This window comes from Paenibacillus tianmuensis (assembly GCF_900100345.1).
Taxonomy (GTDB): domain Bacteria; phylum Bacillota; class Bacilli; order Paenibacillales; family NBRC-103111; genus Paenibacillus_G; species Paenibacillus_G tianmuensis.
The window spans coordinates 1-51,945 of the sequence record NZ_FMTT01000007.1 but is presented as its reverse complement, the minus strand read 5'-3'; the positions used below and the strand labels follow the sequence as shown (position 1 = coordinate 51,945).

Sequence of the window (51,945 nt, the reverse complement as noted above, 5' to 3'; positions counted from 1 at the left end):
CCGAGCTCCTTCACGCCCTTGCTCACGCCTCCAAAAGCATCTGTACCGAGGCCTTTCAACGATGCGCCGAGCTCTTTTACTCCCTTGCTCACGCCTCCAAAAGCATCTGTTCCCATGCTTTTCAACGATGCGCCGAGCTCCTTCACGCCCTTGCTCACGCCCGTCAGAGCATCTGAACCCAGATTGCCCAGCGACTTGCCAAGATCTTCGACACCAGCGGAAACTCCGCCCAAAAAGGATGGACCCAAACCCGACAGCGCCTTCTGCACGTCTCCTAATCCATCGGCCACGCCGGTCATGAGGGACTTGCCCATATTGCCCAAGCCCCCGCCCGACCCTGAAGCTCCTCCCGAGCTTTCGACCCGAATGCTGACGATCGATTCGATCTTCGGTGAAATCTTCAGGGCGCTCAGGGCGCTTGCTGCCGCTCCCGCACGGTTCATCTTATCTTCAATCTTTTGAATCGCAGAGCTTACAGGGCCGAATGACTGACGCAACCGTTCCTGCATTTGCTGTAATAGCTGGATTCGCCCCAAAGCAGCTTCAGCCATCTGCACTTCACTTCTTTCATTCTCTCATTTGACGAACTTTCTCTTCATGCTCAAGCTCCAGCTCCATACTGGCAAGCAGGAAGAGCTGTTCCCCGCGAGGGAGCTTCCAGAATTCTCCGGGGCGGAGGTGATGTCTTACCCATATGGCATGGAGCATTCCTCCAAGTCCGCCGGAGACGATTAGTTTTTTATTTCTTCCAGCGTCGTATTGAAGCCGCTAACGTCCAGGACGGAATCGCCGAGCGCAGACAATTCGCCAGCCAGCAAAATCCGTTTGATGACCTCCTCGGCTCCGCTGGCCTGATATTTCGCCAGCAAACGGGAATCCCCCCAATTGGGGGAAACCGTAGATGCCGCGATCAAAGCTACATTGAATTGCTCCTCATCCAGACGCTCCACCGTCTGCCCTTTTCGTTCCGTGCGTTCCGTGCAGCGTTCGCGAAGCAAGTAAACTTGTTTGCCGGTTAAACCTCGCAGCGTTACAGGAACTCCCAGACGGGATAGATTTACCGTTTTTTCCGGAATACGATCCGCTTCCAGCAGTCTTTGCAAAATTTGTTCATCCATCATGGTTTATCTTCTCCTTTTTTATCGTTACTGTTGTCGTTACTCTCTAATCGGGTCTAAAAGCTCATAGCCTTCAAATGTAAAAGAAACTTCTTCTTTCACTTCTTCGCCGGCCGTCCAGTTGGCAAGCTGCAAACGGTCTGGAATTACGTTTACCAGACGTACGCGTTCAAAGCCGTAGCTTTCCGGGTCGGCCAATTTGGAAATAATCTCGAATTTATTAAAGCCTTTTTCCAGCATAAAGCTGGTCACTTTAAATCCGCTGACCGTTCCCGTTCCCTTCTTCGCGCCCAGCTTATGGCGAACCCAGGAATCTCCGGAGAGATTCAGCTCTTTCTTCTGAACCTCTACCTTGGCTTCCAAATGGTTGAAATTCGTTTGCCAATTCCCGTCGATAAATACTTGACCGTACGTTCCAAGTATGACTCTGCTTGCATCTAATGACATTTGTTAGTCCCCCTTAGGTTATCGCAAAAAATTTGCTTCAAATGAATTGGCTTACAGGACAATAAAGGTTCCGAAAATTTGCTCCATCGCATCCGTTAACCGTGCTTCCCACTGAATATACACTTGATCCGGGGCCGGAGTAATCGTTGCCGACGGACCATAATAGAGCGGGTTCAAATACACGTCCCAGCCGGTGGACTCAATGACGCCGCCTTGTACCAGCGACTGCATATATTGCTTCGATGCGCCGACAAGGGCAAGACGCCCTTCCTCGGTATTGTTCACTTTGCCGATATAGTTGCTCTCGGCCGCCTGCATCAAGTCGCTGTTAATGGCATCCATGACGCGAATCGTTCTGACTTTTTTCCAAGAACTATTCTGGCCTTGACGCAAGGTGACGAGCGAGTTGACGGCTCGAAGCGCCTTCACGATTCTGCCGTCGTGGTAAAATAAAAACACGCCATTCGTAACCGCAAGCTCTTGCTCACTGCGCGTCCATCGGCGAACGACATCGCTGAATGGAGAAGCGGCATACGTCGCGGATTCGCTAAGCTTTTGTCCGGCGATCACACCGGCAACATACGCAGATACTTGAGCGGAGCTATAGCTTACGCCGTTCCAGACCACGCCTGTCCCCACGTTAACAACGCCCTCATGGTTGAAATTCGCCGTACTGCGCACGTTCGCCTTGTTCACGGCATCCGCAGCCGTATCGTCTGCAAGGCTGCCTCCGAGCACGACAACCGCCCCTTTGCCTTCGGAGCGAATTCGTTTTACCCATGCCACAACGCTGGCTTGAATAGCTGGGTCCGAAACGCCGTCCAGGGCAAAATAATTAAAATCGCGCGTTTCAAATGCTGTTAGCGCGTTCGTGTAATCGGTCGTCGTCACGCCGCCAATACCCGAATTGCCCCCCGCAAGCGCTACGTTGGAAATATCCTTAAGCTCACCGCTGCCGTCATCCAGCTTGGTCGCCGTCACCCACACGTTGCCGCTGTCGTTGTTGATAGCATCGACAGCCGTTTGAATCTTCCCGCTGGCGAAGACAAATGTTTTCAGAAGCTTCGTACCTTCAAAAAGCTTCATATTCTTCTTGGTCGCGTCCGCGATATCCGGTTGAATCGTTACCTTAAAGTTATTGCCTCGCGCGCCGGGATATTTGGCATCCAACTTGAGAACATCCTTCGGTGTTCCTGCCGCATCTTGAAGCGTCAAAGCGGAAGCGGCTGCCGTATTATCGGCCAGACGGTAAGCTACCACTTTTTTCGCTCCGCCCAGCAGCGCCAGCTTCAACGTCGTCATAGCGGTAGCATTGCCTTCCGAGTCGCCTCCGAAGTTCTCCAAAATGCCCGCTTCGCTCGTAATTTCGACAAAGCTGCGTACCGGACCCCAGTACGCCTTCACCGGAACGCCAACGACACCCCGCGCGCCCGATTGAATCGAAGCCGAGGCCGCCGCCTGAAAATTCACATACATGCCTGGCAAAACCGATTTATCTACCGTACTCCAAGTTCCTCCTGCCATTACTCATTCACTCTCCTGTTCATAAATTGTTCAATGCGCCCCCGTGCTTCCTCTACCGAAAACGTTTCTTCCTCTGCTCCGAACAACGCTCCGATAACCACTTCCGGAGACACGCCAAATACAGTTAAGGCGTTCGCCGTTAACTCTTCGCGAGTATACATAGACATGAGACTTATTCTCTCCTTTTAAAGATTATTCAATCGTTGCATTAGGCTTAACGCCGCCGATCAGCACAGCCGCCGGGTCGTCCTGAGAACGACGATCCATCATTCTGCTCAACGTCAGCGTCACCTGACCTTCCACCATTTCATCCTTCGTCTTGTGCAAGGCGGGACCGGCAATCGTGATGTACCTCTTGTTCGCTACATCCAACATAATTTTTTTGGCGCCGATCAGCTTGCTGACCATCTCGGCGGCCTTCGAATTTTGTTCCGCCAGGGTGCGGCCCAGAACATGTCCTGTTATTTTTTTCTTCAATTGACATAGGACGCTACCCTGATCCTGCATCTCCACGTCGGTCAGCCTCCACAAGATCGATGGGACCAAGTAATCGACAGGCCATGCGTTGCGATACACCTTCCATTCGGATGGCAGTTGAAGGCTTGTCCATTTGGCCAGAGCTTCCACCCACGGGTCTTCGGCTGCTGTGGAATCCGTCCCTCCGGAAGGCTTGATCTGTACGGAAAATCCGGCGCTTCTGGATAGAGCCGACAGCGTCATATCCACTTCATCCGAACGGTGCATGCCCTCGTAACGGCATGTAAACGATGCGCTGCCCGCACCGCCTGCCGTCAAGCGCTGCCCATCAAGCGCCTGCTTGACTTTAGCCATCAGCGCATCGACTTCGTGAAAAGACGTCATTCCGCTGTAACACCGTACCTCGTAATGACGGACAAGCCCCCTCCACGGCTCTTCCTGCTCCTCCTTGAGCTGAAGCAGTACCAAATACGGCTTCTGCGTGGACGAATTGATCTCGTGAAGCTGGTAGCAGCGCCCCGCGATCACAGGTAATTGTTCGATCAGGCGCGCTTGAATTTCAGCTCTCATGTTTTCGGCCTCCTTGTGCGTTTCATTTGGAGTTCACCTCCTTTCCGGCGGGCTGGTTTGGCCCTAATCCTGCCTGTTCCATTCCGCTCAGGGTCAATTCCACTTGATTTGCTCAATCTCGGAAGATGAGGTTGCCGCTTGAAGCTTGGATTCAAGAAACCTTAATTTGTCCAACTGGGCGATTTTGTGCATCATGCCGTCCGTCCATAACCGGGTAAACTGGTCTTTGTCATGTACGATAACGCCCGCATCGCGCGTGTTCCATTTCGCTTCTTTCAAGGGAGGGTTCATCGCAAACAATTCCTTCAAAGAATGCATATTGATTTGAGCTTCCAAATCATACGAATATTCATGCATATCGCCGGCAGCCGAAGATAGAAAGGTTCCGGTAATGACTTGCGAGCAGCACTTGTCCAAGTAACGCAGCTTTTCGGCTTTCTTTTGTTCTATGGAATCATCCGATTCCTTGGGCTGCATCGCTTCTAACGCGGCTTGCAGCTCTTCATCGGTCGGTTTCGGGTGGTCAAGGTTCCATTGGGCAATGTAGGCTCCTTTACCATCCAAGTCGTCGTCTACGACGAAATCAACCATTCGCACGGCGGTCGGATAAAGGTGTTGGATGGCGAGCCATTTCTTCATCTGATCTTCGGAAGGCACACAAAATTGGCCATTTTGAACAACGTATTTTCCTTGCTCGCAGATGGCTTCCTTCCATTGCTCTTCGGTGATCGGGACAACCATGGAAGGGATTTTATCCGCGTCCCACACATCATCATTGTAAAAAGCAAGGATATTCCCTTTCGCATCAAACTCCGCATAATATTGAGCCAATTGAAGTCCCCCCTCAGTAACCAATGGCAAACCAATGGATAGTTTGTTGCGACCCTGCTACCGTCCATGCACTGAACTGCGTGTTGGAGTAGCTTCCGATTCCAACGGTTTGCGAGGCTGCGGAAGTTTCCACTTGGCCATATACATGCATCACATAGTTAGGAAACGCCATGGGAAACGTCACCGTTCCGGTGGTGGTTATCGTTGCCTTTCCCCATTGAAGGATGAGTCCGCTCGGCAATTTTTGAAAGCCGTTGATAGCTTTGCTTATCGCGCTGTTATTATCCCCCCAAGGGTTAACGACGCCTTTCTGGCTAATATGTACTTGGCGGGCCACATTTTCCGCCGCACTGACCCGTGCACCCACGTCTGCTTGATGGGCCGCCAGCGCATCGACAACAGTTCTCAAATTGCTCGCATACTCGCCTTGAATGGATTCAAGGTTGCAGGTGAGCGCATACTGGTCGAGAGACAGATAAGTGACGGTGTAGGCGGCGGTCGGGTCGTAATTGATTGCGGGTACTACTGCGTAATTTCTGCTCTCTGGACCACCTGTTCCAAAAGACCACTTTTTATCGACGCAATTTCCACGATGTAAAGCAATATACTTCCTGACCCCAGCGCGTAAAGGTGCCTTAACGCTATGAGCATTGATATAATATTCGTTTGTAAATGCATCATAGAAAGGAATAGTCTTCTCCCTAACAACCATCCCATTACCTACTTCACCCTGATTCGCCCCCTCGTGCAACGTGATTCCGCCCTCGAACGCAATTTCTTCGACGGTCGCCTCAGCAAGCTGGTATTGGAGTTTGTACGGCGTGAATCCCGGCGCTGGAGTGATTGGAACATTAACTCCTACGTCCTGCCACCCGCCGTCGGCTTTCCTGTACGCCCATGCTTTTGTCCCGGAATTGTTAAAATGCACATCAGCGCTGCCGCCCGCGACATACATTTTGTACCCAAAGAAGTACGCCCTAATTTCGTCTGTTGACTGTGACAGGTCTTTGTACAAATCCCCCCAGCCGCTGTCCGAGTTGGAAACGGTTAGCCGTAAAACACGCGAGCTTCGGGATAGAATCGACTGATCTGTACCTGTCAGAGGAAACACATGAGGAATGATTTTCCCGTCATACTTTATAACTTTTTCAGTGTTCGAAAGGCCGTCAGTGATGGAGATTTCCACTACTCTGTACCCTGAACCATCTTGATATAGCCGCCACCCTAAACTCCCATCCAAATCCATCGTCTTGAACCGTGCCTGCTTCCAAAACTTCCCGTCCCGCTGGAACAGCGTATCGTAGACTGTCCCGTCAACGTTGGAGGCGAGTTGGACGTTCGGGAAGAACAAGTAATCGTCGTTACGTGGTTGGAATGGTTTTGCCGCCGTACCAAGGTTAAGCATAGGCTGACTAAATGTAGTCGCAATGCTCGCAGTGTTTCTGTTCGTCGCGCGAATATCCAAATAGCTTGCTGTGTTCGGTGTCTTGAATGTTATAGAACTGTTTGAAGCAAGAACTTGACCAAATTCCTTTATAAAGTTATACCCCGAATCACAAGCGTAGACCTCGTAGTTTCCGGACCCGGGATCTCCGCTTAATGTGTAATGCCTATCCGGTAAAACAGCAACTCTCGCCGTACTATAAGAATCGACTGTATTGGTTACCAGTCTCAATTTATAAGATTCAATTGCGGTAGCGTTGAGGTTCAGGATCCACTCGTGAAACGGCGGCAGCAAGTTCTCGCCATATTTAATAACATAAGGAGAATTTACGTGCTTTACATCGTCTACATAAGGATACTTCGCTACAACCTGGTCGTAACTAAGTTTATTTTCACGAAAGGCTGTAAATTCGTCCCGCGAAATTTCGTAAACAACAAGTCCGTCATAATAGATGACATCATTAGCGGTTCCGAAAGTGTTGACGTCGATTCTCGCCGTATAATACGGTGCCGACGAACCGGTTAAATCCAATACCTGATAATAGAACCGCCATTCGGGAGTAGCATTGATATAAAAAGAACGATGTCTGTTATCGATCCATTTTATCGTCCCGTCCGCATTTCTGACCATTAAGAATAGTTCTCCTTGGGGTGTCCCGGCCACAGTCCGGGCCCATACCCCATAAAGGACATACTTTCCGGCCAAATAAAGCGGTTGAGAATTATGATACACCTTCTCACTTGTCCCCGTTGAATTATCAATCTTGCCGCTTGCGTTTCCGAACTTGCGAACGCTAGCGTCAATAATGAGGTCCACACTACCTTCATTCCACTTTCCGATATTTTCAAAGTTTCCTTCCCGCCCGAGCAGGTTCACCAGGGTTCTTCCTTTGATGCTGACATTCTCCAACATACTGGTCTGCTTCACGTTGACAACTTGCATTCCATAACTTAACCGAACCGGAGTCGGATCCTCTGCCAGCAGTTGACCCGCAAAAGCATCTATCTTTTCGAAGTTCTCATTAAACTCCGACCTTAAGACCTGATCCGAGCCTGTCCAATGATGCATTTTTAAGTTTGAAGTTTTATTCCAGCTCACCAATAATCCCTCATTTCCAAATGAAATAGCGCAAAGAAATCATCATTTATTCGCGCTACGGTCGAGTAACGAAAAGAGCCGACTTCAAAATTTATACTATAGATCGATGGTGGGGATCCGCTTCCGTTTTTAATGCCATAATGTCGTCAAGCTCTTGCCGATTGATCCAGCCTTTGTCCAAAGCTCGGTCAAGCTCGTCGTAATCATAATTGCGGGCCGCGTAGCTTTTCACATCTGGACGGTAGCTTTCCGGAACCCCTTTGAAACCATCCCGAGGCGTCAAGCGCTCGTTACCAAACATGGTAATGTTGCGTGCATACGTGGAGACAAGAAACGGCAAGTTTGCCATGGTTGGTCTAGTCTCCTTTGCTCATGAAATATTCCATGAATGCCTGCAAGTCGGCGCTGACGGCAGCAGCCTGTTCTTCTTGCTTTTTCAATTGCGCGGTCAGCGCAGCGAGCTTCTCTTCGGGGGTCGTTTGCGCAACTGGTCTGCCGGCCCACTCGGCATCTAACTCCACTTGGCTTCGTTCGGCGAGCGCTCCGTTTTGCCACTGGTATTTGTATTGCAAGCTCTCGTTACGTAGTTGTAGCGTAAAATGTCGGCCTGCGTGTTCGTCAATGCAAATGTCCGATGACTCCGGCGTTTCAAACGCGGACGAAAATCCGTGAGTGACGATCCCTGCCACGTCAATGCGTACATAATGTTTGTATCCGTCCATAGGTGCGCTCCTTTCGTTAAAGTTCGGCGTCCGCCACTGCATGAATCTCGTAATATCCCGCTGGCAAACTAAATTCCGAGTTCCCGATCCCCGCACTCTTTTCTGATCCGGAAAATGGCATCGCGTTAGCGGATGACGTAGAGTTGTAGTCATTCCTCCATTGGCCCGTTGTCCCGCCTTGCGGAGAATAAAGTACAAATGACGGTGATATGCGCATCGGAACGGGGTACTGCCAGCATATGATCGGCTCGGTGGTTGCTGCCAATCTCACCCCCAGAGCCCCGCCACGTCCGGCATTATTTGCAGGGGGCGTCGAATACGGGAACGTTTTGCAGAAGTACCTCTGACATAGCGTCAACTCCTCCGCAAAAGTCCGCGGCTGGAACGGAAGAGCTACGTCACCGGCGCAAAGCTGGACTTGGGCGAAATCGAAATCCCCTGTTGCATACGTGCCGACCTCGCCGGATGGTATGGAAATGACTTCGTTGTCTTGTTTGTAAGGAATAAAGTAAAGCCCCAAATTGTCGTTCTTGTTCTCTCCCAGAACCTTCCCTGCAATAGAAGGAACGTCAAATGTGACAGAGAAAAATTGCCATGACTTTGTCAGGTTGATCGTTTTACCACCCGGGCACGAAACACCTGACGACGGGCTGCCGTGCCCGAAGTATTGGAACAAAGAAACCGCGATTGAGCGATTGTCGCTCGCTTTCGCCCAAAAGCTTGCCGTACATTTTTGTCCGGCAAACGTGAACACAGACTCGACAAACTGTGCCATCCTCATGAATGCCCTACTTGTCCCCTTGGTACCAATTGAAGTGACGCTCAACCTTCCGAAATACTTTGGATTTCCCGGAACTGCGGTTTGGCCTAATGCAAATGGTTGCTGCGACATCGTAAAGCTGGTCGTTCCTATGACTCCTCTGCCAGCGTATACTTGCCCGACCCACCTGTCCAATCCGTATCCATATGCATTTTCCGGACCATGATTACCATTTTGGACAACGCTGGTACCCCGTTGCGCTATATCGAACCCGCCATTGATGATGGATTGCCGCGACATGGCGCTAAGCGGTAAAACCGATTCAAGTTTATCCGTCCCGCCTTGAAGCTCTGTGATCTGCGCCGCCATGTCCGCCTGATTAGTTGCCAGCGTATCGACAACGGACTTAAGATTGCCCGCATACTCCCCTTGGATCGATTGAACGTTGCAGGTGAGAGCGTATTGGTCAAGAGCACGATACGTGACCGTGTAAGTCGCGGATGGATCTACATTCGACGAAAGCGTTTGGGCGTATCCCCATCCATAATTTACATCAAAAGCCGCTCTGCGCTTCAGAGACCAACCTGCATTCACGCCATTCTTATATACTGCAAATGCTCTATCCGCACGGAACTTTTGCCCCGCTCCCGTTAGCATGTAAGAAATACCGCCGATTGTCACTACATTGTGATGCTCCCTGACGATCATCCCATTGCCGACTTCCACTTGATTGAGTTCTTCATGGAACGTGAGCCCGCCTTCCGCTGTAAGTTCCTCAACCGTCGGCTCAGCAAGTTGGTATTGAAGTTTGTATGCGGTAGGGCCATTAATGAACCCGTAGGCAGCAGGTGCCATTTCCGCCGTAGCTGAGTCAAACCCGGTACCATTGCGTCGTGCCCACCACTTTCTGCCTGATGTGTAAATCCCGGTTGCCGCTGACGTACCCTCCTGATACATGCGCCAGCCATTAAAATACGCCTTAATATCTTCCTGGGACGGGTTATATGAATCTCCCCATCCGCTATCGGCGTTGGAGATCGAAATAAACAGCTGATTACTCTTGGTTGTCAAAGTGAACTCGTCTCCGCCCGCAGGAGCAATCCCATCCGGTTTCACCTTTAACGGCTTTCCATCATGCTTAACGATTGTGGCGGCATTCGTGATAGCCTCCGGTATCGGGACTTTCACTTCCTTAAATCCGGTAAAAAAATTTGCATAAGACCAGTCCAAATTCCCATTCAGTTCCATCGTGCAAAACCGCGCTTGCTTCCAATACTTTCCGTCGCGTTGGTATAACATATCATAGACCGTTCCGTCTACGTTAGAGGCAAGATTGACATTCGGGAAGAACAAGTGGTCGTCGTTGCGGGATTTGAACGGTTTCGCCGTAGAACCCAGTGACAGCACAGGCTTTACGAACTTATACGTCCCCGCTCCATAAGTGTTATTTCCAAATATGACCTTTAAATATCTTACATTGGGCTCTGTTATTATGGTCTTGCTCAACTTGGATGTATAGCCTCCATAAGCACTTACAAACTGCATATTCGCATCGAAACTATTAAATCCTATAAATCCATTGGCAGGTAATGAAGGTAGTGATAACGTATAAGCGATATTCGGCGTAGCGGGTATATCTACATAAATCGCTTGACCGCTCAGATCGGCGATCAGACTGGCGGAAAATGGATCATCTATGTCCATTTTCGGTGTGCCGCCGTTCCCTGCTATCACATTCCACTCCGTGAACGGCGGTAGCAAGTTCTCGCCGTACTTGATAATGTATGGCGAGTAGACGGACTTTATATCGTCAACGTACGACCATTTGGTGGCGACTTCCTCCGGTGTCATAGTGTCTATGATCGCATAGTCTTCCGCACTCACTTCATAGAGGCGGACATTATCAACATTGGCGATCTGATTGGGCATACCTGATCCAAATACGTATAACGATTGTTGACCGCTCTCGCTTGGCGCAAGCTTTACCCATTTCGTAGTGAACGATGTTCCGGTATAGCCGACCGTTTGCTCGGTGCCGAATTTCAGTACGGCTCCGCTTTGAATGTCTGTGTTAGCTATGTCAGCAAACGCGATGTAATACTTTCCCGCGGATACCGCGCATAATTTCGTTATTCCAGCCGAGGCCTGATCGCTCGCTATCTTAAACTGAATGCTATTCGACCCAGAGGCCTTTTTTACGTGGTCCAGCGAAAGCACGGCACCGGTATACGGGGCCCACCTGGAGGCGTCTTCGCAATTTCCGTCCCGTCCCAGTAAATTAACCAGCGTTCTCCCTTTCATGCTGACGTTTTCCAACATTCTGGTGTGCTCTACTTTGACGACTTGCATCCCATACTTTAATTGAACCGGGACCGAGCCCATAGCCATGAGCTCACTCGCAAAAGCATCTATCTTCTCAAAATTTTCATTAAACTCCGATCTCAGCACTTGATCCGAGCCTGCCCAATTATGCAATTTCAGATTCGATGTCTTATTGCTGCTCATTTTATAGATTCCCCCAGATTCCCCATACATAAAAGAAGCTTCTACCACCGGATAGAATTGACCGCATCCACTGAAGTGGCGTGTTCGAGTTCTTTTTCCAGTCGTCTAAACTTCTCGATCAGGTTTGTTTTATGCATTTGCCCGTCAAGCCAAAGTCGGGTGAACTGTTCCTTCGTATGTGTCAAAACGCCCGCGTCGCGTGTTTTCCACGATGTTTGTGTAAAATTAGGGTGCATGTTCATCAATTCTTTAGTGCTTTGAAAATTAAGCTGAGCCTCCGTATCAAAAGAGTAAACATGCTCCTCTCCCAGAGAAGAAGAGGTGAAAGTTCCCTCGATGGCTTCCGTACAAAATCTTTTGAGTTCAGCAAGTTTATTCGCTTTTTGCTGGACCAGCAATTCACCTGCAGGCTTGCCCTCTACCCACCGCTCCTCGGTAAAATCCCACTTAGGCAAATGCAGTCCTTCCGGGACGGGAACGGCTATAGTGTAGCCGATTAGCTCCACCGCTTTCTGCGGTTGCTCCTCTGTGCCTCTTGCGGGCAACTCCCGGTAGATAGGAAAAACGCCCGAGACATTGTCGTCTACGAGTGTTACGTCTGTGATGAAGCCGTTTAGATCGACTATGAGTGCTTCTTTCATTAATCCGTTGCACCTCCATTTTATCTTTCGGCAAGGAACGATATGCCGTCGAGTGAAAACCAGCCCGTTCCACCTAATGTATGATACACAGACCCATTAAAGTCAATCGTCAGGCGGCCCAATATAAGTTGACCGTTACCGTCCGTAGCAACCGGAATTACCATCGCGCGAGCCGGTCTATACCCGAGAGGGAGCATAAAGATAGAGGCATTCAGCTGGCCGTTCTTTACCAGCCCTCGGATATGAATGATACCTAATTCGTCTTTAAAGTAGCCAGCATCGGTGTATGCCCCGTCACCGTAATTGACCCATCCATTAAGCAGCGTCGGCTTAATCCACTGTGACTGTACACGCTGAGCACGCGTAATCTCAAGCGCCCCGACTCGCGCTGCCATGTCGGACTGTCCGGCTGCCAGCGTATCGACGACACTTTTTATATTGCCCGCATATTCAGCTCGGATCGATTGGATGTTGCAAGTTAATGCGTATTGCTCTAGGGCAAAGTACGTGACGGTGTAAGCTGCTGATGGATCAAATGCGATCTTGTCCAGTTTGATCCAATCATCAATACTCGTCCCCGCAGACGACGTGCTAAAATCTCGACAACCGTTTTTATAGACCGTTACTGTACCTTTTGCTCGTTTTCGAAATTTCGTCGAACCACCCGCCATGATTTGATGGTTCGTATAATAATAAACCCCGTATCCTAATGGTTCCCCATCTACCCATCTAATAGTTTCCCGTATAATTAATCCGGTACCAACTTCAACCTGATTCAACCCTTCATGGAGCGTGATTCCGCCCTCTGACGTTATCTCTTCAATGGTTGGCGTAGCAAGTTGGTATTGGAGTTTGTAAGGGGATTGCGATACTTTCCAAACAGATTGACTGATATCGGGTGTAGTAGTTGTTGTGTTATCTCTTCGATTTAACCACCATTTGTTTCCACTTGTATATAAAGATGTGTTCGGGTCTTGCCCTTCTTGAAACATTCGCCAACCATTAAAATATGCCTTAATGTCGTCCGGCGATGGATCGTGTTTATCACTCCATCCGCTATCTGAGTTAGGAATACCAATCCGGACGGAGTAATCAACCGGAATCCATCCCGTATCAATTCCAGACGATATGATATAAGGGCCAAGAATCTTCCCATCAAACTTTGTAAAGGTACCTAAGCCAAAGCTCGATATCAATACTGCTCCAGCTACTGTATTAGAATTAGTTGTAACGCTTTTCCAGCCAGGGCCTTTTCCTAAGGGTCCCCATTCCAAGTCGCCCGTCAAGTCCATTGTCTTAAACCGCGCCTGCTTCCAGTACTTCCCGTCATGCTGAAACAGCGTATCATGAACCGTTCCGTCAACATTGGATGCAAGCTTAACGTTCGGGAAAAATAGGTAATCGTCATTGCTATTTGAGACGAACGGGAGTGCTTCCGATCCGGAGTGCAGCGTCGGCCGAGAAAACGTGTAGTTCCCGGTAGACTCAATGTCAGCACCGATAAAGATGCCTAAAGCAACTGCGTTTGTTGGTACGGCAAATGTTTTTTGCAGCAAGGTTTCACCGTTCTGTGGTGCATAAGGCGGTGAATGTAAAGGAGCAAGCTCCTTTCCTTGTGCATCGTACGGCCATAGGTTGTAGTATCCGCCATCTGAGACATTCCCTCCAATATTTTCGATATTTACGGTCGTTTTAAAGGTATACGTCTGTCCAGCGCCGATCGGAACTTTATACCAAATACCACTTACGCCGGGTGCATATTTATCGATATACAGCGTATCCTTGTCCGGGAACGATATGTTAGCACCGGTATTTCCATCATGAATATTCCATGCGATCATTGGTGGCAGGCCGTTCTCCCCATGCTTGATGATATACGGCGAATAAACACTTTTCATATCGTCAACGTACGGCCATTTCGCGGCGATTTGCTCCGTTGTCATGCTGTCGATGGCGTCGTATTCCGCTCGTGTAATTTCGTAAACACGATAATTGTCAATGTACCCGGTCTGTCCCGCAGCGCCGCTGCAGTTGAAGATGACGTAATCCTCACGATTCTCTGTATAATTTATTTTTACAAACTGCGTCGTCCACTTTGTTGCGTCAGTATTCCATGTAGAGGCAAAGTCATTGTTGCCAATAAGAACGCCTGTTGTTGCCGTGCCATTCTTCGTCTCTGCGATGAGGATATAGTATTTCCCCTTCTTGAAGGTGAACCGCTGCGCTATGTAGCAGACCGCTGATGCAGTTGTCGTCACTTTTCCGCAAGATTTCCCTGATACAAACGTGCTTGTATCAATCGTCAGTGTGGCAGAACCCTTCTCCCACTGGACGATATCGCCCGCCTCGAAACCGCCCGCACGCCCAAGCAAATTAACCAACGTCCGCCCTTGAATGGTTACATTATTCAGCGGGCTGCTCTGGTTCACATCGACCACCTGCAAGCCCTGCTTCAACTGCACGGAAGTCGTCTTCACCGCCAGGCTGTCATCGACATACGCATCGATCTTGTCAAAATTCTCGTTAAACTCGGCACGCAGAACTTGGTCGGAGCCGACCCATTTATTCAAACCAAGGCGTTTCGTCTTATCACTGCTCATATGTACCCCTCCTGTATCGTCTAAAATAAAAAGCGATGTTCACCGCGCCAAACGGCGACGGCTCCCATCACTTTTACATGTTTCATCTATAGGACTATCATGGCTTCACTCGTATCGATTCTTTCTCATGCTATTACTATAACATGGGAAAGGTGGTTGAAAGGTGGTTGTTTATGCAAACGCCTCTTGAGTTTCACCCGGGACGCGACGGCCTTGCATCGGCAGAATGTCTGCCGGCTCGGTAAACATGAAACAAATCGCCAGCTTCTCAAGCGCGCGGCGATGAATCGCTTTGGTCGAATCAGTGCCGTAATTTTTGCGAACCTCAATTTCTTTCAAGGTCCAGCCCTTCATCCATTTATAATGAATAATTTCATATTCGACATCCGACAAGGTTTTGAGCGCACCTTCAATCATGTGTACGAGACGGCTGTACATTCGATAATCCGCCGCGTCTTGCTCACAACTATGGGTCAGCACACCGGGTTCCCTCGAACCGTAACTGCCGTTGCGGGGAGCAAAGTCCAGCTTGGATACGGAGAGCGTATACGAGCTTTCCGACATATAGTTATCCACTGCATATTTATAAGATTGGTAGTTCTTGAGAAGCGTTACGACTTTTTCACGCTCAGTATTGGTCATGCGTCTCTCCCTTTCTTGGATTAAACGTTTGCGGTCAATGATCCGATCGTCGCATGCTTAAAGTCTGGACAGCTGCTTCTCGACGTCAACCCGCCAAGCGGCTTCTCCTTCCCGCCATTCCTCGATATCCTTTTTCCAGTCCAGCATGTCTTTCATCTGTTCCTGCAGATGCCCTGCAGCCACCGCATCGGTTTGCGCAATTGGTTCTGACAAGGTAGGCACAGGGATTGGCTGCAAGTGAGCTGCGTCGGGCTGGAACACAAGAGGAGGCAGCACTTCCGCCCGGCTCGCAAGGAGCTGCTGCGTCGCTTTTTCGGCTGCGCTTTCCTTTGCTTTTTGCACCAGCTCCTCAAGCGTCTCGGAGGTCCCCGTCATTTTCACGCTTGGTTCCGCACTAGGCCGGGACTCCATCTGTTTCAAAAGCTGCTCCAAACGCAGGATTTCATTCTGCTGCTCTTCAGCTTCACCGTTGAACTCGGCTTTCAAATGGTCCAGCGTGGCAATCGCCTCATCGCGTTCTTGCTGCAACCGGCTCACTTGTTCCTGAAGATGCTGATTTTGCTGCGTTAGTTTGCTCAGTAAATCTTCCTTCTCCAAGGCACTCGTGTTTAAATTTTCCAGCTTCTGTTTAAACTGATAAATAAGCTCAATGCCGGACTCCAATTCTTCTTCCTGCGCCTCATAGGCGGATTGCAGTTCGCTCAACTGATTCTGATGCAGCGACTGCAAAGCGGCTTTCTGCTCTCTTAGAAGCTCACTTATGATTTTGTTGGCCTGCATGTTTCCGAAGATATCGTTAAAATCGTACTTCAGCTCAATTTCATCGCTATCCGGCGGAGAGACGATCAGGTCTTTATCTACTTTGCTCGAAGCGTGCTCTGTGGGGAGGACATGGTGGCGATCTTCTCCGGCTTGAGTTCCCATTTGCTCATTCATTTGCGCTTGAAGCTGCTCCTGTTCATTCTCGATAACTAAAAGTTTCAACATATCTGCCTGGTCGTTCATGTTCAATAACGCTTTCTCAGCTTCCAAGACCTCGTATCTTTGTTGAATGTTCTGCATGCTAAACTTCCTTTCCAGTAGTTTGATCGTGAATTACAATACATTGCCGATAACCATCAAATAGCTGCACCTCCCATAATTCTCGTTAAATGAGATAATCAGCGAACAAAACCTATTATAATTCTCATTAAACGAGAATTCAATGTTTTTTTCTCAATTTTTGAGACTGCTATGCTATAGTTATTTTCATACGCCGATATTCCAGTAGCGAAGTCCTTTGGGCTTTGAACGCAAAAAGCGCCTCTAGTAGACTGAGAAACATTCCTGCAATTAACAAGTCTATTTCTATGTAGAAAACCGAAAAAGCCTACAAACCGTCTTCCTCGCAGAGACCCGAGCCATACACCTGTTTAAGTCAAAATGAGCCAGACGATAGCCCGAACTATTACTTTTTTCAAGTGGGAGGATTCCATTATGTTTACGGTTTCTGAACGACTCCGCTATGCAAGGGAACGAATAAACTTTAAGCAAAAAGATGTGTCCGAACGGACCGGGATTAATAACAAAACCTTAAGCCGGTATGAAAATGGAGGCAGCGAGCCGGACATTAATACCTTGCGTATTTTGGCAGATTTATATGAAGTATCCCTGGATTGGATACTTACGGGGAAAGACCCGGTGACAACGAATACTTCTAACGAAGTGGATCTGGAAAGTATTTTGGCCCAAAAGAAGGTGATGTTCCGTGGAGTAGAACTCACAGAAACTGAGAAAAATTTACTAGAATTATCTTTAATTAATGTTATACTTAAAGCAAAAGAACTATATATTTCAAAAAAGTAACTGGAAATCGTCCTGATTGATTTAAAACAGTTTGTCGTGCTTCCAAAGTTTAAAACTTATTATATCGGACCTGTTTTCGAAAAATGATGGAGGTTGATTATATGATCGTGAGTCGTCGCCTGACAGATGTTTCAATTAACAATTACGCATCGCTGCAATTTCTGAACAGACAACCTAAATTGAAGATCGAACATCGTCACATTCAAGATCAAGCGTATGCCTTGACTCGACAATTTCATTCCAGCACTCCGTCCGAACTGGCCGGACATTTGGGTATTAGGGTCGATTTTCAACCTATGCCCGATCCCATATATGGGTATTATATTTCTCTGTATGATACACACTACGCTGTGATCAATAGCAGCCTCTCTGATGAAATAAATGACTCTACGATCGCTTACTCCGTAGCCCACCATTTTTACGATAAAGGTCAGGATGAAGTCTTCCTGAAGGCGAATATCGATACACCGTACGGAATGAAAGCTTTATTTTCTTCATCCATACTGAAATGCTTAATGCAAATTAAATCGTAAACGCCACCTCTTTCCCGTTGACCCTTCCCTAAGGTTTGAGTTTCCCACTATCCGAAAATAACAAATGGCCGTAAGGAGATAAGGAACAAGCGGCGTACTTGGCAAGTCAAGAGGGGATAATTCCGTTTGACCCGGGATAAGGGGAACATATCTGCCGCAAATAGCCATGAAAAGCGAACGGCTCTCGTTTTCCGAGAGCCGTTGCTTTATTGCGTGGTGAGCAGCTCATCATCGTACCATCTGCCCATTTTGTTGTCCGAGAAGTTGAATATCGTGTTATTCTTCATGCGTACGAAGTAAAATTTGCGGTTCCCAAAATGAATTTGTGTCTTTTCTCAAAAAAGATGAGTCAGATCGGATGATCCAACTCATACAATCAACTTGTAATTGGCGGATGTTTCTCAGTATGGTTTCACACCAAAACAAGAACCAAGCGGATTATTTCCTCTTTTCAATATAACCTAACAATGTAATTATAAACATTCCGAACGCGAAGAGAGCAGAAAGAGCCTGAAATAAATCCATTTACAGCCTCCTCCTTTCGAAGAGCTGCTCCACCATCTTACAAGTTGTAATTTAATTCTAGCCCAAAATGGTTAAAACTGGTAGAACATTAAGAACTATTTTTGAACTTTTTGTTTCAACATTTTTCGCTAGCGAATGTTGGCTTGTCAGGGAATACTCGGAGCAAGCTTGACGAACCGTCGGGAACGAACGAGCTTGCACATTCCGGGTAGTCCTACGTTTACCCCGGGAAGCCGTCACGTATAAGGAGCCTGTATTTTAAGCGTCCGCATTCAAACCGAAAATGGAACCCGGGACTTCTTCTCGTCTTTACCGTCTTTGTTCCGGCCGCTTGAGTCCGCCGGTCCCTAGGACGGAGACCGCAAACATCATACGAAAAAGAGGAGCTACCCTGTGCGCTCCTCTTTTTACGTATAAATATCGTATGAGCCGTTACGCCTCCCGCTCCACCAACATCGCAACCCCTTGCCCCCCGCCGATGCACAGCGCCGCGAGACCGAGCTTCCCGTCACGCTTGGTCAGCTCATGAAGCAGCGTGACGAGCACGCGGGCGCCGCTCGCTCCGATCGGATGGCCGAGCGCGATGGCGCCGCCGTTCACGTTCAGCTTCTCCTGCGGCACGCCGAGGTCCCGCCCGACCGCAAGCGATTGGGCCGCGAACGCTTCGTTCAGCTCCAGCAGGTCGATGTCGTCCATCGACACGCCGGTTTTGCCAAGCAGCTTGCGGACCGCATCCACAGGGCCCAGTCCCATAACCGAAGGGTCCAAAGCCGCATGCGCATAGCCTCTGATCCGTGCCAGCGGCTTCAGTCCGAGCTGCCTCGCCCGGGCCGCCGACATGACGACCAGCGCAGCCGCCCCGTCATTGATGCCCGACGCGTTCCCCGCGGTCACGGTGCCGTCCTTGCGGAACGAAGGGCGGAGCTTGCCGAGCGTTTCCGCCGTCGTGCCGTAGCGCGGATGCTCGTCGGTAACGAAGACGACCGGATCGCCTTTTCGCTGCGGAATCGCCACGGGGACGATCTCGTCCCGAAAACGTCCCGACTGGATCGCCTGCTCCGCTTTGTGCTGGCTCCAAGCGGCAAATTCATCCTGCTCCGCACGGGTAAGCCCGTACCGGTCCGCGATATTTTCCGCCGTGATCCCCATATGGATATCGCACATGGCGCACCACAGCCCGTCTCGGACCATCGAATCGACCAGCTTCCCGTCGCCCATACGAAGCCCCGAGCGAGCGCCTTCCAGCAAGTACGGCGCTTGGCTCATATTTTCCATCCCGCCCGCCACGACGATATCCGCATCGCCCAGCCGCACGCTTTGCGCCGCCAGCATGACGGCCTTGAGGCCGGAGCCGCACACCTTGTTCACCGTCACCGCAGGCACCGCATGAGAAAAGCCTCCTTTCAGCCACGCCTGGCGCGCCGGATTTTGTCCGAGCCCCGCCTGCAGCACGTTGCCCATGATCACCTCGTCCACTTGCTCCTCGCTAACGCCCGCCCGCTCCAGCGCGTCCTTGATCACGAGGCTGCCGAGCTCCGTGGCGGGAATGCCCGACAGCGCCCCTTGAAACCCGCCGATCGCCGTACGGACGGCGCTTACGATCACCGCATCGTTATTCATGTGAACCTCCTCAAAGCTTTGTTAAACAGACATGTATAGTCAAGCGCCCAATTCCTCCGCCAGCCGCGGATCGACCGTAAACGAAGCTTCCGTTTTCGCCCGCACTTCGTCCAGCCCTGCGCCGCCCAGCAATTCGACCAGCACCATCCCCTGAGCGGTAAAGTCGAAGACGGCGAGGTCCGTAATGAGCCGGTGCACGACACCTTGGCCGGTCAGCGGGAGCGTACACTCCTTCTTCACTTTCGCTTCCCCGTGCTTGTTGACATGCTCCATAATGACGACGATCCGCTTGGCTCCGTTCACCAGATCCATCGCGCCGCCCATGCCTTTGACCATTTTGCCGGGGATCATCCAGTTGGCCAGATCGCCCCCTTCGGATACTTCCATCCCGCCCAAAATCGCCAGATCGATATGGCCGCCGCGGATCATCGCGAACGACTCTGCGCTGTCGAAATACGAAGCGCCCGGAATTGCCGTGACCGTTTCTTTCCCGGCATTGATCAAGTCCGGATCTTCCTCGCCCTGCTTCGGATACGGTCCGATCCCCAGCAGCCCGTTCTCCGAGTGCAGCATGACACTCAGCTCAGCCGGAATTTCGTCGGCGACCAGCGTCGGCATCCCGATCCCCAAATTCACATACATGCCGTCCTGAATTTCCTGAACGGCCCGTTTCACAATTCTGGTTCGGCTATCGCTCATGTGGAACCCTCCTTTTTTAGACGCTGCGGACCGTTAACCGCTCGATCCGTTTCTCGTAGCTTCCGCCCCGTACGACGCGCTGCACATAAATGCCCGGCGTATGAATCTCGTCCGGGTCCAGTTCCCCGACGCCGACGATCTCTTCCGCTTCAGCTATCGTAATTTTGCCCGCCGCAGCGGCCATCGGATTGAAGTTGCGCGACGTTTTGCGGAAGACGAGATTCCCCAGCGGATCGGCCTTCCAAGCTTTGACCAGCGCAAAATCCCCAACAATCGCCCGCTCCAGCAGGTACGTACGCCCGTCGAACGTTTTGTGCTCCTTGCCTTCCGCAACCGGAGTCCCGACGCCGGTCGCCGTGTAAAAGCCCGGAATCCCCGCGCCGCCTGCCCGAATCCGTTCCGCGAGCGAGCCCTGCGGCACCAGCTCGACCTCCAGCTCTCCGCTCAAGAACTGCTTCTCGAACGTTTTGTTCTCTCCTACATAGGAGGACACCATTTTCTTGATTTGCCGGTTAGCCAGCAGCAGCCCCAGCCCCCAGTCGTCGACGCCGCAGTTGTTGCTGACAACGGTCAAATCCTTCGTCCCCTGCTCCTTCAATGCCGCGATCAGATGCTCGGGAATGCCGCACAGCCCGAAGCCGCCGACGATCAGCACAGCTCCATCTTGAATATCCCGTACGGCTTCTGTCACGGAGTCCATCACTTTACTTGTGCCCATGTCCTCTCCTCCTTCGTTATGGTTTATTGCGCGGTGTAACCTCCGTCGATCAGTAGCGATGCTCCGGTGACGCCCTTCATTTTGTCGCTGGCGATCAGCATGGCGAATTCGGCGATTTCTTCGACCGACAGCAGACGCTTTTGCGGGACGAGCGGGTAAATAACTTCTTCCAGCACCCGCTCCATCGGCACCTGACGGGTTTTCGCCAGATCGTTCAACTGACCGCGAACAAGCGGCGTATCGACGTAGCCCGGGCACAGCGCATTGACGGTAATGCCGTGCGCCGCCCCTTCCAGGGCCGCGACCTTCGTAAGGCCGATCAGCCCGTGCTTGGCGCTGTTATAGGCGGCTTTGCCCGCGAAGCCGATCACTCCGTTAATGGAGGCCATATTGATGATGCGGCCCCAGCCCTGCTCTTTCATGATCGGAAACGCGTGCTTGATCCCGATAAAAGCGCCGGTCAGCATCACCTTCAGCATGAAATCGAACTTCTCCACCGGAAAATCTTCGATCGGCGCAACATGTTGCAGGCCCGCATTGTTGACCAGAATATCCAGTCTCCCATAAGCTCTGCGGGCCGCTTCGACCGCAGCCACAAAATCGCTCTCCCGCGTCACATCGAGGCTCACGCCCATCGCTTCATGGCCTGCGCCGCGCAGCTCTTCCGCCGCGCTCTCCGCCTTGTCCCCGTGCATGTCGGAGACGATCACCCGGGCCCCTTCCCTTGCAAAGGTGCGAGCGATTTCCAGGCCGATGCCGCTGGCGGCTCCCGTGATCAAAGCAACTTTATTCGTTAGGAAATTTCCCATATAGTCCATCCCTCCGCTGGCTACTTCATTAAATGAACGAGAAGATCACGGCCAAAATGAGCACGGTCAACGTCTTCAGCACGGTAACCGCAAAAATGTCCTTGTACGATTGGCGATGCGTCAAGCCGGTAATCGCCAGCAGCGTGATGACCGCGCCGTTATGAGGCAGCGTATCCATGCCCCCGGAGGCCATGGAAGCGATCCGGTGCAGCAGCTCCGGGCTGATGCCCGCCGCTTGAGCCGCGGCCAGGTACGTTTTGCCCATCACTTCAAGCGCGATGGACAACCCACCGGAGGCTGAGCCGGTCACGCCCGCGAGGATGTTCACCGACACCGCTTCGGAGATGAGCGGCTGCGAGCTTAGCCCCATAATCCAGTTCTGAATCAATTTAAAGCCGGGCAGCGTTTTGACCACGTTCCCGAAGCCGACCTCCGAGGCGGTGTTGAAAATCGCCAGCAGCGACCCCATCGCCGCCGCCGTCAGTCCGGCCGCCAGCTTGCTCTGCACATATCGAAGATTAATACACAGCGCGCTGACGATACCGATGCACAAAGCGATAATGAGCGCCCAGGAAGATGCAATCGTTTTCACATTCGAGATATTAAACGATTTCAGAAGCTCCGCGTTGTACCAGGTCGTTACGTCCAAAAAGCCGCGGCTGAGCAAATAGTTGAAGACAAGCACGAGCAGCAGCGGCAGCACGGAGATCCACAGGCTCGGATACGTCTGGTTTTCCAGCAGCTCCGGCTCGTTCTTATGATCTGTTCCGTATCCTTCCCCGGCGGCTTCGGCCTGCCTGCGCCGGCGTTCCAGCCACCAGAGCCCTCCGAAAAATACCATCAGACTGCCGGCGATCCCGACGATCGGCGCGGCATAAGCGTCCGTCCCGAAATAGCTGGTCGGAATAATATTTTGAATTTGCGGCGTGCCCGGCAGCGCGTCCATCGTAAACGTAAAGGCGCCAAGCGCGATCGTCCCCGGAATTAACCGTTTCGGCACGTTCGCTTCCCGGAAAATCGCCACGGCAAACGGATACACCGCGAACGCGACCACGAATAACGATACGCCGCCGTACGTCAGCACCGCACAGGCCAGAATGACGGACAGAATCGCCCGCTTCGAGCCGAGCGCCCGCACGATGGACTGCGCAATGGAAGCCGCCGCCCCGTTTATTTCCATCACTTTACCGAAAATAGCCCCTAACAGAAAAATGGGGAAAAAGTTTTTTACATAGTTGGCCGCGTTCGTCATATACGTTTCCGTATAGCTGGGCATGAGCGCATTGCCCGAGATGACGACGGCCAGCAAGGTGAAAATCGGAGCAAATACAATGACCGGATAGCCCCGGTAAGCAAAAAACATGAGTAATCCCAAGGCGAACACAATGGCCAGAACTTCGATGATCATCTCGCGCTTTTCCTCTTTCCTTCTCTAAGATGCATACATTTCAAATTATTCCAAAGATAGCGATTACAAAAAATCGGCCAACGGGTTGCCGAAGCTGCTTTGTTTTGGAAATTCCGCATCCCGAAATTGGAAGTTCTCACGGCTATTCCAGTTTACAATGGGGAGCGTATCGAGGTAAAATTCATACATCGAATAGCAACGATGCCAAAAAATTATAGGTGGGGATGAGTTTCTTGGATTTGCGAAACTTGACTTATCTTCTTGAGGTCGCCAAACTGCAAAATTTCACCAAATCCGCGGAAGCGCTTCATATGACGCAGCCGACGTTAAGCAAGCTGGTCCGGAGCATGGAAGAAGAGCTGGGCGTTACGTTGTTCGACCGTTCGGGCAAGCAGGTCAAGTTAACCGATGCGGGCAGCGCGGCGATCCAGCAAATCCATCACATCCTTCAAGCGGTGAACGACCTGTATATTACGCTCGACGACGTCTCCAAGCTCAAGACCGGAACGCTTACGATCGGGCTCCCTCCCGTGATCAGCTCCGTTTTTTTCCCGCGCGTCGTCGCGCCGTTTCAGAAGCTGTATCCCCGTCTTCAATTCGAGATGGTTGAAGAAGGCGCTAAAAGCATCGAGCAGCTGGTCCTGAACGGATCGATCGATTTGGGCGTTGTCATTTCTCCGGACGAGAAAGCCGGTTTCGGGACGATGCCCTTTATTAGACAGCAATTGGCGTTGGTGCTCCATCGGTCGCACCCGCTGGCGGAGCGTTCCCCGGTGAAGCTGGCTGACCTGAGCCGGGAGCCGTTCCTCATGTTCGCCAAAGGCTTCGGCGTCCGCCATCACGTGCTCGAAGCGTGCCACCAGGCCGGCTTTCATCCGCTCATCGCGCACGAAAGCTCCCAATGGGATTTGCTGGTGGAAATGGTCGCTGCCGAATTGGGCGTCGCCCTGCTGCCCGAAGCGATCTGCTCCAAAATCGTGAACCCGGACGTCCGGGTTCTGCCGATGACGAATCCGGCGATTCCGTGGAATCTCGTCGTCATTTGGAACAAGGCGCGCTACGTTTCCTACGCGATGCGCGAATTCCTCCGGTTCGTCGAACAGACCTCCGGCCCGGCTGGCGGTGAGCCTGTATGTTGAAGAAATTATATGTGCTTTATCTTGTCGTTTTTTTTGCAATCTCCATTGCTGCAGTTGTTATTGGAAGCTACGGAATAAACGATCAAAAAAGCCATATCTATCTATTGCCGGATGGTTACACGGGCTGGGTAGAAATCAGATACAAGCAGGAAGGCAGCCCTCCGCTGCTTCGCGAGGGAAAGGTGGGTACGGAACAGCAATGGAAAGATGAGAAGAACCGCAATTGAAACGTGGTTATGAAAAGAAGAAAGCACCGTCCGTTGGATGGCGCTTTTATTCTGGCAAAATAGCCGATCGTCAGATCGTGACCTTACCTTTCTTGCTTCCTTGCGGCACGATGGCCGCAGGTCTGGTATAAATACAGCGGATGACGATCTCGGCCAACGCGAAGTTCAGTACTAGCGTACCATAGACTCCCAGCGTATAGCTGAGCGCATATTCGACGCCGAACCCGTTATGCAAAACAAAGGTGATCATATGGATGAACATATTCGTGAAGCAAAAAGCGTAGCTGCGAACCATCCATTTCCGATGGCTGTCGACCTTTTTTCGTTTGATTTGCACAATCGCTGCGACGGTCAATCCCATAAAAATGAGATTCATCACATTAAACGCGATGCTGTTGATTTTTCCTCCGGTCGAGAACGGAGCCATATAGCCGGAAGTAAGGACGACAACCGCAACGGACAAGAGGTACAAATAGCCGTTTACCCGGTGAAGCCTCCGGTGGTTACTCAATATTTTCGTCGAAAAGTTAATGGCCCCCGCGATCATGGCCACGCAGGCAAAAACAATATGAACATACATCACATTTAACCAGACCGGGAGAACGACGGGACGTTTCAAGCCGGTTTTATGACTCAGAAATTCAGCCGCTTGCGGGTCATGAATAAAATTAATATACGTCACGTAAAGCATATAAACGACGGCAACGACGATCATCAACAGGTACAGCGACTTGCTCCTGCTCCGCAGTTTTCCCATGCAAGCTGCCCTCCTTTCCAAAACGGGAAACCGGACCGTCCGGTTTCTTTTTTTTATTATATATCACCATGTACTATCATTCACTCATAAAATGTTACAATATATGTACGAGCAAGAGAGCCCTTGAAATCCGCACAACGATAAGGAGAGAAAGGAACCTGTCCATGCGTAAAGGCGAACAAACGAAGGCCCATATCATTAAAAAATCCGCGTTGCTGTTTAATCAAAAGGGATACTCCGGATCAACGATACAGGATATTATGGATGCGACCGGCTTGACCAAAGGAGGGATTTACCGCAATTTCTCCAATAAAGACGAAATTGCTTTTGCAGCGTTCGAATATGCGAGGAAAGTGCTGTGGGAACATTTCTCGGCGGCGATGCAAGGCTCCGAGACCGCTACGGCGAAAATAGTGGCAATGTGCGGCGTATATCGCGATGCCGTTCATCATCCTCCGCTCCAAGGCGGGTGCCCCTTTTTAAATACCGCCGTAGAAAGCGATCTTTCGTACCCCAGCATGCGCGAACACGCGCTGACCGCTTATAACGGAATGCTGTCGTTTCTGCAAAGCATTTTGCAGCAGGGGATAGCCGATGGGGAATTCAGAGCCGACATGGATACCGAATCGGTGGCTTCCTTCGTCTTCTCCTCGATCGAAGGCGGCATTATGGCAAGCCGGTTGACCCGGGACAACAAGCATGTCGGATATGCGATGAAACATATTGAGCAATTGCTGGGCACCTATAAGCGCGCTTCGGAAAATAAGACTCGTTAGAGCGGGCCTTCGCAACAATCGAAAAGAAGCACAGCCATTTGGATGTGCTTTTCGCGAATACAGGCTTTGGCTTTTTATGTCCAAGAGAGGGCTAGCAGTACTAGCCCACTTCTCGACAAGCTCAGAGAAGGGGCAGTGCGTGCCCCTAGTTGTCGTGCCGATCAAACGCCGTAGTGGACGGTCAGGCCAGACCCTTATCCTATCGGCTCTTAACCAGCAGCTGCACCGCCTCTTGGATCACTTGATCGGGCGAGTTGCCTTTTTCCAGCTCCTCCCGGATGCAATGCTCCAGATTCGCCCCGATGACCGTGCCGATCGTTCGGTCCACGGCTGTCCTTATCGCCGACAGCTGCGTTACGATATCTCTGCAATCTTTTCCTTCTTCCATCATGCCGAGCACTCCGCGGATCTGGCCTTCGATCCGCTTCAACCGGTTTTTGACCGCATTATCGTATTCCACACCGACTCACCTCTTCTAAATAAACAAGTTCAAGCCCGAATCCTCGGCATCGCCCAAATAGGTCGCTACGCCAGCATAATCGATACCGTCGATTAATTCTTCCTTGCGGATGCCCATAATATCCATGCTCATCGTGCATGCGACCAGCTTGACGCCAGACCGGATCGCACTGCCCATCAAGGCTTCCAACGAATCGACATTTTTGTCCTGCATGACGCGGCGAATCATCTTGGCGCCAAGACCTCCCATGTTCATTTTGGACAAAGGAAGGGCAGCCGTGCCTTTGGGCATCATCATCCCGAACATCGCCTCTAAGCCGTCCTTCTTGACGGCCGGGGCTCCGGCCTTGCGCAGCACGTTCAAGCCCCAGAAGGTGAAAAACATCGTGACCGGCTTGCCCATCGCCGCGGCCCCCGAAGCGATGATGAACGCGGCGATCGTCTTGTCCAGATCACCGCTGAACACGACCATGGTCGCGCCGTTTTTGGACGCAGCCGGGACGGATTGCTGCGGTGCGGCTTCCGCTCCTTTAACGAGCACCGCCCGCACGCCTTCGGGCGAAGATTCGACCGTCTCCAGCGGATTGCCTGTTTTTTCGCACCATTTGGCAATATCCGCGGCGAATCCGAAATCGGTGGCCTTGACTTCGAGCCGTTCTCCCGGCGCCATTTGCCGGACCGCTTCGTATACTTTCATAATAGGGCCCGGACACTGTAATCCGCAAGCGTCGACCTGGACCTGAACCGCAGAAGCCGGGGCCGGGGAATCGGCCGGCACCGACGGACCGCTGCCCGTCCCGGGGGCCGGAAGGGACGACTCGTCAGCCATCGCGGCATACGTCTTGTAGCCCCCGTCCAAATTGCGCACCCGGTACCCGTGCTGCTGAAGAAGCCGGGCCGCGACATAGCCCCGCAAGCCGACCTGGCACGAGACGACAACCGGATGCTGGACCGGTAGCTCGTGCAGCCGGTTGCGCAAATCGTTCAGCGGAATGCAAACCGAACCTGGAATGTAGCCCGCCATCCGTTCGACTTCATCCCGAACGTCAACGAGCAGTCCGCCGCCCTCGACATACGCATCCGCCTCGTGCCATTGCATCGTCTCGACCAAACCTTCCATCACGTTGGATGCAACGTATCCCGCCATGTTAACCGGGTCCTTGGCCGACGAATACGGCGGCGCGTACGCCAGCTCCAGATCGGCCAGCTCGGCTGCCGTCATCCCTCCGCGCATCGCCGTGGAAATTACGTCGATCCGCTTGTCGGCCCCGTCCTGCCCGACGGCTTGCGCGCCATAAATGGCGCCGCTTGCTTTGTCGAACAGCAGCTTGAGCGACAGCGGCGCGGCACCGGGATAATACCCGGCGTGAGAGGCCGGGTGGATATGGATGGCCTCGTACGGAACCCCCAGCTTGTTCAGCGTCTTCTCATTCACTCCGGTGACGGCCGCGGTCAGGTCGAACGCTTTGACAATCGCCGTTCCGTAAGCCCCGGAGTAGGAAGCTTTCCGCCCTTGAATGACGTCCGCAACCAGCCGCCCTTGACGATTGGCCCCCCAAGCGAGCGGTACGACTGTTTCGAAGCCAAGCGTCCGGTCTTTCACTTCGATCGCATCGCCAACCGCGTAGATGGACGGATCGCTCGTTTGCAGCCGCTCGTTTACACGGATGGCTCCCCTCACGCCAAGCTCAAGCCCCGCCTCGCGGGCCAATCCGCTCTCCGGCGTCACGCCGATCGCCAGCAGCAGCATATCCGTCCGGAGGACTTGTCCCGAGGACAGGCGCAGCGTTTTCCCGCGATCTTCGATGGCGACGACGGACGCGCCGAGCACAAGATCTACGCCTTTGAGACGCATGTGCCGTTCCACCGGCTTGGCCATCTCGGGGTCAAGCGGTCCCAGCACCTGTTCGTTCCGCTCCACCATTGTCACTTCAAGACCGCGATGACGCAGGGTTTCGGCCATTTCAACACCGATAAAGCCTCCGCCGATAATAGCGGCATGATTCGGTTTATGCTCGTTGATCCAAGCGTGAATCCGGTCCGTATCGGGGATATTGCGCAGCGTAAACACCGCTTCCGCCTCGGATAAGCCCGGAATTTCCGGTACGATAGGCTTAGCCCCCGGCGATAATATGAGAACATCGTACGGATATTCCGCCTCTTCACCGGTATCCAACTGCTTGACCCGTACTTTTTTGCCCGCCCGGTCGATCGCCGTCACTTCCGTTCGCACCTTGACATCGATGCCGAACCGGTCCTTCATTCCTTTCGGCGATTGAAGCAGCAGCTTGTCGCGGGACGCAATCGTCCCCCCGATATAATAAGGCAGCCCGCAATTGGCAAACGAAATATGCTCTCCGCGTTCGAACATTGTGATCGAATCGTGCTCGTTCAAACGTCTTAATCGGGCAGCCGCCGTAGCGCCGCCCGCCACTCCGCCAACGATGACAATATTTTTAGGCACGGCAATCAGTCCTTTTCTATGAAATAATTTATACCCTATAGGGTATATAATATACCCTTAGGGGTATTCATGTCAACCGGAAAACGAGAAAAAGAGCCGTGCGCCTGCACGACTCCCCGAACCATTTCCGCTTATTCAATCCAACTCATATGACCTCTTGCATGCCCGTATTCGCTTTTACCAGAATCTCATCGTACTTCTCGTCGTTGCGTTTGGATGAGAGCAAGGTTCCGGCAATGGCGCCTGCGAATCCGATCGGGATCGAGATGATGCCCGGATTCGTCAGCGAAATCAGCGGCTCTCCGACGAGAATAGCCTTCCCTGCGACCGGGTCCCATACGTTGGGGCTGACAATAACCAGGATCAACGAGCTGATCAAGCCTACGATCATTCCCGTCACGGCGCCCGCGGTATTGAATCTGCGCCAGAACACGGTGAACACGAGGACCGGCAGATTGGCGCTTGCGGCGACGGCGAAGGCCAACGAGACGAGAAAAGCAACGTTCAGCTTCTGGGCAAACAGCGCCAGGATAATCGAAATGATCGCCACTCCAACGGAGGCCAGCTTGGCGGATCTTATCTGCTCCTTCTCCGTCGCCTTCCCTTTACGCAAAATATGGCTGTAAAAGTCGTGCGCGAAGGCCGAGGCTGCCGAGAGCACGAGTCCGGCGACGACCGCCAGAATCGTAGCGAACGCTACTGCCGAGACGAAAGCGAACAGGAAGTCGCCGCCAAGCGCCTTAGCCAGCAGCGGGGCCGCCATGTTGCCCGCCGCGTTCGCCTGCACAATGACATCCTTTCCAACAAAAGCAGCCGCGCCGAAGCCGAGGAAAATCGTCATGACATAGAACACCCCGATGACCCAAGTCGCGACAACCACGGACTTCCTGGCGGTCGGAGCGTCTTTTACCGTAAAAAAGCGGATCAAAATATGCGGCAGACCCGCGGTACCGAGCACGAGCGCCAAATTGAGCGAGATCGTGTCGAGCCCGTTCGTAAACTTGTTGCCCGGATTCAAGAAGGCTTCTTTCAACGGCGTAGCCTTCGCCATCTCGTCGAACATATGGAGGAGATTGAAATCGAATTTGGCGAACACAATCAGCGAAATGATAAACGTTCCCGCGATCAGCAGCACGCATTTGATGATCTGCACCCAACTCGTAGCCGTCATCCCGCCGAAGACGACATAGACGGTCATCAGCGCTCCGACGATCAAGACCGAGGTCGAGTATTCGAGACCGAGCAGCAGCTTGATCAAGGCTCCGGCGCCCACCAATTGGGCGATCATATAGAAGATCGTGATCGTGATCGAGTTCAGCGCCGCCACGCCCCGTACTTTCTTGTTGTCGAAACGGGCCGCGATCATATCCGCCATCGTATATTTGCCCAGATTGCGCAGCGGCTCCGCGACCAAATACAACACGACGAGGTACGCGACAAGAAAGCCGATGCTGTAAAAGAAACCGTCGAAGCCGAACAGCGCCACCATCCCGGCGATCCCCAGGAAGGAAGCCGCAGACATGTAGTCGCCCGCTATGGCCAGACCGTTCTGCCAGCCGGTCAACCCGCCCCCGGCGGTGTAAAACTCGCTGGCGGTCTTCGTTTTTTTGGCCGCATAATACGTAATGACCAGCGTTCCCGCCACGATGATCAGAAACAAGAGAAAGGCCGTATTCATCATCGGCTACCCCACCTTCCGCAGGCTCGTTTTGGACTCGTCTTTGATTTGTTCGGCCAAGGCGTCGAACTGGACCGCCTTGCGGGTATACAGCGAGCACAGCACCCAGGTCATCATAAATTGCGCGAAAGCGAAAATCCATGCCCACGTGATCGAACCGACCGCTTTGGTGTTCAGCACTTGAGAATACGAGGTCAGGACCGGAAGAACGAAGTAGAACACGAGGAAAAAGATCGACATCGGCAGGATAAAACGTTTCTTTTGAACCATCAGCCTGCGAAACGTATCGGAGCGTACGATTTCGCTATAAGCATTCCTTCGGGTTTGTGCTTTCATTGGTATTCCCTCCTGCAAAGTTTGATCGTCGCTCTTGGTCTAACACTGCCGGAAGCTCCGGCTGCCGCGATATCGGAACCGGGATGCTTTATTCACCGGCCCCAGATCCCAGGTTTTTACTTGTAAGCGCTTTATAATTGTAGCATAGGAATGTGCGTATCACTTGAGCTTCGGCGCGAAATGTCAAAAAGCATTCCTCAAACGGTCAAAATCCGTCCTGAACGGCGGCCTCTCCCGGCTTGCTACTCTCCCTGCAGCCGCTTGATCAATTCCTTGGCTGCGACTCTGGATAAAGGCACTTTACTCCGCCCGGTATCCTTCAAGACGACGTTGTAAGCCCCGTTAAACCACGGCTCGATTTCATCGATACGGTCCACATTGACCAAATAGCTGCGGTGTGTCCGGAAAAAAGCATACCCGATCAGCTTTTCTTCCAACTCCTGTAGCGTTTGCCGAGTCGCATGCACCTGCCCGTCAGCCATATGAATTTGCGTCAGCTTCTCTTCCTTGACCGCATAGCTGATTTTCGCAGGCTCGACCACCACCATACGGCTGCCGTCATCGATCAGCAGCTTCGGCTTAAATGCACTCCGGGACCGGATCGCCCCATCCGTAGCTATCGAAGCCGTCACGGCAGCGGGCGGGACCAGCGTCACTTCGGAGGAAGTCCGCATTTTGCGTATTCTTTGCAGCGTCTGACGAAGACGTTCCTCGTCGTAAGGCTTTAGCAAATAATCGGCCGCTTCCAGACGGAACGCTTCCACGGCGTACTGTTCGTAAGCCGTTGCAAAAACAATATACGGCCGCGGGCCGACATCCATCAGCTTGTGGGCGGTCTGCACCCCGTCCAGGCCGGGCATATGAATGTCGAGAAAGACGACGTCTGGCTTGTGCACCACTGCCAGTTCCAGCAGTTGGACGCCGCTCGTAGCAAAAGGCAGCAGCTCGACATCCCGTTCCCGGGACAACAAATAAGTCAACTCCTCCCGCGCCAGCCGCTCATCCTCTGCGATCATCACTTTCATCGATCGTTTCACGCCTTTCCTCCGCTTGATAAGGTATCGTACATTCGATGCGCGCCCCTCCCTCGGGCAGGTTGGAAAATTTCAGCCTCGCCTCCAAGCCGAACAGGTGGATCAGCCGCCGGTTCACGTTATAAATTCCAATGCCCGTGCTCCCGCTCCCGCCGCCCGTGACCGGAGAAGCTCCCAGCGTCTCCAATACGTCCGCCGGAAAACCGTTGCCGTTGTCCTTGACCACAATATGAACCCCGTCCGCTCCGCGGCGGAGCTCGACATGAACGTCGCCCCTGTCCGTCCGCCCTTTAAAGCCGTGATGAATACTGTTTTCCACCAGCGGCTGGAGCGTAGAAGGCGGGATGGACACGGATTCCAGACCGGGATCGCATTGACAATCGACGGAAAGCTGGTCCTCGAACCGGATATTCACGATCCCAAGGTACGTATGAAGATGCTCCAATTCCTTATACAGCGGGACAAGCGGCGCTTGGGTCATCGTCAGGTTCATGCGCATGTAATGCCCAAGCTGCACGGTAACCCGTCTGGCCGCTTCGGGCTTGATCCGAATCAGAGTGACGATCGCATTGAGCGTATTGAACAAAAAGTGCGGGTTAATTTGCGCCTGAAGCGCTTTCAGTTCCGCGTCCTTCATCAAGCTTCTCAGTTGCTCCGCCATCGCGATGTCGAGCTGGATCGAGATCAGCTTGCTCAGCCCCTGGGCAAAAGCTTCCTCCACCGGGCGGATTTGCCTGACGCTCGCATAATACAATTTGATTAATCCCGCAACTTGTCCGCCGCTTCGGAACGGTACGATAATCGCCGCGCCAATGGCCGGATGGTGCGGCTGAATCTGCTCCTTCGTTCTGGTAATCTGAATCTCCCCGGTTTGGACCGCCTTCCTCGACAATTCCGAAGCGATCGGCGTTCCTTGTATGCCCGGCATCATCCCGATGCCGACATGCGCCAATATTTGCTTCGTATCCGTGACAGCGACCGCACTGGCGCGAAGCTCGCGGCGCAGCACATTGGCCGCCGCTTCGGCGGTCTCGAAGGTCAGCCCCTGCTTAAGAAACGGAAGCGCCATCTCCGCAATATGCAGCGCCCGCTGCGTCTCGGAGGCGGCCGCCCTCTCCTCTTCCTTCATGGCTGCTTGAATCATCGCGACCAAAATGCCGACCCCTACGCTGTTGGCTGCCACCATCGGTACCCCGATAAGGTCCACCGTACGGATCGCGGCCGTCGAAGACTCGTTCACGATCAGCACGACGCCCATCTGCAGGATGGGGGCGAACACGCTAATAAACAGCGCCTTCACCGGCGCGATGACTCTTTCTTCGGCAAAGAAGCGGGCGACCAGTCCGGCCAAGAGACCCAGAATTGGCGTAGACACCGCATCGGCGACGCAGGTAAGCCCGCCCAGACTGTATGCGTGAATGCCGGAGATGAGACCCGCCCCCGTGCCTACAGCGACCCCGCCGAGCAGACCGGCCACCATCACCCCGATCAGCGCCGAATCCGCCATCGCCTCCTCCGGCTGAAGGGAAGCGACGAGAAAGGAAGAGTCGACCCTCTCCCCGGTAATCGTCACCCCGGCATACGTGCCTCCGATACTGACCAGGCCGAAAACCAGCGAAAACGTCAATCCGGTTCTCCAATCCGGCCTCCGGTCGAGCAGGGAACGAAACTGCGGGATTCGGGTAAGGATGAACGTAATCAACAAAAGCAGTCCCATCCGCTCCATGAGCAGCAAGGTTAAGTGCTGCATCCGCATCCCCCGTTCCTTGGCTAGTTATCCCCATTATACCCGGAAATGGACGTCGGCGGCTAAATCTTCAAACCAAAAAAAATCAGCCGAGTACGGCTGATGAGCTTTGCCTGCATTCATTCACCTAAATTCCTTTAGCCTTTCATTCAGCGTTCTTGTCGAAGTATACACATCCCGATACAGGCGGAAAAGCTGTTTATATTTTATGACATTTTCTTTTATCGGTTCGTACATTTCCCCGTAATCGATAAAGGAATCTGCGCAATTCGGCAAACTAGAAAACCACCCAGCGCCAACCGCAGCGATCATGGCCGCGCCCATCGCAGGCCCTTGTTCGTTCTTGAGGCTGACGACCGGAGCGTCAAAGATATCGGCCTGGATTTGCAGCCACGCCGCGCTTTTGGCGCCGCCCCCGATCGAAACCACTTTCTCCACGCGAATTCTTGCCTCACGAAACAACTCGACCGATTCCTGCAGAGAGAAGGTGATTCCCTCCAACACGGCTCTTGTCAATTGCGCTCTTGAGTGGGAACCGCTTAAACCGATAAAGCTTCCGCGAATGACGCTGTCAGCGTGCGGAGTTCTTTCCCCGACGAGATAGGGGGTAAACAGAATGCCTCCCGCACCGACCGGCACATCCGCAACGGGCTGCAGCAGTTCTTCGAAGGAGATACTCTGCGCAAATAATTGTTTAAACCAATTCAGGCTGTAACCTGCAGCTAACGTAACCCCCATGGCGTAATAAGCGTCAGGCTCGGCATGATTAAAGAAATGCACCTTGCCCCCGAAGTCCTTATTGCGGTTGTTCTCGCAAGTCAGGACCACGCCCGAGGTCCCGATACTGCTTAAGGCAACGCCTTGTTTGACAATTCCCGCTCCGATCGCCCCGCAAGCATTGTCGGCGCCCCCTGCAAACACTTTGGTTTCCGGCCGTAACCCGGTTTGCCGGGCAATCTCGGGAAGCAGCGTTCCCATCTGTTGCAAAGAAGGTACGAGCTCCGCAAACAGATGACGGTCCAATCCGAATTCCGCAGCAATCTCTTCGCTCCACGACCGATTCGGAACGTCAAGCATTAACGTGCCCGCAGCATCCGAGATCTCCATATGGACCCGGCCGGTCAAGCGGAAACGCAAATAGTCCTTCGGCAGCAAGAAAACATCCGTTTTGCTCCAAACCTCAGGCTCGTTCTCCTGAACCCAGATTATCTTGGGAAGCGTGAAGCCTTCAAGCGCCGAATTTCTTGTAATATCTAAGAGGCGGCTTCCAAGCTTGGTCTCGATTTCTTTACACTGCTTTGTCGTTCTCGTATCGTTCCACAGGATAGCCGGGCGAAGAACCTGCCGGTGCTTGTCGAGCAGTACCAATCCGTGCATTTGTCCTGAAAAACTGATGCCCTCGATATGTTCCGGAGCGATAGGGGTGCTTTCAAGCAGCTTCTTCAATGCCGAAAGCGTTTGGCTTACCCATTGTTCCGGGTCCTGCTCGCTGAAGCCGGGGCGCTCATGACTAATCGGGTAAGGCTCGGAAGCCTTTCCGACGATTTCTCCTTCCCGGTTTACCAAAATCACCTTTACCGCGCTGGTCCCCAGATCAATGCCGATGACATATTTCACAGTGACCGAATCCCCCTTTCGTATTTTCATAGATGAAATCAGGAAGCGCCGCTTAGATAAACGAGCATCTCTAAGGGGCGCTTGCCTGATTGACCGGATGAACTATTGCGGATAAACCATAATTTTCAGAGTATTCGTTTTATCGTTGATTGCTTGTTCAAAAGCCGCTGCCGTTTCGCCCAGCGTATACTTGCCTGTAATGATTTGCTCAATATCGACTATTTTTTTCGATAAAATGTCAATTGCCGCCAGATACGTATCATGGTAGCGAAAAACTCCCCGGAGATCAATTTCGCTATCTACAATGATCGACATATTCACCGGCACTTCATCCTCTGGAGACATGCCGACGACAACGACACGACCGCCTCTTTTCACGGAGGCCACCGCGCCTTGAACCGCCTTCGGATTGCCGGCCGTTTCAAAGGCTACGTCCACACCCTGATGATCCGTAATTTCATTGACTTTATCCGCGAGGTTTTCGCTGCGCAAATTAACCGTGTGCGTAGCTCCCATTTTCAGGGCTACATCCAGCCTGTTTTGTTCAAGATCCACTCCGATAATCGTTTTAGCTCCAGCCAGCTTCGCATTGGCAACCGTAAGCAATCCGATCGGCCCCATTCCCATGATCACGACGGTTTCATTCGCTTGAAGGCCTCCGCGGCGAACGGCATGCAGCCCTACCGAAAACGGTTCGACAAGCGCGGCTGTCTCATAGCTCATATCCTCGGGAATCGGGAATACGAGGTCGGCCCTCATGGCCACATATTCCGAAAAAGCGCCGTCATATGGAGGCGTAGCCAGAAATTCCACGTGCGGACAAAGATTATAGCGGTCCGTTGTGCAATATTCGCAAGCCCCGCACGTAGCTCCCGGTTCGATCGCCACACGCTGGCCTACTTTCAAATGCGCCGGCGCTTGCGCGCCCAGCTTTACAATTTCTCCGGAAGCTTCATGCCCCAGGATGATCGGCTTCTCGACAACATAGCGGCCGATTTTTCCATGCTCGTAATAATGAACATCCGATCCGCACAAACCTACCGCGCGAATTCGAATCAGCACCTCGTTATCCTTCGGAGTCGGAATCCCGGTTTGTTTCATTTCAATCTGCTTCGGTCTTGTCAGTACGGCGGCATTCATTGTGCTCATCCCCATGTCTCTCCACTCCCATTTTTTTAGTTTATCTCAATCTTCTCAATCATCGTGACAACCGCGTTATTTCGCTAAATATTGATCCACATTGCCCTTCGTCACCAATTCAAACGGAATCTCGTATTTCTTTTCAATCTGCTCTCCCTTGGCTGCCTTAATGGCCATGTCAATGACGGTCTCGCCTTGCGCCTTAGCATTCTGGAATACGGTCGCAAGCATTTTTCCGTCTTTCACGGCTTGAAGCGCGTCTTTCACACCGTCAACGCCCACAACCGGAACGTCCTTCATCCCCCGCGCTTCCAACGCGTTTAATGCGCCGATGGCCATTTCATCATTTTGTGCGATCACAGCCTTCATATCTTTGCCGTGTGTTTGAATCCAGTTTTCCATAATCGTCATCGCTTCCGCTCTGGACCAGTTCGCGGTTTTCTCGGCTATGACTTTGACGTCCGGATTTTTCTTCAGAACGTTATAGATGCCTTCTTTTCGTCCTACCTGACCGGTTTGTCCGATCGGCCCCTCCAGAATAACGACGCTGCCTTTTCCGCCAATCGCATCCATAATTTGTTGCGCTTCCATTTCACCGGCCTTGACGTCAGGCGATCCCACATACGTTACAAGTTTTTCGGCGGTCAAAAATGCGTTCACGCCGAGCACCGGAATTCCGCCGCTTACGATTTGATTCACCGTATCGTTCAGGGCCGTTTCGTCAATCGGATTTAAAATAATAGCGTCGACCTTCTGGCTTTCCAGACTGCGCAGCTGCGAGATCGCCGTGCTGACATCATATTTACCGTCCATCACAACGAGCTTAACGCCCAGCGCCGCCGCTTTTGCCTTCATCGCATCCGTTAAGTTCGTAGCATATTCGCCTTGCAAACCATAGACTTGAAAGCCTAGCGTGATCGGCTTGTTCGTATTGGCTTGTTCGCCGGATGCCTTAACGTTTTTGTCCCCATTTCCGCCGGAACCGCAGGCAGCCAAAACCATCATTAATACGACTACAACCAAGGACAGAACCGATTTCTTTGTCATTCTCATGCTGAATCTCCCCTTCAGTTTTTTTATAATTCTGCCTTAGCTTCTCTTGCGATCCACCAGTACAGCAATTACTATGATTGAACCCTTGATCACTTGCTGCCAGTAAGTAGACACCCCGAGCAAGTCCAAGCCGTTGTTCAGCACGCCGATAATAAGCGCCCCGATCAAGGTGCCCCATAGACGGCCGCGGCCGCCTGCCAGGCTCGTACCGCCGATAACGACCGCCGCAATGGCATCCAATTCGTAAGAAACGCCAGACTGCGGAAGTCCCCCCGATATACGGGATGTAAGAATGACACCGGCCAGGCCGGCAAGCAAACCGCTAATACAGTAGACGGAAATCAACGTTTTGTTCACACTGATCCCCGAGGTTTTCGTAGCGTTTTCATTTCCTCCAACCGCATATACGTAACGGCCGAAGCGTGTGTAATAAAGCACGATCGAGCCTATGGCGAACACAAGCAAGATGATCCAGACCGGAATCGGAATACCGAGAAACGCGCCCGAAGCAATATTCAAGAAGCTCTTGGATAAACCGGAAATCGGCCGGCCGTCGCTATAAATAAAGGTGAACCCTCTGGCCGCAGCCATCATGCCAAGCGTTACAATGAAAGGAGCCACTTTTCCTTTGGCGACGACAACGCCGTTGATGGCTCCCAAGACCAGTCCGGCCCCGATACCGGCCAGCACAGCTAGAACCGTATTGCCGTTAGCTCCCGTTGCCAACGATGCTGCGACGATGCCGGAGAACGCAAGCACGGAACCTACGGAAAGATCTATCCCTTTTGTCAGGATAACGAACGTCATGCCAATGGCCAAAATGACGTTGACGGAAACTTGCCTGAACAGGTTTAACATATTGGATGAGGTTAAAAAACTTGGGCTCAGGATCGTAAGTGCGATAAACAGAACACCCAGAGCGACAAGAATACCGTACTCCGAAAAAAAGTGGTTCAGCTTTCCGCCAATGACTCCCCCTTTTCCCAAACTGCTTCTTTTGTCTTCTGCTAAAACCTGATTCATGTTGTCTCCTCCATCTTGTCTGGTGTAGCCAAGCTCAAAATCTTTTCCTGAGTCGCTTCTTCCGCTCCGAGGATACCTGTGATCCGCCCTTCGCATAAAACGGCAATCCTGTCGCTCATCCCCAGAACTTCGGGCATTTCGGAAGAAATCATAATAATCGAATAGCCTTCCTGCGTGAGACGGTCCATTAGCTTATAGATCTCGGTTTTTGCCCCTATGTCGATGCCTCGGGTAGGCTCGTCCAAAATCAAAATGCGCGGGTTGGTCAGCAGCCATTTGGCCAAGACGATCTTTTGCTGGTTTCCTCCGCTAAGGGTTTCTACCAGCTGGTTTTTATTGTGCGTCTTGATTCTCAAGGCAGTGATCATTTCGTCCACGGTTTGATTTTCCGCATTTCGCCTTACGAAAAAACCGGAGCTGACTTTTTTTAACGTCGGCAAAGTCATGTTTGCTTTAACCGACATCGGCAAAACCAAGCCCTCTCCTTTGCGGTCTTCGGTCACAAGGGCAATTCCATGTTGGATTGCATCCCTCGGTTCCTTAATTCGGATCGTCTTGTTGTTCAATTTAATCGAGCCGCTGTCGAAGGGAAGAAGTCCGAAAAGCGCTTTAACAAATTCGGTGCGTCCGGCTCCCATCAATCCGGTTAACCCTAAGATTTCGCCCTTGTTCAATTGAAAGCTGATTCCTCGAAAAAGGCCTTTAGCCGAGAGATCGTTGACTTCGAGCACCACTTCGTTTGTAATCGCTTTCTTTCTATTCGGAAATACCTCCGTTAATTCCCTGCCGACCATTTGCTTGATTAAAAGGCCCTGCGTCAAGTTTTTCGCTTCGCTTGTAGAGATATATTCTCCGTCTCGAAAAACCGTAATATCATCGGAAATTTGAAAAATTTCCTCCATCTTGTGCGAAATATAAATGATTCCTTTTCCGTCGCTTTTTAATTTGCGGATGATCTTAAAAAGCTGTTCGACTTCTTTATCGGCCAAGGAAGAGGTCGGCTCATCCATAATAATGACTCGGGAGTTGTAGGAAACAGCCTTCACAATCTCCACCATTTGCGTTTCCGAAATACTTAAATGCTTCATCTTGCGTTTCGGGTTAATATCGAGCCCAAGATCTTCGAACAGTTTTTTGGTTTCCCGGTACATCTTGTTGTAATTGATAAAAGGGGTCCCCGGAAACATAGGCTCTCTTCCCAGGAAAACATTTTCGGCAATCGACATTTCCAGTACCGGGCTTAATTCTTGATGGATCATGGAGATGCCGTGATCAAGAGCCGCTTTGGGCGAAGCAAAGTGAACTTCATTTCCATCGACAAGGATTATGCCCCGATCCGGTTTGTAAATCCCCGTCAAGATCTTCATCGTCGTCGACTTGCCGGCGCCGTTCTCCCCCATTAGGGCGTGTACGGTCCCGCTCTGGAGTTTCAAGCTAATATTATGAACCGCTTTCACTCCGTTAAAAAATTTTGTAATGCCTTGCATTTCAATCAATGGCTGTGTGGTAACCATAAAATCCCTCCTTACTTTAACGTTTTAGTTCTTTTTCGAAAAAAACCCTTTATTACAAGCAAAACTTCGTTGGTTCTAAAAATATCCTGTTCATTTTTTACTTAATTTAACTTTAACGTTTCAGTTTTCGAGTAAAAAATGAGATCAACATCCTTATTAAGTTATTGATCTGTAAGAATTTCTGGTGATCAACTCCAATTGAAGCACTGTCGTTGTCACAATATTTTTTTCTTTGAATTTTTGAAGCGCCTGTATCGCTTGTCTGCCCATCTCAACCGCAGGCTGGGAAATAATCGAGAACGGAGGGTCCGTAATTTCCTGCCAGGGATGATCGTCAAAGCCGATAAAGCTGATTTCGTCCGGAATTTTGAGATTCGCTTCTTTTAAAGCTTTTACCGCACCGATCATCAACAGATGGTTGGTAGCGAAAATCGCAGTAGGCGGTTCCGGTAACTGGATCATTTTCATAACGGCTTGATACCCGCCATTAATCTGGGTTTTCGTTCCGGTATAATCCCCGCCATAAAACATCAACTTCTCATCTACTTCAATACCATAGCGTTTCAACGCCTGAATGTAGCCCTCTTTCCGCTGCAGGGTGGTACTAATGCCCGGGGAAGCAAGTATGATTCCAATTCTTCGGTGGCCATTTTGAATCAGGGTCTCTGTCGCCTTATAGCTGCCTTCAACGTTATTGGCTTTCACAACGGGAAGGTTGGCGTTTTCGACCTCCCGATCGATTAAGACAATCGGTACTTTCTGAAGCTTTTCGGGAACGTAAAGCTTACTCGTTACCGAGGCTAAAATGATACCGCTTACTTGCCGGGCCGAAAGCATCTCGATGACTTCGTTTTGCCTTTTTTCGCTCTCCTCGGAAGTAGCGACAACCACCTGCCAGTCATGATTCTGGCATTCCTCATGGATGCCCGTCAAGATCTGTGTAAAAAACGGATTGTTATCCGGAACGATCAATCCGACTAACTTGCTGGTGCCGACTTTTAAGGTCCGCGCTGATTCGTTTCGCGAATAGCCGAGCTGTCTGATCGCTTCATTGACACGATCGATTGTTTTTTGACTTGCTTCGTTCTTATTGTTCAGGACATTCGAGACCGTTGTTATGGAAACGTTAGCTTTTTGGGCTACATCATATAGTGTGGGATTCTTTTTATTTTCCATTCCTATGACTTCCTTCAATGAACTTTAACGTTTTAGTTTTGTTACTAACATTAAAGTATATTTTAAACGATATGTCAACACAGTAAACGCAAGGCAATATGAAAAAAGCACCGTAAAGGTGCGTTGAACCGGCTTACTTGACAATCAGCACCGGAACTTTCGAGTGCTGAACAACATGATGGCTGACGCTGCCAAGAACAAACTCGCGCAGGCCGCCGAGTCCTCTGCTTCCCATAATGATCAGGTCGCATCCGCTTTCCTCGGCGTATTCCAGTATGGCAAGAGCCGGCTGTCCCTGCTTCAGGATTACCTTTACGTCAGGGAGCTGCGAGGTTAAGCGTGTGGCCTCGTCCATCATACCTTGGGCGGCAAGCAAGTAATCTTTATCCTCGTTGAACGGTGCTGCATACAGCGGCCCTCCGAACACGGGAACGGAAATATGGCAGACATGAATCACTTCAAGTCTGGCAGCATGCTCTTGAGAAAATTTTATTGCCTTTTCCAGCGCCTTTACCGATAATGCCGAGCCGTCAAATGCGGCCAATATGTTTTGATATGGCATGAAAACCATCCCTTTCCCTGAGATCTACTATATTTATGTTACCGTTCTTCCTGGCTGATCGGAATGACATTGATCACACATTGTTGTTGCGAGGCGGAAAAATACAAATTCAAACACAACGATACGATGAAAATGGAAATAAGGCTCGTCCATTGCGAACATAGAAAACCGGCCCCCGATATGCGGCGCCGGTCATCACCTATTTTAAACTGCATTAATCAAAATCGTAGCGCTCCTCGGCCCACGGATTGCCATACATGTGATACCCGTTCCGCTCCCAAAAGCCCGGCTTGTCCTTCTCCATAAACTCAATGCCGCGCAGCCATTTGGCGCTTTTCCAGAAATACAGGTGGGGGACGACCGCGCGCACGGGATAGCCGTGCTCCGGCGAGAGCAGCACGCCGTTATGCCGGATGCCGAGAAACGTCGTGTCGCGCAGGAAATCCGCCAAAGGCAGATTCGTGCTCCACCCGTGCTCGGCGTGCAGCATCACGTACTGCGCTTCCGGCTTCAGCTTTATCCGCTCCATCAGCGTGGCTACGGCCACGCCTTCCCAAACGTTGTCCAGCTTGGACCAGGTCGTGACGCAGTGGATGTCGTTGTGGAACTCCCGGCGCGGCAGCGCCAAAAATTCCTTATAGCTCAGCGTCAGCTCCTCGTTCACCAGCCCGAACAGGCGCAGACTCCATTTGCCCATATCGTTGTAATAAGGGATGTCGCCATAATGCAGCACGGGAAATCCTTCCGTCACCTTCTGACCGGGGGGCACACGTTCCAGCGCAGGTCCTCCCGCTTCCGGCTGCGGCACGTTGTTATCCGTCATCATTCATCACGCCTCCTTTTCACGCTGCGTCGTTTCCTTCTAGTATACCCGTAAAAAGGGGCCCGGACATGATTTGTCGTACATCCGGCTTTTTCTTAGAGCGCTTCCCCGCCGACTAACGATGGATGGGCAGCGTGACCTGGATCGTCGTACCGACGCCCACCTCGCTGGCGATATGAATCCGGCCCTTGTGATGCTCGATAATTTTGTGGCTGACGAGCAGGCCGAGTCCCGTCCCCGCTTCTTTAGTCGAATAGAACGGCTCGCCGAGCTGCCGCAGCTGCTCCTGCGAAATGCCGCAGCCTTGATCCGCGACGCGGACCAAAGTAAGTCCCTGCTCCGTGGTCTCCATACTTACGTCAATCGTCCCCCCTTGTGGCATCGCCTCGAATGCATTTTTCAAAAAGTTGACGAACACCTGCTTGATTTGATTCGGGTCGCAGCGGATCGGCAGCGGCTCGCCGGTTGGGAAAAAGCGGATCTCAATGTTAAGAAGCATCGCCTGCGCGCTGGTCAGCATCACGACCTCTTGAACGAGAACGGCGAGGTCGGCGATTTTCATTTGAACAGCTTGCGGCTTGGCCAGCATCAGCAGCTCGCTGATAATCACCTCGATCCGCTCCAGCTCTTCCTTCATAATCGGCAAATATTGCGAATAGCCATGCTCCGACCGGCCCATTAGCTGAACGAAGCCCTTGAGCGCCGTCAGCGGATTGCGGATTTCGTGAGCGACCCCTGCGGCAAGCTGCCCGGCGATCGTCAGCTTTTCAGACTTGAGCAGCAACTCGTCCTTTCGCTTCTGCTCTGTAATATCCTTGGCGATTATGTAGCAGCCGACCTGCCTGCGGTTGACGTAGATCGGGGCCGGCGTCGCGAGCAGATAGGCCGGTTGTCCAGACTTGCGGACAATCTTCATTTCCATACCGGCCAAGGCGCCTTCGTGCATGATGTTATGAAGCTGCGTCTGCGTCCCTTCTTCTTCGGGCACCAACAAATCGGCAAAAGGCATGCCGATCAGTTCCAACGCAGAATAGCCGGTAATGGCTTCGGCCGCAGGGTTGGCCGACGTGATGATCCCGCTCGTGTTAAGCGAGACGATCGCATCCAAATTATATTTTTTGAGCGACGTATACCGGTCTACGCTTTCTTCAAGCATTTGCAGCATCAGCTTCTGGCCCGTACGTCCCGTTGATCCGAGACGGTCTTCCTTTCGAGGTCAATGTCGTAATACTTTGAATCCGGATGAACTTGATCGTCCCGTTGCCCAGAACGATCCTGCATTCCAATTGAATTTCGTGTCCGGCGCAACTCGTCCGACCACACCATGCGTAGGCGCAGAAGCCGGCGTGCGCCCCATCCTGATCGTGGATGAGGGTGACGTCGAGTTTTACCCGGACCGTGCCGCCGTCTTTGTGCAGATAGCGCTTGACCACCGTCATCCCCGGTGCGGCGCCGGGTTCAAGCAGCGGGGCAGCCGCCTCCATGACGTCCGGATCATTCGGATAAGTAAGCTGCTTCTCCTGCCGGTTCGCCAACTCATCTTCGGTATAGCCCAGCAGGCGGACGAACGCCGGGTTGACCCTGATAAAATACCCTTCCGTCGAAAGGAACGCGATACCGCCGGGGGCACAGGTGAAGCTGTACTTGATCAGGGAATCCTGCTCCATGAAAAGCAGACACCTCCTTCGACATGTCAATCTGACGCGGTTCGGCTCGATCTTATTCCGGGAGAAGCTTTTCCACCAGCCGGTGAGCCGGCAAGGTCCGATCGGCGCGGATCGTACAGCGCGAAGGGTCCGCTATGCATTCCAGGAAATGATCCACCGTATCGGCAAACCCTCGGCGGTACAAGATCGAATCCCAGCTTCCGAACGTTTGCTCTTGGGGGGAACCGCCTGCTTTTCTCCATACGGCGGTATCCATGTTCAGCACTTCGGCGGACCGGCCGCTTCCGTGCAGCTCCAACTGTTCCAGATCCGCTCCCGCTTGGCGTACCATGCTGAATTGCGCAACTGCCGTATCCTGTGAGGAAGCTGCGGATGCACCATGACCGAACGTCAAGGTTCCCGCCCCGAACAAAAGCCGTCCTTCGTGATCGATGCGCTGCCGGTACGACGCCACGTCGAAGGCGTCTCCGCCAAGCCACAGCAATAAATCGAGCATATGAATCAAATCGTCATACAGCGTGTGCTTGGCGCGCCGGCTTTGCAGCTTCGTCCGGTGCTTCGCCGCCGTAGCCAGATCGAAGCCACCCCCTTCCTCCATCCATCGCTTGGCTTGCACATATAGCGGCGCAAAGCGTCGGTTAAACCCGACGGCAAGCAGCAGCCCGCGCTCAGCGGCATAAGCCGCCATCCGCTCCGAAGCTTCGATATCGTAAGCCAGAGGCTTATCGACGTAGACGTGAACCCCTTCCTTTAAGCATGTCGTCACGATGGTTTCGTGCGTTTCCGTCGGACTGTGGACGAATACCGCCTCCGGCTTGGCCTGACGCAGAAGGTCCGTGAGGGAAGCATACCGTCCGGCGATCCGGTACTGCGCGCCGATTCGGTCTACGGTTGACATCGAACGACTGGATAGCCCTACGATATCGACTTTCTCGCTGGCGGATAACAGCGGCAAATATACTTTTTGGGCGATATCTCCCAGCCCGATGATGCCAATTTTGCGTTTCATTCGGATGTCCCCCGATTTAGGATTGGTTCATGTTGACGCAAACCTTACAAAAAATTGACAATACACAAACAGACTGACCGCTTTCAAAGGCTGTGAAGGTTATGGTAGAATAAGAGTATTGGCTGTTTTTCAAAATGCCGGATCATCTGGGGGATTTACATTCATGTTCAAATCAAATAAGTGGTTGCTTGTATTATCCGTTATTTTATTTATCGGTCTGCTTGGGCTCTCGGTTTACTATGAATCCATCGTCTACTTGCATGCGGCCAGCGCGCTGCCGATCGCGATCGTCGTATTTTTGCCCGACTTGGGACGGCATCAATATATTCGCTCGAAGCCGAAAGCCGGAGTCCGGTTCGTAAAACAAACCATCGGCGGCGACCCGGTACTGACCATCGCGTTCAAGCCCGGATTTATTCGTTGGGATCAAAACCGCAAGCTGTATTTTCACTTAAACAGTATGGGGAATAGTGAATCTTCCGGAGCGCCGGAAGCCAAAGCTGCGGGCGGCTCCGGAAGCACCGAAGCGGCGCTGGCCGTACTTCCTTTTGACTTGTCCCTCCATCCCCGCAAGCAGGGGTGGATCGGCATCGACCTTCCGCAATTGGCCGAGCGGACCCGCAGCTTGTCTTATACAACCGACGAAGTGTCGCGGCTGCTCATTCGGATGGCCGATTTGGAGGAAGCGGCGATGAAGGTGATGGTTACGCCTGGTGCGGTAACGGCAAACAAGGGCAAACAGCTTCAGGCTTAATTGCCGGACGGTCGCATCCCTGCATTTTCGGAACACAAAAAAGCGGATTTCAAAGCGTACGCAACAGCGCCGCTGCGAAATCCGCTTTTTTGCATCTCGCCAGCCTCTACCCGTTCAATACGGAATGGCACAGATAGCAGCTTAACGTGCGCACCATCGCCCCCGTGCCGCCCAGCGGCTCCGTCCCCCGTTCGCTCCACAGCCATGCCGTGCCGCCCGTATCCAAATGCACCCACGGCGTCTCCCCGGCGAAAAAGCCGATGAACAGCCCGGCCGTAATGCTTCCGGCCCAACTGCGCGAGGTGGCGTTCCGGATATCGGCCACTTGGCTCTTCAGCATGTCATGATATTCCGGATAGTTCGGCAGAGGCCATACCTTCTCTCCCGCCCGCTTGGCGGCGGACAACAGCTCCTGCAGCATCGGCTCGTCGTTCGCCACAGCCCCGGTCGCCACGTCGCCGAAGCAAACCAGCACCGCGCCGGTCAGCGTCGCGACATCGATCAGGCGCGTCGCCCCGAGCGCTTTCGCATACAGCACACCGTCCGCCAGCACGATCCGCCCTTCGGCGTCCGTGTTGAGCACTTCGATCGTCTGTCCGTTCATCGCCGAAATGACGTCGCCCGGCTTGAAAGCCGAGCCGGAAGGCATGTTCTCGGCCGCCGGAATGACGATCACCGCATGGATCGGCGGCTTGAGTCGGCCGAGCGTATGGATCAGACCGAGCAGCACGGCGGCTCCGCCCATGTCGCTGATCATCTCCTCCATCCCTTCCGGCTTCTTGAGCGAGATGCCGCCGGTATCGAAGGTGATGCCTTTGCCAACAAGGCCGATCACGTCGGCGTTCTCCTCCGCCGTCCCCCGGTAGCGGACGGCAATCATGCGCGGCGGGTTCGCGCTGCCCTTGCCGACGGCCTCCAAGCCGCCCATGCCCTGCTCGCGAATGCCGTGCTCGTCGAGCACCGTGCATTCCAGCCCGTACCGGGCGGCCAAAGCCTGCGCTTCCCGCGCGAGCGTCTCCGGCACCAAATAGTTGCCGGGCAAGTTCGTGAGGTCGCGGGCAACATTCGTCGCCAGCGCCAGCGCTTCCGCGGCGAGGATCGCACGCTCGAGTCCCGCGAGCGTGTCCGGGGCCTCCGCCCTGCCGTGCAGCAGGGCGACTTCCCGCAGCGCGGGCGGCTGCGCTCCGCCAGCGGTGGCATAGCTCGGCATGCGGTACGCGCCGAGCCAGAGCCCTTCCGCGAGCGCTTGCGCCAGCTCGCGGGAGGCCGCGCGCCCGGCGCGCGGCAGCGGCGCCGCGAGGCGCACGAGCCCGTGCTCGTGCGCGGCGCGGGCCGCGTAGACGCCTGCGCTGCGCCAGGCGTCGGTGTCTTCGGCGCGGGCGGCGTCGCCAAGCCCGCAGAGCAGCAGGGCCTGATAGCGCGGCATCAGGCCAAGCGTGGGCAGCGCCTCGGCGTCCCCGAGGCGGCCCTTGAACCGCCCGCGCGCGGCGAGCGAGCGGACCGCTTGGACGAGCGGCTCCGGCACTTCCGTGCCAGCCGCCTCTGTCCACGCATCCGCCGCCAGCGCCTCTGGCGTGACGAACACCGCGAGCGCGACGGCCCCCGCCGCGTCTCCCTCCGCTCCCGTCGGCGCTTCGCTTCCGGTTTCACCGGCTCCGGCCCCGCCAAGGCGCTCTTCATTCACCAATACGATGCGCAGCTTCAACTCCTGCGTAATAAAACGATCCAACGTCTCCACTCTCGTCACTCCTTATCGGTTTGAGCGGGCGCTGATCCCCGCAAAGTTCCTCCTTGGCCTCAGCCGAAATACCCGGCAGCCTCCTTCACCACCTGCCGCATCGGCAGATGGTACGGACACTGCTGCTGGCAGAGCGGCTTCTCCTGACAGGGCTCGTAGTCGGCACAGGACAATATGTTGTCCTTTTGCTTCTGGTAAAACCCGTCGCCCTTCGGCAGCAAGCCGAACGTCCTGCGCACCTGGCTCGAAATCATAATGTCGGGAATCGTCACGCCGATCGGACAGGAGCAGTAATTGCACCGCCGGCAGTTATGCGCTCCGAGCTCTACCGCCAGAGCCTCCAGCTCACGCCGTTCGTCGTCCTCGACTTCATCCCGCATCGCGGCGATATTTTCCTTCACCTCGTCCACGCTGATCATGCCCGAGATCGTCACATGCACATCCTGGCTGTAAGGATAGCGAATCGCTTGAGACACCGGCTGGATAAACCCGCCCGAGAGCGGTTTCATCGCTGTTTTCCCCATCTGCTGCCGGGTCGCCTCGGGAATCAGCTCGTCCAAAGCGAACGGTTGCGCCAAGTTCAAGTGAAACAGCACCTGATCGAACTGTCCTTTGCCGATCCATTTGGCCAGCAGCTCCGGCCGGTGCCCGGTAAGTCCGATAAACCGGACATGCCCCTTGCGCTTCATCTCAAGCGCCGCCTGGTATGCGCCGTCCTCTTCCATTGCCGCTTTAAACTCTTGAACTGTGTTGACATAATGAATCTGCAGCAGATCGATGACGTCCGTTTTCATCCGGTCCAGGCTGCGCTCCATTTCTTCCATGGCCGACTTATAATCCCGTTTTCCCGTCTTCGTTGCCAGAAAATATTCCGAGCGGCGGTGCGAAATGCATTCGCCGATAATTTCTTCGCTGTTGCGGTAGGCTGCGGCCGTATCGATGTAATTGATCCCTTCGTCAAGCGCGTAATTCAGAGCCGCCCGGGCCTGTTCGAGCGGTACGCCGGGCAAGTTCATCGCCCCGAAGCCGAGCGAAGACACGCGGTATCCCGTGCTTCCGAACGTCGTGTAACGCATGTCCAAGTCTCTCCCTCATGGAAAAATTACATGTTCTCCTCTGGATCAATTATAGAGCAACCGGCACCAAAATAACAGTCCGCGGAACACGCCTCGCCTCGCAAACTCCCGTCTCTTCTCTGTCCGGAAACGGCAAAAAACGGGCCACCCCGAAAGGCAAGACCCGCTTTTTATATCCCATGACTCGCCATGCGCGCCTTAAGGTTTCGGCACGTCGTTTTTGTCGATCGGCAAGCTTTTGAAGTTTTTGAACACCTTCACCGTTTGGCCTACCAGCGCGCTGCCTTCCGGCATCATATCCGCCGTAATGACCATGTCCACCGGCTCGCCCATTTCTTCCAGATCCGTGAAGCCATCCCCGTCCGTATCTTTACCGGTGAGCGGGTCGGTGCTCGTCCGGATAAGCATGCCGTTCTCCAGCATCATCCCGGCCGTTTTCTCGTAGAAGTCGTCCAAGCCGTCCTTATCTTTATCTTCATGATAGCTGTTCTCCAGCGCCGACTTGAAGTACGCCTCAAGATCCTCAGCTGTCTGCACTTGGAAATACATCCCACCGGTATACTCGGCAATTTGTTTCAACAGGCTGATGTCCGCATCTTTGCTCAGTCCCATCGTAATGATCGTGATGCCTTTCTCGAATGCCTCTTTCAGCACGTTCAGATCGTCTGGGGTCGTTGCAAAGTTGTTTTGTCCGTCGGTCAGCAGCAGGGCGATTTTACGCTGGCCGTTGTCTCCGTACGTATCGTACAGCCTCACCGCTTCCCGTACCCCTGCAAAAATATTCGTTCCGCCGTCGCTGTCGATATGGTACACCGCACCAGTCACAGTCGAGCTGTGGGCCGAGAACGTCGCATACGTTCGCGCTTCGGTATCAAAATCGATAATAGCAGCCCGGTCGCTCAAGGAATAGACCTGATTCGTTACGGTTGGATATTCAAAGTAGTATCCCTTTTCTTCCTCGTATACCGATTGGGCCACCGTTACGGTTTCCGTCTTAAGCGGGCTCGCCGCATTATACTTCAAGCCATAGACTAAGCTTGTTACCGCCGTTTTGCGCAAATTTTTAGGGTCCGTGTCTCTCATGCTGCCGGAGCTGTCGATAATGAAGGCAAAATCGATATACGGCTTGTAGGTACCGTCGACGACGGTCGAAAGATGCGCCCGGAATGTCTGCTCCCAGGATTTTTTATCGATCAGCACGTATTTGCTGTTATGGGTCGTCGTAAAGCTCAGCGTTCCTTGATCCGCATTATACGCCGTAGGCAAAAATTCGAAGCGCTTCGTCGTTTCATTGTAATACGCCGCCGCCAAGCTCTGTTTATTGGACAGCCCGGACACGTTGAACGTCAGCGTCCCGGAAGCGAACGTCTTCCCGCTGGTCGAAAATTCGATCACGGGCCCTGTCAAGCCGGGAACGGACAGCTGGCCGAATACCGTATTCGGTTTCACCAGATCGACCAAAATGTCGCTGAGGCTGCCGCTGAAAGAGCTCAGATCCAGACCGACCAAAGCGATCTTGTTGTTCAACTCGTCGGTTCCTTCAACCGGCTGTCCTTTGCCGATCGTATGTTTAATATCCTCCGGGCCAAGCGAGATCTTCTGCTTATCTTCCGGACCCGGGTTCGGCTTAGGATTCGGGCTCGGCGTGGAATCCGAGTCGGACCCCGAGCTCGAATCGGAGCCGGAGCTTCCTCCGCTGGTCGTGCCGGATGTGCCTGGAGCCGGTGTCGGCGACGGCGCAGGAGCCGGCGTCTCTTTCTTCGGATCTTTGGCGCCGGTTTCCGTTGTTTTCAAGTACCGGGTCAGCATCGCCATTCCTTCGGCACGGGTTGCCGCTTTTTCCGGATAAAAAAAGCGCTTTCCATTCACCGTATCGCCTTCGACGATTTTATTCGAAGCGGCGATGTTCACGTAATGGTTCGCCCAGTGGCCCGCCGTATCCTCGAATACGACCGGATTGCCTTCCTGCATCCTGAGATTGTAGCTGCGGACCATCAAGACGGCAATTTCCGCTCGGCTTATTTTGCTATCGGGCTTAAACGTCCCGTCCTCATACCCATCGGTCCATCCGTTCGCTTTGGCCGCTTCGATATACTTCAGCGCCCAATGGGAGGAAGCGACGTCTTGGAACGAGCTCCCCGCCGCTTCGTTCAGCTTCGCCTGCCGTGCGGAGACAAGCAGCTTGATGTACTCCGCTCTTGTAATGCTTTGCTCCGGCAGGATCACGGGCTGTCCGTTTTGGATGACCCCGTCGACGATCCCCTTCTGTACGAGATACTCCACTTCGTTCTTCGACCAGTGATTTTTGAGATCGTCAAAGGCAGGAACTGGATTGTCCGCCGCTGCGATACTGGAAAGTGAAGAGCCGAATACAAGACTTGCAATGGATACCGCTGCGATGACTTTCCTTAGCATCTGTACACCTTCCTTGGCTTCTGTGGTAAACTATGCTGCTGACTTGTGTGCGCCCCCTCCCTTATTGCCGAGCGCCTCTCTTCCATTTTATCGGTGGGCCATTTGGTTTTTTTTATGTGAATATGTGAAATCGGCTCAATCTAAAAATTAGCGGTTGAACTTTTCAACATGGTAAACGGAGTCGATTGCATTCAATTAATATACCAGCTTTGTAGCACTCACGAT

Annotated in this window: 49 protein-coding genes; 7 read left to right on the top strand and 42 right to left on the bottom strand. The window is 52.6% G+C overall.

What is annotated here, in order from left to right:
- Positions 1-551 (bottom strand): hypothetical protein (locus BLO51_RS29130; protein WP_217266697.1); only part of this gene is annotated, 551 nt, incomplete at its 3' end.
- 28 nt (positions 552-579) lie between these two features.
- Here BLO51_RS29130 and BLO51_RS29695 point away from each other — a divergent pair.
- Positions 580-735 (top strand): hypothetical protein, encoded by a 156-nt coding sequence (locus BLO51_RS29695; RefSeq protein WP_217266696.1) that lies wholly within the window; start codon positions 580-582, stop codon positions 733-735.
- Here the strand turns inward: BLO51_RS29695 and BLO51_RS06980 are convergent.
- The 14 genes from BLO51_RS06980 to BLO51_RS06920 form a co-directional block, all read right to left on the bottom strand.
- Positions 732-1,121, bottom strand: a complete 390-nt coding sequence (locus tag BLO51_RS06980; RefSeq protein WP_090668898.1) for a phage tail assembly chaperone — start codon at positions 1,119-1,121, stop codon at positions 732-734. The genes BLO51_RS29695 and BLO51_RS06980 overlap by 4 nt on opposite strands.
- Before the next feature lie 36 nt (positions 1,122-1,157).
- Positions 1,158-1,565 (bottom strand): phage tail tube protein, encoded by a 408-nt coding sequence (locus tag BLO51_RS06975; protein ID WP_090668895.1) that lies wholly within the window; start codon positions 1,563-1,565, stop codon positions 1,158-1,160.
- 51 nt (positions 1,566-1,616) lie between these two features.
- Complete coding sequence (locus BLO51_RS06970) at positions 1,617-3,089, bottom strand: phage tail sheath family protein (RefSeq protein WP_090668892.1); 1,473 nt, start codon at positions 3,087-3,089, stop codon at positions 1,617-1,619.
- A complete protein-coding gene (locus BLO51_RS29125) occupies positions 3,089-3,256 on the bottom strand; it encodes a YqzN/YkzM domain-containing protein (RefSeq protein ID WP_167670122.1) in 168 nt (55 codons plus the stop codon). The genes BLO51_RS06970 and BLO51_RS29125 overlap by 1 nt, the downstream gene beginning before the upstream one ends.
- 25 nt (positions 3,257-3,281) lie before the next feature.
- Positions 3,282-4,136 (bottom strand): DUF3168 domain-containing protein, encoded by an 855-nt coding sequence (locus BLO51_RS06965; RefSeq protein WP_090668889.1) that lies wholly within the window; start codon positions 4,134-4,136, stop codon positions 3,282-3,284.
- A gap of 93 nt (positions 4,137-4,229) precedes the next feature.
- A complete protein-coding gene (locus BLO51_RS06960) occupies positions 4,230-4,967 on the bottom strand; it encodes an XkdW family protein (protein WP_090668886.1) in 738 nt (245 codons plus the stop codon).
- A gap of 13 nt (positions 4,968-4,980) precedes the next feature.
- Positions 4,981-7,509 (bottom strand): gp53-like domain-containing protein, encoded by a 2,529-nt coding sequence (locus BLO51_RS06955; RefSeq protein WP_090668883.1) that lies wholly within the window; start codon positions 7,507-7,509, stop codon positions 4,981-4,983.
- Between the two features lie 91 nt (positions 7,510-7,600).
- Positions 7,601-7,858 carry a hypothetical protein gene (locus BLO51_RS06950; RefSeq protein ID WP_090668879.1) on the bottom strand — a complete coding sequence of 86 codons (258 nt, stop codon included), beginning with the start codon at positions 7,856-7,858 and terminating at the stop codon, positions 7,601-7,603.
- Positions 7,859-7,865: 7 nt separating this feature from the next.
- Positions 7,866-8,231: a hypothetical protein gene (locus tag BLO51_RS06945; protein WP_090668876.1), complete on the bottom strand. Its 366-nt coding sequence runs from the start codon at positions 8,229-8,231 to the stop codon at positions 7,866-7,868.
- A 16-nt stretch (positions 8,232-8,247) separates the two neighbouring features.
- The gene (locus BLO51_RS06940; RefSeq protein WP_090668873.1) at positions 8,248-11,526 is read right to left on the bottom strand and encodes a hypothetical protein; all 3,279 of its coding nucleotides are present in this window, start codon (positions 11,524-11,526) and stop codon (positions 8,248-8,250) included.
- An 11-nt stretch (positions 11,527-11,537) separates the two neighbouring features.
- Positions 11,538-12,137, bottom strand: coding sequence for a DUF4376 domain-containing protein (locus BLO51_RS06935; protein WP_090668870.1), 600 nt, complete (start codon positions 12,135-12,137; stop codon positions 11,538-11,540).
- 20 nt (positions 12,138-12,157) lie between these two features.
- Positions 12,158-14,737, bottom strand: a complete 2,580-nt coding sequence (locus BLO51_RS06930) for a hypothetical protein (RefSeq protein ID WP_090668867.1) — start codon at positions 14,735-14,737, stop codon at positions 12,158-12,160.
- 171 nt (positions 14,738-14,908) lie between these two features.
- Positions 14,909-15,379: an RNA polymerase sigma factor sigma-70 region 4 domain-containing protein gene (locus BLO51_RS06925; protein ID WP_090668864.1), complete on the bottom strand. Its 471-nt coding sequence runs from the start codon at positions 15,377-15,379 to the stop codon at positions 14,909-14,911.
- Between the two features lie 57 nt (positions 15,380-15,436).
- Positions 15,437-16,441 (bottom strand): hypothetical protein, encoded by a 1,005-nt coding sequence (locus BLO51_RS06920; protein ID WP_090668861.1) that lies wholly within the window; start codon positions 16,439-16,441, stop codon positions 15,437-15,439.
- 414 nt (positions 16,442-16,855) lie between these two features.
- Here BLO51_RS06920 and BLO51_RS06915 point away from each other — a divergent pair, with 414 nt between their 5' ends.
- Both BLO51_RS06915 and BLO51_RS06910 read left to right on the top strand, forming a co-directional pair.
- Positions 16,856-17,224, top strand: coding sequence for a helix-turn-helix domain-containing protein (locus BLO51_RS06915; RefSeq protein WP_167670121.1), 369 nt, complete (start codon positions 16,856-16,858; stop codon positions 17,222-17,224).
- A 101-nt stretch (positions 17,225-17,325) separates the two neighbouring features.
- Entirely contained in the window at positions 17,326-17,757 is a 432-nt protein-coding gene (locus tag BLO51_RS06910; RefSeq protein WP_090668854.1) for a hypothetical protein, read from the top strand.
- A gap of 438 nt (positions 17,758-18,195) precedes the next feature.
- Here the strand turns inward: BLO51_RS06910 and BLO51_RS31135 are convergent, their stop codons facing one another.
- The 6 genes from BLO51_RS31135 to BLO51_RS06885 all read right to left on the bottom strand — a co-directional run bounded on the left by BLO51_RS31135 (position 18,196) and on the right by BLO51_RS06885 (position 23,536).
- Positions 18,196-18,282 (bottom strand): putative holin-like toxin, encoded by an 87-nt coding sequence (locus BLO51_RS31135; protein WP_425415801.1) that lies wholly within the window; start codon positions 18,280-18,282, stop codon positions 18,196-18,198.
- 432 nt (positions 18,283-18,714) lie between these two features.
- Complete coding sequence (locus tag BLO51_RS06905) at positions 18,715-19,902, bottom strand: acetyl-CoA C-acetyltransferase (RefSeq protein WP_090668851.1); 1,188 nt, start codon at positions 19,900-19,902, stop codon at positions 18,715-18,717.
- Positions 19,903-19,941: 39 nt separating this feature from the next.
- Positions 19,942-20,601 carry a 3-oxoacid CoA-transferase subunit B gene (locus BLO51_RS06900; RefSeq protein ID WP_090668848.1) on the bottom strand — a complete coding sequence of 220 codons (660 nt, stop codon included), beginning with the start codon at positions 20,599-20,601 and terminating at the stop codon, positions 19,942-19,944.
- A gap of 16 nt (positions 20,602-20,617) precedes the next feature.
- Positions 20,618-21,319 (bottom strand): CoA transferase subunit A, encoded by a 702-nt coding sequence (locus BLO51_RS06895; RefSeq protein ID WP_090668845.1) that lies wholly within the window; start codon positions 21,317-21,319, stop codon positions 20,618-20,620.
- A gap of 23 nt (positions 21,320-21,342) precedes the next feature.
- A complete protein-coding gene (locus BLO51_RS06890) occupies positions 21,343-22,128 on the bottom strand; it encodes a 3-hydroxybutyrate dehydrogenase (protein ID WP_090668842.1) in 786 nt (261 codons plus the stop codon).
- A 28-nt stretch (positions 22,129-22,156) separates the two neighbouring features.
- Positions 22,157-23,536 carry a GntP family permease gene (locus BLO51_RS06885; protein ID WP_090668839.1) on the bottom strand — a complete coding sequence of 460 codons (1,380 nt, stop codon included), beginning with the start codon at positions 23,534-23,536 and terminating at the stop codon, positions 22,157-22,159.
- 233 nt (positions 23,537-23,769) lie between these two features.
- On the opposite strand from BLO51_RS06885, the gene BLO51_RS06880 reads away from it, so the two are divergent.
- Together BLO51_RS06880 and BLO51_RS06875 are read left to right on the top strand one after the other, a co-directional pair.
- Positions 23,770-24,675: a LysR family transcriptional regulator gene (locus tag BLO51_RS06880; protein ID WP_090668836.1), complete on the top strand. Its 906-nt coding sequence runs from the start codon at positions 23,770-23,772 to the stop codon at positions 24,673-24,675.
- Positions 24,669-24,902, top strand: a complete 234-nt coding sequence (locus BLO51_RS06875; RefSeq protein WP_090668833.1) for a DUF6843 domain-containing protein — start codon at positions 24,669-24,671, stop codon at positions 24,900-24,902. The genes BLO51_RS06880 and BLO51_RS06875 overlap by 7 nt, the downstream gene beginning before the upstream one ends.
- Positions 24,903-24,972: 70 nt before the next feature.
- On the opposite strand, the gene BLO51_RS06870 is transcribed toward BLO51_RS06875, so the two are convergent.
- Positions 24,973-25,659 carry a DUF2306 domain-containing protein gene (locus BLO51_RS06870; protein WP_090668829.1) on the bottom strand — a complete coding sequence of 229 codons (687 nt, stop codon included), beginning with the start codon at positions 25,657-25,659 and terminating at the stop codon, positions 24,973-24,975.
- Between the two features lie 164 nt (positions 25,660-25,823).
- On the opposite strand from BLO51_RS06870, the gene BLO51_RS06865 reads away from it, so the two are divergent.
- A complete protein-coding gene (locus tag BLO51_RS06865) occupies positions 25,824-26,435 on the top strand; it encodes a TetR/AcrR family transcriptional regulator (RefSeq protein WP_090668824.1) in 612 nt (203 codons plus the stop codon).
- Between the two features lie 199 nt (positions 26,436-26,634).
- Here BLO51_RS06865 and BLO51_RS06860 read toward each other — a convergent pair whose 3' ends face one another.
- The 17 genes from BLO51_RS06860 to BLO51_RS06785 form a co-directional block, all read right to left on the bottom strand.
- Positions 26,635-26,895 (bottom strand): metal-sensitive transcriptional regulator, encoded by a 261-nt coding sequence (locus tag BLO51_RS06860; RefSeq protein ID WP_090668821.1) that lies wholly within the window; start codon positions 26,893-26,895, stop codon positions 26,635-26,637.
- 15 nt (positions 26,896-26,910) lie between these two features.
- Complete coding sequence (locus BLO51_RS06855; RefSeq protein ID WP_090668818.1) at positions 26,911-29,358, bottom strand: CoA-disulfide reductase; 2,448 nt, start codon at positions 29,356-29,358, stop codon at positions 26,911-26,913.
- A 145-nt stretch (positions 29,359-29,503) separates the two neighbouring features.
- Positions 29,504-31,039 (bottom strand): solute symporter family protein, encoded by a 1,536-nt coding sequence (locus tag BLO51_RS06850; protein ID WP_090668815.1) that lies wholly within the window; start codon positions 31,037-31,039, stop codon positions 29,504-29,506.
- A gap of 3 nt (positions 31,040-31,042) precedes the next feature.
- Positions 31,043-31,372 carry a DUF485 domain-containing protein gene (locus BLO51_RS06845; protein WP_090668812.1) on the bottom strand — a complete coding sequence of 110 codons (330 nt, stop codon included), beginning with the start codon at positions 31,370-31,372 and terminating at the stop codon, positions 31,043-31,045.
- Between the two features lie 242 nt (positions 31,373-31,614).
- Positions 31,615-32,397: a LytR/AlgR family response regulator transcription factor gene (locus BLO51_RS06840; protein WP_090668809.1), complete on the bottom strand. Its 783-nt coding sequence runs from the start codon at positions 32,395-32,397 to the stop codon at positions 31,615-31,617.
- Entirely contained in the window at positions 32,372-34,156 is a 1,785-nt protein-coding gene (locus BLO51_RS06835; RefSeq protein ID WP_090668806.1) for a LytS/YhcK type 5TM receptor domain-containing protein, read from the bottom strand. Before BLO51_RS06835 ends, BLO51_RS06840 begins: the two co-directional genes overlap by 26 nt.
- Positions 34,157-34,276: 120 nt before the next feature.
- On the bottom strand, positions 34,277-35,770 hold the full coding sequence (xylB, locus tag BLO51_RS06830) for a xylulokinase (RefSeq protein WP_090668803.1): 1,494 nt from the start codon (positions 35,768-35,770) through the stop codon (positions 34,277-34,279).
- Positions 35,771-35,872: 102 nt separating this feature from the next.
- Positions 35,873-36,925 (bottom strand): NAD(P)-dependent alcohol dehydrogenase, encoded by a 1,053-nt coding sequence (locus BLO51_RS06825; protein ID WP_090668799.1) that lies wholly within the window; start codon positions 36,923-36,925, stop codon positions 35,873-35,875.
- 60 nt (positions 36,926-36,985) lie between these two features.
- A complete protein-coding gene (locus BLO51_RS06820) occupies positions 36,986-37,963 on the bottom strand; it encodes a substrate-binding domain-containing protein (RefSeq protein WP_090668796.1) in 978 nt (325 codons plus the stop codon).
- A gap of 36 nt (positions 37,964-37,999) precedes the next feature.
- Positions 38,000-38,986 carry an ABC transporter permease gene (locus BLO51_RS06815; RefSeq protein ID WP_090668792.1) on the bottom strand — a complete coding sequence of 329 codons (987 nt, stop codon included), beginning with the start codon at positions 38,984-38,986 and terminating at the stop codon, positions 38,000-38,002.
- Positions 38,983-40,500, bottom strand: a complete 1,518-nt coding sequence (locus BLO51_RS06810; protein ID WP_217266695.1) for a sugar ABC transporter ATP-binding protein — start codon at positions 40,498-40,500, stop codon at positions 38,983-38,985. The genes BLO51_RS06815 and BLO51_RS06810 overlap by 4 nt, the downstream gene beginning before the upstream one ends.
- Positions 40,501-40,656: 156 nt before the next feature.
- On the bottom strand, positions 40,657-41,676 hold the full coding sequence (locus tag BLO51_RS06805) for a LacI family DNA-binding transcriptional regulator (protein WP_090668790.1): 1,020 nt from the start codon (positions 41,674-41,676) through the stop codon (positions 40,657-40,659).
- Between the two features lie 133 nt (positions 41,677-41,809).
- On the bottom strand, positions 41,810-42,238 hold the full coding sequence (locus BLO51_RS06800; RefSeq protein ID WP_090668789.1) for a universal stress protein: 429 nt from the start codon (positions 42,236-42,238) through the stop codon (positions 41,810-41,812).
- 214 nt (positions 42,239-42,452) lie between these two features.
- Positions 42,453-43,064: a sulfite oxidase-like oxidoreductase gene (locus BLO51_RS06795; protein WP_090668786.1), complete on the bottom strand. Its 612-nt coding sequence runs from the start codon at positions 43,062-43,064 to the stop codon at positions 42,453-42,455.
- A gap of 112 nt (positions 43,065-43,176) precedes the next feature.
- On the bottom strand, positions 43,177-44,217 hold the full coding sequence (locus tag BLO51_RS29690) for an ATP-binding protein (RefSeq protein ID WP_245719557.1): 1,041 nt from the start codon (positions 44,215-44,217) through the stop codon (positions 43,177-43,179).
- On the bottom strand, positions 44,210-44,728 hold the full coding sequence (locus BLO51_RS30155) for a PAS domain S-box protein (RefSeq protein WP_245719556.1): 519 nt from the start codon (positions 44,726-44,728) through the stop codon (positions 44,210-44,212). The genes BLO51_RS29690 and BLO51_RS30155 overlap by 8 nt, the downstream gene beginning before the upstream one ends.
- A gap of 52 nt (positions 44,729-44,780) precedes the next feature.
- Positions 44,781-45,737 carry a Gfo/Idh/MocA family protein gene (locus BLO51_RS06785; RefSeq protein ID WP_090668782.1) on the bottom strand — a complete coding sequence of 319 codons (957 nt, stop codon included), beginning with the start codon at positions 45,735-45,737 and terminating at the stop codon, positions 44,781-44,783.
- A gap of 163 nt (positions 45,738-45,900) precedes the next feature.
- On the opposite strand from BLO51_RS06785, the gene BLO51_RS06780 reads away from it, so the two are divergent.
- Positions 45,901-46,491 (top strand): hypothetical protein, encoded by a 591-nt coding sequence (locus BLO51_RS06780; protein WP_090668780.1) that lies wholly within the window; start codon positions 45,901-45,903, stop codon positions 46,489-46,491.
- A 106-nt stretch (positions 46,492-46,597) separates the two neighbouring features.
- Here the strand turns inward: BLO51_RS06780 and BLO51_RS06775 are convergent, their stop codons facing one another.
- The 3 genes from BLO51_RS06775 to BLO51_RS06765 form a co-directional block, all read right to left on the bottom strand.
- Entirely contained in the window at positions 46,598-48,016 is a 1,419-nt protein-coding gene (locus BLO51_RS06775) for a leucyl aminopeptidase (RefSeq protein WP_245719569.1), read from the bottom strand.
- A 272-nt stretch (positions 48,017-48,288) separates the two neighbouring features.
- A complete protein-coding gene (locus BLO51_RS06770; protein WP_090668777.1) occupies positions 48,289-49,305 on the bottom strand; it encodes an aldo/keto reductase in 1,017 nt (338 codons plus the stop codon).
- A gap of 198 nt (positions 49,306-49,503) precedes the next feature.
- Positions 49,504-51,720 carry an S-layer homology domain-containing protein gene (locus BLO51_RS06765; RefSeq protein WP_090668774.1) on the bottom strand — a complete coding sequence of 739 codons (2,217 nt, stop codon included), beginning with the start codon at positions 51,718-51,720 and terminating at the stop codon, positions 49,504-49,506.
- Positions 51,721-51,945: the final 225 nt, after the last annotated feature.

Excerpts from the sequence above, each read along its gene's own strand:
- BLO51_RS06930 (WP_090668867.1), bottom strand. The coding sequence starts at position 14,737 with ATGAGCAGTGATAAGACGAAACGCCTTGGTTTGAATAAATGGGTCGGC.
- BLO51_RS06810 (WP_217266695.1), bottom strand. The coding sequence starts at position 40,500 with ATGGTTACCACACAGCCATTGATTGAAATGCAAGGCATTACAAAATTT.
- BLO51_RS06980 (WP_090668898.1), bottom strand. The coding sequence starts at position 1,121 with ATGATGGATGAACAAATTTTGCAAAGACTGCTGGAAGCGGATCGTATT.
- BLO51_RS06785 (WP_090668782.1), bottom strand. The coding sequence starts at position 45,737 with ATGAAACGCAAAATTGGCATCATCGGGCTGGGAGATATCGCCCAAAAA.
- BLO51_RS06975 (WP_090668895.1), bottom strand. The coding sequence starts at position 1,565 with ATGTCATTAGATGCAAGCAGAGTCATACTTGGAACGTACGGTCAAGTA.
- BLO51_RS06905 (WP_090668851.1), bottom strand. The coding sequence starts at position 19,902 with ATGAATAACGATGCGGTGATCGTAAGCGCCGTCCGTACGGCGATCGGC.
- BLO51_RS06795 (WP_090668786.1), bottom strand. The coding sequence starts at position 43,064 with ATGATGACGGATAACAACGTGCCGCAGCCGGAAGCGGGAGGACCTGCG.
- BLO51_RS06900 (WP_090668848.1), bottom strand. The coding sequence starts at position 20,601 with ATGAGCGATAGCCGAACCAGAATTGTGAAACGGGCCGTTCAGGAAATT.
- BLO51_RS06805 (WP_090668790.1), bottom strand. The coding sequence starts at position 41,676 with ATGGAAAATAAAAAGAATCCCACACTATATGATGTAGCCCAAAAAGCT.
- BLO51_RS06770 (WP_090668777.1), bottom strand. The coding sequence starts at position 49,305 with ATGCGTTACACGACGTTCGGAAGCACGGGATACCGCGTGTCTTCGCTC.
- BLO51_RS06875 (WP_090668833.1), top strand. The coding sequence starts at position 24,669 with ATGTTGAAGAAATTATATGTGCTTTATCTTGTCGTTTTTTTTGCAATC.
- BLO51_RS06825 (WP_090668799.1), bottom strand. The coding sequence starts at position 36,925 with ATGGGGATGAGCACAATGAATGCCGCCGTACTGACAAGACCGAAGCAG.
- BLO51_RS06835 (WP_090668806.1), bottom strand. The coding sequence starts at position 34,156 with ATGCAGCACTTAACCTTGCTGCTCATGGAGCGGATGGGACTGCTTTTG.
- BLO51_RS06910 (WP_090668854.1), top strand. The coding sequence starts at position 17,326 with ATGATCGTGAGTCGTCGCCTGACAGATGTTTCAATTAACAATTACGCA.
- BLO51_RS30155 (WP_245719556.1), bottom strand. The coding sequence starts at position 44,728 with ATGGAGCAGGATTCCCTGATCAAGTACAGCTTCACCTGTGCCCCCGGC.
- BLO51_RS29690 (WP_245719557.1), bottom strand. The coding sequence starts at position 44,217 with ATGCTTGAAGAAAGCGTAGACCGGTATACGTCGCTCAAAAAATATAAT.
- BLO51_RS06840 (WP_090668809.1), bottom strand. The coding sequence starts at position 32,397 with ATGAAAGTGATGATCGCAGAGGATGAGCGGCTGGCGCGGGAGGAGTTG.
- BLO51_RS06845 (WP_090668812.1), bottom strand. The coding sequence starts at position 31,372 with ATGAAAGCACAAACCCGAAGGAATGCTTATAGCGAAATCGTACGCTCC.
- BLO51_RS06765 (WP_090668774.1), bottom strand. The coding sequence starts at position 51,720 with ATGCTAAGGAAAGTCATCGCAGCGGTATCCATTGCAAGTCTTGTATTC.
- BLO51_RS31135 (WP_425415801.1), bottom strand. The coding sequence starts at position 18,282 with ATGGATTTATTTCAGGCTCTTTCTGCTCTCTTCGCGTTCGGAATGTTT.
- BLO51_RS06965 (WP_090668889.1), bottom strand. The coding sequence starts at position 4,136 with ATGAGAGCTGAAATTCAAGCGCGCCTGATCGAACAATTACCTGTGATC.
- BLO51_RS06800 (WP_090668789.1), bottom strand. The coding sequence starts at position 42,238 with ATGCCATATCAAAACATATTGGCCGCATTTGACGGCTCGGCATTATCG.
- BLO51_RS06885 (WP_090668839.1), bottom strand. The coding sequence starts at position 23,536 with ATGATCATCGAAGTTCTGGCCATTGTGTTCGCCTTGGGATTACTCATG.
- BLO51_RS06820 (WP_090668796.1), bottom strand. The coding sequence starts at position 37,963 with ATGAGAATGACAAAGAAATCGGTTCTGTCCTTGGTTGTAGTCGTATTA.
- BLO51_RS06890 (WP_090668842.1), bottom strand. The coding sequence starts at position 22,128 with ATGGGAAATTTCCTAACGAATAAAGTTGCTTTGATCACGGGAGCCGCC.
- BLO51_RS06920 (WP_090668861.1), bottom strand. The coding sequence starts at position 16,441 with ATGCAGAACATTCAACAAAGATACGAGGTCTTGGAAGCTGAGAAAGCG.
- BLO51_RS06865 (WP_090668824.1), top strand. The coding sequence starts at position 25,824 with ATGCGTAAAGGCGAACAAACGAAGGCCCATATCATTAAAAAATCCGCG.
- BLO51_RS06895 (WP_090668845.1), bottom strand. The coding sequence starts at position 21,319 with ATGGGCACAAGTAAAGTGATGGACTCCGTGACAGAAGCCGTACGGGAT.
- BLO51_RS06815 (WP_090668792.1), bottom strand. The coding sequence starts at position 38,986 with ATGAATCAGGTTTTAGCAGAAGACAAAAGAAGCAGTTTGGGAAAAGGG.
- BLO51_RS06780 (WP_090668780.1), top strand. The coding sequence starts at position 45,901 with ATGTTCAAATCAAATAAGTGGTTGCTTGTATTATCCGTTATTTTATTT.
- BLO51_RS06915 (WP_167670121.1), top strand. The coding sequence starts at position 16,856 with ATGTTTACGGTTTCTGAACGACTCCGCTATGCAAGGGAACGAATAAAC.
- BLO51_RS06945 (WP_090668876.1), bottom strand. The coding sequence starts at position 8,231 with ATGGACGGATACAAACATTATGTACGCATTGACGTGGCAGGGATCGTC.
- BLO51_RS06940 (WP_090668873.1), bottom strand. The coding sequence starts at position 11,526 with ATGTATGGGGAATCTGGGGGAATCTATAAAATGAGCAGCAATAAGACA.
- BLO51_RS29125 (WP_167670122.1), bottom strand. The coding sequence starts at position 3,256 with ATGTCTATGTATACTCGCGAAGAGTTAACGGCGAACGCCTTAACTGTA.
- BLO51_RS06870 (WP_090668829.1), bottom strand. The coding sequence starts at position 25,659 with ATGGGAAAACTGCGGAGCAGGAGCAAGTCGCTGTACCTGTTGATGATC.
- BLO51_RS06950 (WP_090668879.1), bottom strand. The coding sequence starts at position 7,858 with ATGGCAAACTTGCCGTTTCTTGTCTCCACGTATGCACGCAACATTACC.
- BLO51_RS06850 (WP_090668815.1), bottom strand. The coding sequence starts at position 31,039 with ATGATGAATACGGCCTTTCTCTTGTTTCTGATCATCGTGGCGGGAACG.
- BLO51_RS06970 (WP_090668892.1), bottom strand. The coding sequence starts at position 3,089 with ATGGCAGGAGGAACTTGGAGTACGGTAGATAAATCGGTTTTGCCAGGC.
- BLO51_RS06925 (WP_090668864.1), bottom strand. The coding sequence starts at position 15,379 with ATGACCAATACTGAGCGTGAAAAAGTCGTAACGCTTCTCAAGAACTAC.
- BLO51_RS06935 (WP_090668870.1), bottom strand. The coding sequence starts at position 12,137 with ATGAAAGAAGCACTCATAGTCGATCTAAACGGCTTCATCACAGACGTA.